The organism is Paraburkholderia largidicola, from assembly GCF_013426895.1.
Taxonomy (GTDB): Bacteria; Pseudomonadota; Gammaproteobacteria; order Burkholderiales; family Burkholderiaceae; genus Paraburkholderia; species Paraburkholderia largidicola.
Genome location: NZ_AP023175.1, coordinates 1,202,989 through 1,259,200, shown reverse-complemented (window position 1 = coordinate 1,259,200; position 56,212 = coordinate 1,202,989). Strand labels below are relative to the sequence as shown.

Below are 56,212 nucleotides of genomic sequence, written 5' to 3'. Positions count from 1 at the left end.
CGCTCAGGTTGTTATCGGTTCGGCACTTATGCGTGTTGCTCGTGCTGCTCGTGGCGATGATCGCCGTGCACGAACTCCTGCAGCGACGCGACGCCGCGTTCCTTCGCTTCGAACAGGCTTTCCAGATGCTCGCGCGTGTTGACGAGACCCTTCGCGCGCACCTTGCCGCTGTCGTCGAGCAGCACGGCATACGGCAGCTTGCCGATCTGATACGCCATGCCCAGTTCCTGCGAGAGCACATACGGGAAGCGGTCGAGGTTCTGCTTCTGCGCGAAGCGCTGGTGTTCGGCGAGATCGCCGTCGCTGGCGAGCACGATGTTCACGGGCGTGGTTTCGCCGGGCGACGATTCGCTCGATTGCAGCGAAGGCAGCAGCGGCAGCAGCTTCTTGCAGACGGGGCACGTCGGCGACAGGAAGAACAGCAGCGTGGCCTTGCCTTGCGCGTCCATACCGCCAACCTTCACGTTCTGGCCGCGAATATCGGACAGTTCGAACGTCGGTGCGATTGCGCCGACAGCGGGGCCCTTGTCGATCATCAATGCGCCTGCGGGCATGATGCGTTCGTACAGAATGCCGACCTGGCGAACCAGCGCGAGACAGATCGCGCCGAGCGCGAGAACGGCGATCCACAGGAGCGCGGTGGAAACGGTGAGAGCGGTTTGCATCATGAATTCCTCAAGTGAGAGAGGCGCGGCACGTTGGCCAGCAGCACATCGAAAGTGAGCAGTGCGCAGACGATCAGCAGCACGGCGAAGAAGAGCGTCAGGTAGTCGAACCACACGATCGAACGGGTCGCGGGTTCGATGAATGCGGTGGCGGCGAGGGCGGCGAGCAACACGGCACGCGCGACATGGAACCAGCCGATACCGCGGGGTGCATTTGCTTGCGTTGCCGCTTGCGTCGCGGCAAAGCCCGAGCAGCCGCAGTCGATATCGGTGTGGCCACGCAGGATGTTGAACGCGAGCCCCGCCGCGAACGCGAGCAGCAACGCGACCAGCACGATTGCGCCGATCACGCGCGTATCGGGGAACAGCAGCGCGGCGGCGCCCACCGTTTCCGCTACCGTGATCGCGATGGCGGCGGGCGCCGTCAACGCGTCGGGCAACAGGCGGTAGTCGCCGAGCGCCTGACGGAACGCGGCAGGGCGCCGCCATTTGGCGACGGCGCCGAGCAGCACGACAATCGCCGTGCTGGCTTGCGCGCCCGTCGCGAGTACAGGATCGAGCATCATGTCGGCCTCACGGATTGACGAGCAGCGACGACGTATTGCCGACCTGCTTTTCGACGTGCTGCAGCTTGCCCGTGCGTGCATCCATCACGACGAGATCCGACGTGCCCGTGATGCCGTAGAACAGCGGCTTGTCGTCTTCGCTGACCTGGATCGATGCGATCGGGTCGATCTTCTGCTGCGACAGATCCCAGCGCGCGATGCGCTTTTTCGTCTGCAGGTCGTACACCCAGACTTCCGTGCCGGGGTCCTTGTGCGAACCGTCTTCGCCCTTGTGCATCGCGACGTAATAGCGATGCAGCTTCGCCTGCACGGCCGTCTGCTGCAAGCCGCCGGGACGCCAGCCTTCGGCGCGCTCGGCGTCCGTCAGCAGCGACCACGGCTTGCCGAACACCGGCTTGTCGCCGCGGAAGTCGGCGGTGCGCACCATGCCGTGGAAGGTCGTGAACAGATAGGCGCCCTGATACGGCGACGCATTGATGTACGCGGGGTCCTTGTCGACGTCGATGAACGCGTCGGACATGACGCGCTTCGTTTCCTTGCCGTTCGCGTCGAGCGTCACGGTGAGCGCCTTGCCGCTTTCGCACAGACCCGTGAAGCGGTCGTTACCCGACGGAAACGCGAGCACGCAGGCCGCCATGTCGATCTCCGACAGCACCTTCTTCGATGCGACGTCGATCACCGTCACCGATGCGGCGGGCGTGATGTTCGTCACGTACAGACGCTTGCCGTCCGCGCTGAATGTGGTGTTGTACGGCGACGGCACATGCTGGCCGTGCTTCGGCGGAATCACGATTTCGCCCGTGTGATCGAGCGTTGCGTTGTCGGTCAGTTCGACGACGTCGGTGCGCGTGCCGTGCGAGCCGCGCGCGAAGTACGTGGTCGAGACGAAGCTCGTCTTGTGATCCGGCGAGATCGCGAAGCCCGGCGCAAAGCCGGCGTCGATCTGGCCGAGCAGCTTCTTCGCATCGGCGTCGTACAGGTAGACGCGTGCGTCCGTCATCGACGGCATCGAAATATCGACGACGAACACTTCATGCGGATGCCACGCGGGCAGCTTCTGCACGGTCAGGTCTTCGGGCTTTTCGATTGCGTGCGCGCTGCCGATGCATGCAGCAGCAAATGACAGCGTCGCCGCGATGGACGCGGTTCGTCGCCTTATTCTCATGTCGCCTCCGGTTGAGATTCACGTTGTGTGGGGCGACTGTAGATCGACGAAAAATCGGGCCAACGCCGAAACCGGCAAGCCGTGCGTGCCGATTTGGGATATTGGTAGTCTTGCTGAAAGGGATGTAGGGCGGGTGTTGGGTTACGCGCGGTGCGGCTGTCGGGGGTTAGGGTTTGTTGCTAGGAGCAAAAATGGGGCTTGCTTTCGTGAAAACGTGGCATTTCGACAAGATTGTGCCCCCGTGATTCTCCACAGCATGAAAAGTCGGCCTGTTACCCGCGCCGTTGCTGGCGGACATCAACTGGAGCAAATTGACTTGCGTGTCGAACGTACTGCGACTTTCGATGGTTGGATGAGTCAATCAACCAGGAATGCAGAATGAATGTGCTTACTTTCTTTTCATAGGGCAGGAGTCGGCGATGTCTGCGCAGGAGGCATTTGTCCGGTCTCAGGGGCCATCAAAAGCTCTGAGTTGCGCGAAACGTGCATCCTCCGTCGGATGTTTGGAGCCCGAACAGATGGTCGAAGGGGACATTCACATCGCGGCCGCCAATTGTTGCGGTTGCCCATTGCACGGAACTGGCACGCAAATGGTTGGTCCGCGTGCGAATCCCGCTGCAGGTGCTATGCAAACATCTCGGCCATTGCCGACGTTCGGCGATGGGAGCCGTGCGTCGGCTCCAGGCTGGTTTGCTGCCATTCGTAACCTGGCGTCGGCGAACGACACTTTTCACTATCGATGAGTGAGTCTTGCCGACCCGAAGCGGCCTTTCGTGGCCGTATTTACTCAATGTTCCTTGTAGGAGTTTGAGCCGCCATACGCCGTGTCGAAACTGCCGTTGACGCCGATTTCGCTTCAACGGCGGCCTTCGAATCATCTCAAGCTGCTTTTCGAATTTGAGGCGGCTTCCACGTACCGTTGAGTATCTGCTCCTTGCCCCAATAGGACCGGATATAGAGCGAGAACGTACCAGCAGGCGCGGGCAGCCAGTTTGATTCCTTGTCCGCGCCCGGCGACTTCGCACCCGCATAGAGCGTGAGCGAGCCATCGGCGTTGCGCTTCAGATTCTTGCTCTTGGTGCCGAGCGAATAGCGCTTGAGGTCGTTCGCGTGAAAGAGATGCTTCTCGTTATAGAGCGTGAGCGACCAGAAGCCGTTGACGGGCGGCTCTTCGCCCTTCGCGAAAACGATCTCGTAGATGTTCGCGCCGTTCAGCTGTGTCCCGGACGCGTCGAGATCCGTGTAGAAGTACTGCGTTTCCGTGGGGCGATTGTCGAACATGTTTGACTTGGCCGTGCCCGTACGGTCAAAGTAGTCGAACCCGGTCTGCGCATTGTTCGTTGAGCGGCTCCAGTTGTTGCCGGCTGGCACACCGTTGCGCCGCCATTCGAAAAACGGCCCAATCACATCGCGTTCGGTGTCGGCCGCCGTCGAGACGAGCACCTTCTTGACGTCAGGGTCGCGGTTCGCTACTTCCATCAGCGAGCGGAATTGCGCGTAAAGCGCCTCTTCGCCTGCGAGCGGCGGTACGGTGTCAAGCACCTGGCTAAACTGATCGAAGAACTTCTCGGGAATGACCCACTTCGTTTCACCGCCGCCGCCGCTGTCGCCTCCAGTGTCCTGCGAAGGCGGTGTGATGACCGGGGCATGGAGCCAATCGATCGTCTTCATCCGCCCGTCGAACTGCTTTAACGGATAGAACACGACTTGATTAATCACCGGCTGGATGGCTTTCTTGTCCTCCGGCGTATCGTTCTGGAACACGCGAGGAATCGCGTTGGCGAGCGCGGTCGGGCAGCGAACGATGTCCGTGATGCCGGCAGGCTTGCTGCCTTTCCAGTTCGGACCCACGAGCAGGTAGAAGCCACGGCTTGTTTCATAGGGCTTGCCGAGATGGCCGAACTGATTGGTGCGGGCATCGTACAGGGCATAAACCCAGAAGCGGTCACCGAAATCGGGGACCTGCGCGACCACCGGCTCTTCGTCGAGCGAGAAGAAGCCGAGACCATAGACCACGTCCTGGTTCGGACAGGTCACGAAAGTTTCGGCCGGATCGATGTAGTCGTGCAGCATGGCCACTTGGCCGCGCGGCGCTGCGGGTAGCACGCCGTTGAGCAGGCCAGGATGCGGCGCCTGTGTGATGCGTGCGTTCCGGTTGAGCATGTTGACCATCGGCCAACCCCATACATAGGCCATCCGGGCGATGACTTGAGCATATTCCGGATGCATCGCGATTCCCGGGGGAGGCAGGATTTCCGACGCCGCTGGCGGCGCATTAGAACTTGAGCCCTTTGTTGGGTTGCCTTTCGAGTCTGCGGCGATAGCCATCTGAGGCACCGCAGCCACCGACGCATAGGCCACCGGCAACATCCCGCCGAGCACAGTGAGGAGCCTGCGGGTCGAATTCACATCGTCTTGATCTGCCATGCCTACCTCGCGAGTTAGGATCTCAGCATTCAAAAGATTGCAAACATCTTCCTTCACACGGCAACGCGGTACTTACCGTATCAGAAAATGGCAACGCAAACTTTCCATAAAGGAAGATGACGACCTGGAGCGACGTCGATCGCGCAGAGTGAATGAAACCGGGCGCATGTTTGGAAGTCGACAGGCGGGAAGCGGGTGATAGCAGACCTCTAATGTCAGCCTAGGTGAGCTGTCGAGTGACCGCACATGGCCGGTAGTACGCGTTCACATCAGATACCAGCGAGCAGCCATTGAGGATAACAACGAATGCTCTGCATAGCGTTCTCGAACGAGTGCTATCGGCATGGAGACATTCGACACTGCTGCCCAGATCATCCACAATCGACCGCCCGCCGTTTCGCTACCCGCGGATCGACAGCCCTACCCGATCCTTAAAGAACGCAAATTGCACCATGTACAGACCGTGGAAACCACTGGGACAGCTTTTAAGAGGCGACTGGCCGGGTTTTGAGTTGACCGCGAAGGGCCGTAGTTTGACGGTTGACCGTTACGTATGGCGCGATCGTGTTTGCGTCGGTGGACTGCGGATCCACTTCGAACAAAGCGTTGCCGGCCTTTACTTAGTCGACGAAAGTGTTGAAGTCACGACACATTACTCCGCTGTCCCGGCGGAATTCGACAACTCTGATCCCACATGGCGCGGATGCGAATTGTGGCTTGAGGAGAACAGTTCGCGAATCGAGTTGCACGGAGAGCTAGGGAAAGTGAACTATGAGCGCTTGAACAGCTACTACATGGTTGGACAGACTGTCGTGCTTGTCGTCGATGCGGAAGATGAGCCGATCGTGAGCGAGCTGGCAACCACATCATTGCCGAATTGGGAGTGACTGCTTTGGGGAAGGTTGAAGGTCCGTTACGGCTTGACGTCAAACTTCCGCCCCCGGCCGCCCGTTCGTTCGTTCGACATTACGCTTCAATGAGGTCGACAATCCGTCGATCTCCACGTACGCAAATCAGCCACGAAGCGGCGGTGACTCGGTAGATCGAACGTTGGCTTCAACGACGCTAACGGATTTTCCTCGCCGGCGGCGACGAGCGTAGCTTCATCTTCCTCCCCGCATCCGTCGAGAATGCCCGTCCGTGACACCCTAACGAACTCGCACCGGTTGCGAAGCATCGCTGCGGAGACACACAGTCTGTTTGTCTACCTGGGTGCACCGCGCGCCATCGTCGAGGATGATAGCGCCTCCCTCGCCTGGTGCTTCCTTTGGGCAGATTCCCGCTGCGCGCCGACCTGAATTCGGCCGGGATCAGGTTGGCCTGCGAGCAATCATTTCCGCCACCTCGTCACACCACGCGATATACGCCTGTTCCGCCAACACGCCGCGGCGCGTGACCAACAGCGGTCCCAGCTGATGCTCGGTCAGCACGGCCTGCCTTTCGAGAAAGAATTCAAGCTGGGCCTGATGATCCGCGCGCACCGCACGAATCTGCTGTAGCGCTGTCTCGCGCGGCAGTAAATCGAAACATAACACCCGCAGTATCTGTTCGTCCTTGATGGCCGGGCGCGGAGAACCATTGGCCACCCAGGCCGTCAGCTCCTCCCGTCCAGCGTCGGTCACGCTGTAGATCGAGCGTTCCGGTCCGCGCGTTCCCGGCGCGCGTTCCGATTTGATGAGTCCGTCCTTCTCCAGCTCGCGCAAAGCAGGGTACACGGAGCTGTGCTCAACCGACCAGCAATGCTGGCCCGCCATCTGCAGCCATTTGGTCATTTCATAGCCCGAACGCGGCTGGTTATATAGCCCGGCGAGGAGAACATTTTTCAGTGGTTTCGCCTTGCTTGCCTTGGCTTCCTTCAAATCACTCACTCGCATTCGCTCCTTGATTGCGTCGATGCGCACGCGGAATGACTATGTTTTTTTTGACATAGTCATAGGAACCGTGTCACTATGTATTTTTCAACATAGATGATTTTATCATGTATGCGGCCTCCGTTTTCCCTGTGCCCCTTGGCTGTGGCCGCGCGAGCCTTCTCAGCTTTCGCCGGACGCGGTCGCTGCGCCGCGTCGCTTCCTCCGGGCACCAAGGCTGTCTGAGTCGAGGCGGCGCCGACCGGTGCCGGGTTCGACGATTCCGGCCAGACCGTCCAGAAGGGCCGCTGCCGATGCGCACCGGCCCGGTCTGCTACGTCCTCGCTTCCAGTGCGGTGCGTGCGAACGTTGATGCCGCGCAGACGTGCCAGGCTGGCGATTCCTGAGGTCCGTTGCTCATGTCCTTCATCTTTCTCACGAACACAAGGAAGAGAATCTTGTCCCAAGAAACCATCCTCGTCACTGGTGCCGCCGGCAGCGTCGGCTCGACCGCGCGCGCAGCTATCGCCATCCTGCTGGAGCAAGGCCATCGCGTACGCGCCATGGTGCGCAAGCTGGACGCGCGCGCCGACACGTTGCGTGATCTGGGCGCCGAAGTCGTGGTCGCCGACATGCTCGACATCGTCGCGGTGCGTGCGGCCATGCAAGGCTGCTCAGTGGTGTATTTCACGATGTCGGTTTCGCCCAACTTCCTGGAAGCGACCACCAACGTCGCGGTCACAGCGAAAAGCCTGGGTGTGAAGGCCTTCGTCAATCTGTCGCAGATGACGCTGTCGCAAATGAGCGAGACAGAGACCACCGGCAGCCCGCAACAGAAGCAGCACTGGCTCGCAGAGCAGGTGCTGCGCTGGTCCGGCCTGCCGGTGGTTTACCTGCGTCCAACCGCTTTCTTCGAAGGCTTGTTCCTGCCGGCGGCCCAGGGGATCCGGGACGACAACGCTATCCGCCTGCCGTTCGCTGACGGCAAGACCTCTCCGATCGCCGCCGCCGACGTGGGTGCCGCCGTTGCTGCTGTGCTGGCCAACCCGGAGCCACACATCAGCAAGGTCTACGAACTGACCGGCCCCCAGTCGCTGACGATGGCCGCGCTCGCACAGGAGTTCAGCGGCGCACTGGGCCGCACCATCCGATACGTCAACGTGCCGCCGCAGATCTGGGAAGCCCGGCTCCAGGAGGCCAAACAGCCGGCTCATCTGGTCGCGCACCTGATCGTTATGGCTCAGTTGCATCGCGACAACCGCTACGACCGCATGACCCACACCTTCGAGCAGTTAGTCGGTCGCGCGCCGATTTCCGCCGCCGAGTTCGCTCGGCGCCATGCGGCCGCGTTCACGCCTGCCTGATCGGCCTTTCTAACCGCCCATATGGCGTCAGGCCGGCGGTAAGCGCCGAAGAACGCTCCGTCACTGACCAGACCGCTGCGCTGCCTGTTCGATCAGTGCGGCGACTTCCCTCGGATGGGATTCGAACACCGCATGGCTTGCACCATTGATCTCGACCGTATTCGCGTGCGCGCGCTCTGCGTACATGCGTTCGAGGTCGGGACTGATGATCTTGTCGGCCTTCGCGACCATATACCAGCTGGGCTTCGCTTTCCATGCCGGATCGGAAACCTGTGCGGAGAACTCGGATACCGCGAGCGGTATCTGCGCATGCGCTTCGAACTCGGCCTGCGCGCGAGGCAGGTCGGGTGCGAACTGGGACGGATAGTCGGTGGGCTTGAGGTAAACAAAATGATCCGGCGTTGCGACGATCGATAGCGGGCCGACGGGATACTTCTTGCCGTTGTCCCCGATGGTTTCACCCGCGTCGAGCGCGTGCGCGGCGATGTAGACCAGCGACGTCACGTGATCGTCGTTCCCGGCTTCACTGATGATCGCCCCAGCGTAGCTGTGGCCGACCAGCACGCACGGACCATCGAGGCTATCGAGCACGCGTTTCGTGGCAGTCACGTCGTCGTTGAACGATGTCAGAGGTTGCTGAACCAGTGTGACGTGGTAGCCATCCTTCGTCAGAATGTTGTACACAGGACGCCAGCCTGCGGCGTCGGCGAATGCGCCGTGGACTAATACGATATTCTTCACCGGTGCGGCAAAAGCGGGCGCAGCGGCAGTGGCGAGCAGGCAAAGTGCGGCGGCGGCCTGCGCCGTTGCTGATCGTAACGTGAGAAAACGCATCGTCAATCCTTGAGTCGGGAACATGTCAAAAGTAATTAGGATTATTGAATGGATGGAAACTGGAATCGCTGTATGATCGGGATGAAGCGTTGCTGTTAGAACTGCGGCGCGATGCCGTCCTTTTCAACGAAAAGCACATGCGCGTCGTAAACACCGCCAGTGCCTGGCGTCACTACGAGGAACACCTTCTTTCCTGCCGTCAGATCCGTTCTGCTCGCAGGAACCGGCGTCACGACGGGCACGTTCTCCGGCACCGTCACTGTGCTGGAACCGCCCTTGTATGAAAGATTCAATTCACGGCCGCTGGTGCCGGTGACAACCGACACCACGTTTGCATTAGTCATCGTGCTGTTGGGACCGAAGTCATACGCGAAATGCCCTTCTGCTGTACCACGCGCTGCCTCGGGAAAAACGATCATCGAAGTGGCCGTCAATTTTCCATCGCTGCCCGTCAGCGCCGGTGTTCCCACATACGAACCGATTTTGGCGTCGGAGAGCCTGGCGGGCTTGAGAGCCGAGACGCCGACGTCCGGTTTGACATCGATCGATACAGTGTCGCCGCTCTTCCGGTGTACGGTCAGCAATTCGCCTTTGAACGACACGATATCGCCGCGAATCCGTTCCGGTTTGACGTCGGGCGTCTGCGCGAAAGACGCGCTAGACAATGCAAGGGCAGCGAACAAAACGTATGGTTTGAAATGAATCGACACGAACTGCTCCATCTATATGAACGGGATTGAATCAGGACGCCATCCGGCACTCACGCCAGCAGGTTCTTCATGCCAAGAACGTCGATCGCTTCTATCGATGGAGGATTTGCCAGCATCTCGCCGGCGCAGGCCATCAGGGCACTGGCGATACTGCCGTTCAGGTGTGCCTGGCGATCCGCTTCACTCGCGAAAGCGTCGAATACGCCGAACGTCGTCGGCGACAGCTTGAGGGCGAACCAGATTGGCGTGGTCGACTCCCGATTGGCCATCTCGAGCCCGTCGACGAGGAAGTTCGCGACCGCCTGCTCCTTTCCCGGTTTGGCTTCGAGTCGGACAAACAAGGCGTGTTTGATCATCGTTGTTCTCCAGTGCTCCGCATGAGGGGGTCATGAGGTGATCGACACTGTACAAACGGAACGCGCGGGCGAATACGCCCGCGCTCGACAATTTTGGTATCAATGCTGCCATGCGAATTTTTGTCCTTGCGCTCGAAGGGGTGTTCGATACGGGGCTCACTACCGTGCTCGACAGCTTGACGATGGCCAACAGCCTCGCGCGCACGACGGGGGTGGCTACGGCGGGCTTCGACATCACCGTGGTGGGAATGCGCCCGCAGGTCCGTACCGAGTTGGGGTTGCAAGTTCCCGTGCGCGAAGTGCCCGACACCCCTGCGCCCGATTGGGTCGTCTTGCCCGCGCTCAACCGCACGACGCCCGACGCGCTCGTGCCTGCACTCGGGCGGGACGATGTGGTCGATGCGCTGGGGGCTTTGCGGTCGTGGAGAAGCAATGGCGCGCGCGTTGCAGCCGCATGCACGGGTACGTTCGTGCTGGCTGAAAGCGGCTTGCTCGACGGCTACGATGCCACGACGACCTGGTGGCTTTCACCGCTATTCCGGCAGCGCTACCCGAACGTGCACCTCGACGCGCACCGGATTGTCGTTCCCAGCGGCGGTGCGATAACGGCAGGGGCAGCCCTGAGCCACCTCGACCTCGCGCTATGGTTGATCCGCAACCACAGCCCTGAATTGGCGGCGCTCGTTGCAAGGTACCTCGTCTTCGACTCGCGACTATCGCAGTCTGCCTATGCGATCTCCGATCAGCTCTCACACTCGGATGTGCTCGTCGAGCGGTTCGACCGCTGGGTGCGCCAACACCTCGGTACGGCCATTTCACTCGACGTCGTGGTCGATGAACTGGCGACCAGCAAGCGGACGTTGACGCGGCGTCTGAACGCGGTTCTCGGTAAAACGCCCGTCGAGTACATTCAGGATCTGCGGATCGAGCGCGCCGTCCATCTGCTACAGACGAGCGAACTCACCGTCGAGCGCATTGCCGAGCAGGTCGGGTATGCGGACGGCCATACTTTGCGAACGTTGCTGCGGCGGCGGATAGGGAAGGGTGTACGTGAGTTGCGCGCGTCGTGAGTCGCGGTGGCGACGCTTCGGCTGCACGCGTTGCGTTCGCCCGGCGTCATCCCTTGTGCGCGAATGCAAGCACGATCGCGTTGCCTAGTTCGTCCGCGATGCTGGCCGATGCCCCCGGCATCGAGAACATCGTGAACTCGACATCGGGCAGTGCCGGCAGGCCGGCATCCGGCGCGATCGCGCGCAAGCCGTGCACGAGTTGGGTATGCACGACCGGCGTCACCGCAAAGCCGGCTTGCGCAGCCGCGCACAGGCCGGCGCCGCTCGAGCACACCAGTGCGATCCGGTAATCGAGGCCGGCGCGGGCGAGGGCGGAAAGGGCGGCCTCACGATACGGACAGGGTTCCGGGAACAGCGCGAGTGGCACCGGCGCGCCGGACGTCAACGAAGCCCACTCCGCGCCAGCCCACACGAGCGGCTCTCGCCATAACACGCGTCCGGGGCGTGAATCGTGGCAGCGTCCGCCGATCACCACATCGAATTCGCCCCGGTCCATCGCCTGCAGCAGTTCGCCAGGAATGCCGACCCTCACGCTGAAGGCAATGCGCGGATAGCGCACCGCGAACGCCTGCATGACATTCATCAGCCTGACGTTGGCGAGGTCTTCGGACAGGCCAACCCGGATCGCACCTTCGCTGGGCCCGCGAAGCAGTTGCGCATGGGCATCATGGTTGAGCGCGAGAATGGCGCGCGCGTAGCCCAGCAGAAGCTCACCGTCCGGCGTGAGCGTCACCGAGCGCGTGGTACGCACGAGCAGGTCCCGGCCGGTCTGTTTTTCCAGACGTCGCAGATGCGCGCTAACCGCGGACTGCGTCAGATTGAGGCGCGCCGCGGCGTGCGTGAACCCGCCTTCCTGGACGACGGCCACGAAGGAGCGCAGCAGAACGGTATCGAACATGGTCCTTCCAATACAGTGCGAATTGAACTGAATAAGGCTGTGATACTTCGTTTATATTTTAGATTGAAATATGTTGTGATGGCGGCAGTCACTCACCTGGAGTATTGCCATGCCGACCTTGCTGCATATCGAATCGTCACCACGCAAGACGCGATCTGCGTCTCTCGACGTTGCGCACGCCTATCTGGACGCTTATCGCGGCGCTCATCCGGATCATCCGATCGACGTGCTCGATCTGTGGTCGATTGACTTGCCGGAATTCGACGGCGATGCACTCGATGCGAAATACGCGGACCTGAGCGGCACGCCGCTCAGCGACGCCCAGCAGCAGGTGTGGGCGGACATCCGGCACCTCGCGCAGCGGCTGCACGACGCGGATACGTTGTTGCTCTCCGTGCCACTGTGGAATTTCTCTATTCCGTACAAGCTGAAGCATTTCATCGATGTCGTGTCGCAGCGAGACATCCTGTTTTCGTTCGATGAGCGCGGGCTCCAGGGCCTGCTGAAAAACAAGAAAGCGGTCGTGATCTATGCCAGAGGACTCGACTATTCGATCGACTCGAGCACACCGGCCCATTCGTTCGATTTCCAGCGGCCCTATATCGAAGCGTGGCTGAGATCCGTTGGCATCACTGACGTCGAATCGGTTGTCGTCGAGAAAACGCTGCTTGGGCCCGAAGTCGATCACGCGGCGAGACAGGCTGCACGCGAGCGGGCTGTGGCCTTGGTGGAAGCGGCTTCTGTTTCTGCTGGTAGATGAAGTGTCCGAAGCTTGCCAGACACGCATCAACCAATTTGGCGATGCTCATCTGGCAAGTTGCAAACAGCCGTCTGCGGCTCAGTCGGCCTTCACGCCTTCAACCTGAATCTGCAAGCGAGTGAGCGTCCTGAAACCGTAATGGGTGCCCCACGTCACGCCGTAATCGGCGCGGTCGAATTGCGCGCTGGCTTCCGCACCGCACACTTCGCGCTTGATCAGCGGGTTGATGAAACACTTGAACGAATCGATCTTCAACGTCAGTGGTTTGGTGACCCCGTGAAACGTGAAGTCGCCCGATGCTTCGACTGGCGTGTCGCCGTCGAAGCGCAGCACGCTACTTTTGAATGTCGCGGTCGGATACTTGCTGACATCGAAAAATTCATCCGATTTCACGCGCGTATCGAGTGGCGCATTACCGGTGTCAATCGACGCGGTGTCAATCGACACGTCGATCACGCCGGTCTTTGCGGAGCGATCGAGCGTCACGACGCCGCTGCTTTTTGTGAACTTGCCCCGCCACACCGAAATACCGCCAAAGTGATCAGCTTCGAAGCTTGGATAGGTGTGCCTCGGGTCAAGGTTATAAGTGGTCGTGGCCGCCATCGCTGATCCAGCGATCAATGCGAGAACACACGATGCAATCAGGTGCTTGCTCAAATCAGACTCCCAAAATGTCGATGATGGGCTGTGGCGCGACTGGACCCAGCCGCGCGGCGCCGCACTACGTGACGCTGGCTAACTCATGAACGGCGACGCAGGAAGTCGACGACGAGTCTTGTCGTCGCGGCAGGCTGTTCTTCCGTGATCCAGTGGCCGCAATCAGGGATGGTCACGTTTTCGACGTCGTCGGCGGCACATCCGATCACCGCGCCGATCATCGGGCCGAACGTAGCTTCGCCACCCAGGGCCAGGACCGGCATCTGAAGCTTGCCTTGCGCGAGAAACCGTCTGTTGTCGGCCGCATCCTGGCTGAACGCCAGGAACTGTGCAAAGCTCGCTCGCATTGCGCCGGGTTGCGTATAGAGCGCTGCGTAATGCTGGCGCTTCGCTTCATCGAACCGCTTCGGGTTCCGGGAAAGTTCGTTCCAGAAACGGTCGAGATAGATGCGCTCGCGGCCGGCGACGAGGCGCTCCATATCCTGACCACCGAAGCCGAAGTGCCACATGGCCGGGTCTTGCGTGATCTGATCCCAGGGGCCGACGCCGGGCAGCGGTGCATCGATCGCGACCCATCGGTTCACGCGCTCGGGGTGGGTGGCGGCAACTGCGAAGCCGACCATGATGCCGATGTCGTGCGTCACCAGCTCGGCCGTGTGCACGCCCAGGGCGTCGAGCACGCCCACTACGTCCGCCGCCTGGTTCTTCTTGTCGTAGCCGCCGTCGGGTTTCGACGAGAGCCCCAGGCCACGCAGGTCGGGCACGATGATCATGTGGTCCTCGATGAGTGCGCTCGCAAGATGCCCCCACATGTCGCCCGTTGTGCCGAAGCCGTGCAGCATGACGACGGCTGGACCCTGACCGCCGACCCGCACATGGATGGATGCACCGTTGGTTTCGATCGTTCGCGTCTGCATCGCAGCCGGGAAAGGATAAATCCCATCTACGTGGGCATGCTCGTTCATCTGTGGACTCCGGGTTTGCTGTTGGTTTGGGATTGGCGGTTAGCCTTTGTTCTGCAGGCCCGCGTGAGCGCTCATGCGGTGAGCGACACTGTACAAACCTGGCGCACCGGAAAATACGGTCTCCATCGACAATTTTGGTATCGATTCGGCCATGCGAGATGTCGTCGTCGCGGCGTCCCTGCTTCCGAACGCGGCGCGAGTTGCCGGACTTCGTGTCGTGCCGTCACGTATCAGGAAATCAGCGATTCCTCTGCTGTCTTTGCCGTTCGAGTCCGTTGCGCATCTGACCGGCAACGAATGCGCAGATCGTCACCACGAGGTAGATGGCGACGAGATCGTGACGCCAGGCATCCAGCGCGAGTTGATGGGCAACCAGCTTCGGATCGGCGGCCGGGAGAATGAAGTTCTTTGTCTCGACGGTTCGCATCATGCGGAAAAAACCCGCCGCAGACAGCAGCGGCAAGAGGATCGCGAACGTAAGCAATGCGGGTTTCAGGCGTTGCGCCGAAGGATGATGGCGCAAGCGGAACCACAACCCGAGGCATCCATGTACCCAGCCGGGGGCAAGCAGCGCAAGTTGCAGTCCCTGCGTGCCGCTCGAGAGCAGCGTGATGACGACGCGCTCATAGTTTGGCTCGAAGCCGTAGAGCGTGGAGGCAAGCCGGGTCGTCACCGCGTGGCGAATCAGCAGCAGCGGCAGGCTGAGCCCTGCCCAGAGGCGGATCCATTCTGCTGGCTGTAGCGTCCATTGGCGGCGCGTGTAAATCGTGTGCAACGCGAGCGAAAAGTGCAGTGTTGCCGCGCCGTACAGCACGAGGGTGCCAGGGATGCTGCGCCAGAGCCACAGCGCCGCCTGCAGACCGCGCCCGGCAAGGTCCAGTGACCAGATAGCGAGCGCGTGATTGATCAGATGGAGGAAGAGATAGGTCAGCAACACGATGCCCGACCCGAGCTGAAGACGGCGCAGAACGGATTGCACCCGAAACCTCAATTCGCCGATGTGCGGGACATGCCATCGACGCGACTCGTTTCTGACTGCAACGAGCGTTGCGCGGCACAGGGCGCGCAGTCATCCGGGTGCGCTGCGTATTGACATACCGATTCGGCGAATCGCGATAGCGCCGAAATCGAGCCGCATATGCTGTGATATTCCTCGCGGCCGATTCTGCCATCGAGGATGACTGTCAATCCCGATTCACGGGCCAGGTCGATGATGTCCATTTCAATTCCCCATTTCGTGTGTCCTGTCTGCTAGACCGAACGCACGCGCTGGATATTCCGCACTCGCATGCGACGTCGACGCAGCGCCGCGAAGGATGAGCGAACGACATGGCGCCATCAATGGGAATTCACGTGTTGGGAATAGAACGGAGGACACAGCAGTCTAGTGCTTGAACCCAGCCGGAGGAGGTCCACTGGGTGATTCGGCGGTCTATACCTTCTGAACCCCCAATCGAGAGCACATCATGTCATCTGATACGCCTTCCAATCCGTCGCGCCGTGGCGCATTGAAATGCCTTGCCTACGGCGGCGCTGGCACTCTGTTCATGCTGACCGGCGGCATTCTCACGCCCGTCGAGCTGGCGCTCGCCGCCGGTACGACTGGCAAGCCCGTATCCTCGGGCGTGCCGCTGTTCCTTCAGATCAGTGATTCGCATATCGGCTTCAACAAGGAAGCCAATCCGGATGTTGCCGGCACGCTCACGGAGACCATCAACTTCGTCAACGCGATGCCCGTCAAGCCGGCACTGACGATACACACGGGCGATATCACTCATCTCTCGAAAGCGTCGGAATTCGATCTCGCAGCTCAATTGATGTCAGGGCTGAATATCACGGAACTTCACACGGTACCCGGAGAACATGATGTGACCGACGGCCCCGGAACCGAATACTTCAAGCGCTTCGGCAAGGCTTCGGACAACAAGGGGTACTACAGCTTCGACCACAACGGCGTGCACTTCATCGGGCTCGTCAATGTGATGCACTTCAAGCCGAATGGTTTGGGAAGTCTCGGCGACGACCAGCTTGAATGGCTGGAAAACGATCTGAAGGGGCGCTCTTCCAGCACGCCGATCGTTGTCTTCGCACACATGCCGATGTGGACGATATACGAGCCGTGGGGATGGGGCACGGGCGACGCTGGCCGGGCGATGGACTATCTGAGGCGGTTCGGTTCGGTCACGGTACTGAATGGACATATCCATCAGATCGTGTCGAAGGTGGAGGGGAACATTACTTTCCACACCGCGCGTTCCACTGCCTATCCGCAACCGACGGCTGGCAATGGCCCTGGGCCCATGCCGCTCAAGGTGCCGGACGATCAGCTCGCCAGCATGCTTGGCGTGACCAGCATCAAGATCTCGCGCCATCCGCTCAAGGCGACGCTTTCCGACGCGACGCTCGTCTGATTGCAATCACCCTCCACTGATCAAGCAAGGAACAGGATCATGCTATCTGCCATCTTTCGTCGCTCGCTGGTTGTCTCCGTTGGAATCGGGATGATCGTCGCGGCATTGACTTCAGGAATGACTGCCGCGCAGGCGCAGGACGCCAACGCGGTGCTTATCAAGAACTTCATGTTTTCACCGATGTCCACCACGATCAAAGCGGGTACGACGGTGACCTGGAAAAATCTCGACGGCGAACCGCATACCGTAGTGAGCGACTCCGGCCTGTTTCGTTCCGCCGCGCTGGACCAGAACGACACCTATCAATTCAAGTTCGACAAGCCGGGTGTCTACAACGTGTTTTGCGGCATCCATCCGAACATGAAGGAAGTCATCACTGTGCAGTAAGGCTTGGCTTTCGATGGCGTCACGCGTTGCCAGAACGAACACTGGCGCGCGTACGCCGCGACGCCGATCGCTCTCTATGGCTGCTTCGTCGGAACACCCGCGAGCATTGCATCGGCAAGCTGGGATTCGCCACTCGACCTGAGAGCTTCGGCGGCGCCCTGGATATCCCGGGCCTCCTTGTTCTGACTGAGCTTGCTCTTGCCCACGAGGCGCGTGACCTCGATCTGAATACCGACGATCGCTTTCACCATCGTATCCACGTAGTCCTTCGGAGCGTCGCCCATCTTCCAGGGTTTCGGTTCCGATGCCTCATGGGTGCGCGTGAGTCGTCCCACTACGCCTCGCACGTAGCGCTCATCATCGAGAATCGTAATGCGGCCGTGCGCATGCACGACCATGTAATTCCACGTCGGCACCTGTTTGTGCAGTTCGTGCTTGCTCGGATACCAGTTTGGAGAAATATAGGCGTCGCCCGCATGGAAGACGACCAGCACCTCGTCGCCGTTCGCGACCTCCTGCCACACCGGGTTGGCCCGCGCCACATGCGCGCGCAGCACACCCAGTTCACCGTCCTCTGCTGCAAGTTCAAACGGGATGTGATTCGCGTCTAGTCCGCTGCTCCCGTGGGTGATCAACGTACCAAACGGGTGTTCGACAATGCGTGCATGTAAAACGTCCTTTCGGGTTTCGGCAAAGTGGGCTGGTACGTACATACGCTGTCTCTGGCTGCTAGGGGCGATGGGTTGGAGTCACTGCAATCCGTCCAGTTTGCTGTAAAAGTGGTTTATCCTAAAGGACCAGTTTATTTAATTTATAGTGAACCAGAATTATGGCGAGAACTGCGCGAGCCGCGGACATGCCCTCCCTCGGAGCGCTTGATCGCACGGCGGGCAATCTGAGCCGTCAAATTGCCGAGGCGCTGCGGGAGGCGGTGCGCAAGGGCCACATCCGGGCCGGAGACGCATTGCCGTCATCGCGTTCACTCGCTGCTTCGCTTCACGTTGCAAGAGGAACGGTGATCGAGGCCTACGAGCAATTGCTTGCCGAGGGCTTTCTGGAATCGAAAGCGGGAGCAGGAACCCATGTCGCGCAAGCGCTGACGGAGTCGCGGTCGGTCAGCGCGCCCGAGGCGATACCGGAGCCGGCAACGAAGTCCGGGCTGCCCGAGCGCGCCCAGGCGCTCGCCCGGATTGCACGCGAGTTCCGTCCGCTCGAGCCGATACCCTTCGCGATATCTGTCCCGGTCGGTTTGACCGCACCCGGCGATATCTGGCGTCGCCTGGGTAACCGCGTGCGCGCAAGAGGCCCGGGCGCGCCCACGGGATACGCCGATCCATCGGGCGCGTTACCCTTGCGCGAAGCGATCGCCGCCTATGTGCGAAGGTCTCGCTCCGTGCGATGTGAGTCGGACCAGGTCATCGTGACCAGCGGCACCCAACAGGGGCTTTTTCTCGCGAGTCAGGTCCTGCTTGGTCCGGGCGATCAGGTATGGGTGGAGAACCCCGCTTACCGCGGCGTCACCGCGATACTGGAAAACATAGGCTATCGCGAGAGCGTGATCCGCGTGCCTGTCGACGCCGAGGGTCTCGATGTCGAGGCTGGCATAAACATGGCCCCGCATGCACGCGCGGCATTCGTGACGCCGTCCCATCAGTATCCTTTGGGGATGCCCTTGAGCATGGCGCGGCGCACGGCCCTGCTCGCGTGGGCGCGCGGCAACAATGCCTGGGTCGTCGAGGACGATTACGATAGCGAGCTACGCTACGAGGGCTATCCGTTTCCAGCCCTTCAAGGATTGGCGCCTGACCGCGTGGTCTATCTGGGTACGTTCAGCAAGATTCTGTTTCCGTCCCTCAGACTGGGCTATCTGATCGTCCCGCGCAATCTCGTCGATGCGTTCTGCGGTGCGCGCGTGCTGATGGATCGCCACCCGCCCACTGCCGATCAGCACGTGCTCGCTGCCTTCATGGCGGAAGGACATCTGGAGCGCCACATACGCAAGGTTCGAAATGTCTACGCCGAACATCGGCGTCAACTGATCGATACGATCGAAGCGTTGCTCCCCGCTGATCTCGCGTGGATCGAGCCTGGCGATCAGGGGATGCACCTCGTACTCTGGCTCGCAGAAGGGCTGGACGACCGGGAGGTTGTCGAGCGCGCCGCCAGGGAGGGCGTCGCGGTACGTGCGGTGTCGCCGATGTTCGCACCGCAGACGGGACGTCCCGGCCTTGTCCTTGGCTTTGGCGGGTTCAGCAGCGAGCAGATGAGAGCCGCTGCTCGACGCCTGGCGGCGGTCATCGCGAGTACGCCGCGGCAAAGAAAAGCAGGCAAACGAAAGCCTCGTCACGCGGTGTCAGGTACCCGGTAGTCGCCCTGAATGCAAACCGCAGCTTCGATGCTCTGCGTCAGTTGGCGCGGTTCCCGCACCGGTCATCACTTCATTTGAGCCTGTTGGCATTCATCGTGATACCAGCGATCGACCTGGGCCTGTGCAGCCTGCAGATCTTCCGGATAGTACGGATCGAACCACCGTGACGGGTCGTAACCCGCCTGCCTGAGCGCGGCCAGTTCGCTGAGGTTGCGCTCGCGATTGAGGGGCGCATTGTTTCGAAGCTCGGTCAGGTCGCGGCACTGGTTGGCGCTCAGATGCGTTGCGCCTCCCGGCATGCCGCCTGCGGCACAGCCAGCGAGCAAAAGCGCCAACGCTGGCAGTGACGCACGGATCTGCAAATTCTTCATGTGATCTTCCAATGGGCGAATCGACGTAGCCCGCGTTACCCGGTCCTTTTCGGGTCAACGCTATCACACACCTATGCTTTTGGCCGCCGCGGGTTCCAGGAAGGCGCAACACATTGCGCTCACCCGGAATGTCAGGTCTTCGGCTTCATCAGAACCTTGATCGAATCGAGCGAATTCGCGACCTTGATCGCCTCGTCCCATTGCTCCAGCGAAAACCCATGCGTGACGATTCCTTTCGATGTGACGAGCCCACGCGCGAGCAGATCAATGGCAATCGGGTAGCAATACGGGCCGAGATGCGCGCCGCGCACGTCGAGTTCCTTGCGGTCGCCGATGATCGACCAGTCCGTCGTCGTGTCGCTGCCGAATACGGAGAATTCGACGAAGCGCCCGAGTTTGCGGATCAGATCCAGCCCTTGCGTGACGCCCGACGGCGAGCCCGTCGTTTCGATATACACATCGCAGCCATACTGATCGGTCAATGACCGGATAACACCGAGTGCATCGTCTGACTTCGGATTGATCGTCACGTCCGCGCCGTATTCGCGCGCGAGCGCGAGACGCTCGTCGACCAGATCGATCACCACCAGTTTCTTCGGGGTTTTCAGATGCGCGACCTGCACCATCATCAGGCCCAGCGGTCCCGCGCCCGCGATCACGACGACATCGTCGAGCTGGATGTCGCCGCGATTGACGGTGTGTATCGCGCAGGCGAGCGGTTCGATGATGGCCGCATCTTCCAGCGATACGCCAAGCGGGATCTTGTGCACGATGGCCGTCGGCGGAAAGCGCATGTACTGGGCCATGCCGCCGTCGGCGACTTCCCGCTGGAAGCCGAAGATGTTGTGCACCTCGCACATCCAGTACTGGCCCGATCTGCAATAGCGGCACTTCTCGCAGGGCACGATCTGTTCGGCGATCACGCGGTCGCCCAACTGCACATTGAAATGCTCCGCCGCGCCTTCACCGAGTTCCTCGACATAGCCGAAGAACTCGTGGCCCGGAATGACGGGCGCCTTGACCCACGGGTTCGGGCCGCCCCAGAACATCTTGGCGCCCGACCAGCATTTGCAGTCGCTCGCGCAAATGCCACACGCGGCAATGCGTATCACCAGTTCGTTACGCCCGGCGCGCGGGCGCGCCACCTGTTCGACGCGATAGTCCTTCGGCGCACGGCAAACGATCGCCGTCATGGTCGACGCTGCATCTTCGGTCGCGTTCATGCTGCACCTCACGCTGGTTTCGTTGGCAAACGCGCAAGCCGCATCGTTTGCACCATCACTCCATCACGATCTGCACCTTCACGTCGTTCGGATTGCCGCTTGCCGCTTCTTCGAATGCCTTGATGCCGTCTGCGAAAGCAAACGAGCGTGAAATGAACGGCTTGACGTCGATGCGTCCCGACGCGATCAGTTGAATCGCGCGCGGAAAGATATTCGCGTACCGGAACACGGACTCGACGCGCGCTTCCTTGATCTGCAACGCGACGATATCGATCGGCACGGGATGCTGCGGCATGCCGACCAGCACCAGGCAGCCGCCGGGGCACAGCAGATCGACGATGCCATCGAACGCCTTCTCGCTGCCGCTCGCTTCGAACACGATGTTCGCGCCCCAGTCGTCCGTCGCGCGCCGTACGACTTCCTTCACGGACGCTTCGCGGATATTGACGGCCGTCACACCCGGCGTGCCGCCTATCAACGCGAGCTTCTCCGGCACCATGTCGCAGACGATCACGCGGCTGCATCCGCCCGCCAGCGCCGCGAGCACGCACATCATGCCGATCGTGCCGGCGCCCAGCACGACAGCGACGTCGCCCGGCTTGATGGCCGCTTTCTTCGCGGCCTGCAGACCGATCGACAGCGGCTCGACAATCGCGCCTTCGGCAAAGCTCACGTTGTCGGGCAACTTGAAAGTGAACGCAGCGGGATGCACGACGAACGGTGCGAGACAGCCGTGCACGGGCGGCGTCGCCCAGAAGCGCACTTTCGGGTCGAGGTTGTAGAGCCCTTCACGCGATGCGCGCGAATCCATGTCGGGCACGCCGGGTTCCATGCAGACCCGATCACCCGGTTTCAGATGGGTCACTTCGTCGCCGACCTGCACGACAGTGCCCGCCGCCTCGTGCCCGAGCACCATCGGCTCGTTGACGACGAACGGACCGATGCGGCCGTGCTGATAGTAGTGGATGTCGCTGCCGCAAATGCCGACCGTATGGATGCGGATGCGCACGTCGCGCGGCCCGACTGTCTGCGGCAGGCTGAACGGGCGCAGGCTGATGCGTTGTGCGCCTTCGAGTACCAATGCTTCCATCGTCGTTCCTTTCGCAAGAGAGAGATTGATCTGCGCAACCTGCCCGGCGTGCTCAGCCCGCCTGAAAACCGCCGTCCACGGCGAGGCTCACGCCGTTCACCATGGCCGACTCGTCACTGAGCAGATAAGCGATCGTGCGCGCCACTTCGAGCGGCTGCACGAAGCGCTCGAGCGGAATGCGCGCGAGCATCGGCGCGGACTTCTGTGGGTCGCTCCATGCTTTCTCGGCCATCGGCGTCATCGTGACGACCGGGTTGACCGTGTTCACGCGAATGCCGCGCGGACCCAGTTCGACGGCCATCACGCGCGTGAGGCCGTCGAGCGCGGCTTTCGACGCGCAATAGGCCGCGTGCAGCGGCAAGCCGACAGTCGCCGACAGGCTCGACACATTGACGATCGAGCCGGCCACGCCGCGCCCGATCATGCTGCGCGCGCATTGCTGCGCGACGATCATCGCGGCGCGCACGTTGACGGCCATGATGGTGTCGAAGGCATCGACGGTCGTGTCGAGAAACGGTTGCAGTTCGACGACGCCCGCGCAGTTGACTAGCAGATCGACGGGTTGCGCCGCGTCCGCCGCGCTGCGTGCCGCACTTGCATCGGCGAGATCGGCGCATAGCGTCGTGCAGCCGATCTCGTCTTCGAGCGTTCGCAGGTCGTCGGCCGAGCGGCTCAGCGCAATCACGCGTGCGCCCCGCTGTGCCAGCAGTTGCGCCGTCGCGCGGCCAATGCCTTTGCCCGCGCCGGTGATGAGCACCGTCTTGCCGTCGAATTGCCGAGAGTCGTCGTGCGTGGACATGGCGGCTTCCTAAGGTTCGTCGCACAGACGGCGCGCCGTGTCTTCGTCCGTCACGAGCACCGACGCATAGCGGCCTCGCAAGGCGGCGCGCGTCACATGAAACTTCTTCGTGCCACCCGATACCAGCACCACGTCTTCGATCTTGCGCAGGTCGTCTAGCGAGATCGCGACCGTGCGGCGGTTGAGTGGATGATCGATGGGATCGCCGTTCGCATCCATGAAATGGCCAAGCATGTCGCCGATCGCGCCTGCCTTGCGCAAGGTTCGCAGATCGTCGGGCTTCGAGATGCCGTACGTGACGACGAGCGATTCCGTCAGGTCGCCGCAGGTCAGCAGCGCGAGATCGGCATTGCGCGCGAGCTCATAGGTGCTGCGCACGGTTTCTTCCTGGAGGATCAGATCGCGCGCCTTCTGACTGCCGACGTAAATGGGCGCCGCGAAGAGATAGCCGTCGGCGTGGCAGAGATTCGCGAAGTCCGAGACGATGTCGAACGTGTTGATGCTCGGGCAATGCGACAGACCGCCTTGCAGCGACACGGCGTTGAGGGCGCCGTACGCGCGCTGCGGCATGGCGCGCAGCACCGCGCGTATCGTGCGGCCCCAGCCGATGCCGACCGTCGCGGCTTCCGTGATGCGTTTGACGAGGCAACCCGCCGCGCCGATCCCGAGCGCGGCCATGTTCGCCTCGGGGTTGATGCCCGTCGGCACGACCACGGCGGATTCGAGTTCGAAGCGTTCGACCAGCTCTTGCTCCAGCGCAACGCACGGCGCGATCCGGCTATTGATCGTAATCTGCACGAGGCCCGATTCGCGCCCCGCGGCGAGCAGCCGGTTCACGCGCACGCGGTTACTGCCGATGCGATGCGCGATTTCCTGCTGCGTCATGTTGCCGATGTAGTAATGCCAGGCGACGCGCGCCTGCAATTCTTCTTCGGCGTCGACGGCAACATCGGCGTCCGGCATCGTGACGGGTGGGGCGGTCTTGGTCATGTATCGTTTTGTGTTCGAGTGAAAAGCAACACGCGGTTATACCAGAGCGTCACTTCACTGCGCCCATCGTCAGCCCTTGCACGAGTCGGCCCGAAACCAGCAACGCGAACACGACCATCGGCAGGACGATCAGCGTACCCGTCGCCATGATTTCGCCCCACGGCAACTCATAGCCGCTCATGTAGCTGGTGGCTGCGACGGGCGACGTGATCGCGTCGGTGCGCGTCAGCACCAGTGCGTAGAGCAGGTCGTTCCAGGAAAAGATGAAAGCGAAGATCGCCGACACGACGATACCCGGCATCGCCAGCGGCAGATTGATGCGCCAGAAAATCCGCCACGGCGAAGCGCCGTCGAGCCGCGCAGCTTCGTCGAGTTCGACGGGGATATTGCGAAACTGGTCCGTGCAGATCCAGATCACGATAGGCAGCGAAAACGTGATGTACAGCAGGATCAGCACGATGTGCGTATCGACGATATCGAGCTTGGTCGCGATCAGGAAGAAGGGCACGGCGAGGACGACAGGACTGACCATACGGTTCGAGATGAACCAGAACCACAGGTCTTCCTTGCCGCGGAATTCATAGCGCGCGAGCGCATACGCGGCGGGCGTGCCGAGCAGGATCGACAGCACCGTCGTGCTGCTGGCGATGATCAGCGAGTTGATCAGGCTGCCGCCCACTTCATGCGTGAACAGCGCTTCCACGTAATGCGCGAAGGTCGGCTTGAAGAGCCACACGGGCGGATAGGCGAGCGCCTCCGCCTGGCTCTTCAGGCTCGTCGTCACCATCCAGTAGAACGGAAACACGGACGACAGGAATACGACCAGCAGCCCCAGAAAATGCCAGCCGGTCGCCGTGCGCCGCGCCGCGCGAGCGCGGCGTGCGCGCGCCGTCAAGCCGGAGTTGCCGGGCAGCGCGGCGTCGCCGCTCGCGCGTTGCGTCGAAGGTGCGTTCACGCGGCCTCCCGATAAACGAAACGGATATAGAGCCGCGACAGCACGATGGTCAGGATCAGCAGCAGGATCGCCTGCGCGGACGCCATGCCTTGATCGAACAGGCGGAAACCGACGCGCTGGATATACACGCTGATGAACTCCGTCGCGGTGCCTGGGCCGCCGCGCGTCATGGTGAAGACGGCATCGAACATCTTCAGCATGTCGGCGGAACGCAGGATCAGGATTGCCGTGAGACCGGGCAGCAGATAGGGCCGTTGCAGATGCCACAGGATCTTGCTCCACCTGGGCGTTTCGAGGCGCGCGGCTTCTTCGGCTTCTTTGGGCACCATCGTCAGGCCGGCCAGCAGAATCAGCGCGCAGAACGGCGTCCATTGCCAGATGTCCATGATCATCACCGAGACGAACGCAAGCGTCGGATCGGCGAGCCAGTCCTGCGGTGGCATGCCGACCAGACCGCCGATATAGTTCGCGACGCCGAACTGCCGGTTGAAGATGAGCCGCCCGATCAGACCGACGACGGCATACGTCGTCGCCATCGGAATGACCAGGCTGACACGCGCGATGGCGCGCATCCACGGCAGCGTCGTGCGATGGAGCATCAGCGCGGCGAACAGGCCGAGCGCAACTTCAATCGGCAATGTCACGCACAGGAACAGCGCCGTGCGGCCGAGCGCGCCCCAGAACGACGGGTCGCTCAGCGTCGCGATGTAGTTGTCGAACCAGATGAACGGCGTGCCCGAGGCCAGATCCGCGAGCTTGTACTGGTGAAACGAGTTGTACAACGCGAGCAGCAGCGGATAGATGCCGATTGCCGCCAGCGTGAAGATCGCAGGAATCAGAAACCAGAACGCGGCCGAACCCGGCAAGCGGACCCGCGAGCGGGGTCTTGCCGGTGTCATGCCGTTACCGGGTCGAGCAGTGCTGTTCAACATCGATGCTCCCTTCGGTGCGTTGCCGTTACTTCAGCAAAGGCTTCTTGCCGCTGTAATAGCCCGCCTTGTTCAATATCTCTTCTGTCTTCGAGCCGATGGTTTGCGCACCGTCTTTCACCGACACCTGGCCCAGCATGATCTTGGTGCCCCATTCGCCGATCACTTCCGACACAGCCGGCCATTCCGGGAAGCGCGGACGATAGTCAGGCACGCCGCCTTGCCACGACTCGACCATCGGCTTCACGAACGGATACTTGTCCTGCACCGCCTTGTCCTGGTACACGGCTGTGCGCGCGGGGACGCCGCCCGCTTCCAGATAGGGCTTGGCCATTTCTTCGGACGTGATCCACTGGATGAAGAGCCAAGCGGCCGCCTGCTTCTTCGCATTCGACTTCGCGTTGACGGCCAGCGAGAAACCGCCGAGCGCGGGCTTCAGACCGGCGGGACCCTTCGGTTCCGTGGTGATCGCAAGGCAGTTGCCGATCTTCGATTTGGCGGGATCGGTGAGTGTCGGATAGAACGCGGACCATTCGGTGATCATCGCGACCTGGCCTTGCGCGAGCGCGTTGACGGCTTCGGCGTGATCGAAATCCACGATGCCGGGCGGCATGTACTTCATCAGCTTCTGCCGGTATTCGAGGCCCGCCTGCGATTGCGGCGACATCAGGTTCGACTTGAATTTGGCGTCGAGCAGCGAGCCGCCGTTCGGCCACAGCACGCGCATGAAACTGTCCGCGGACTGCGTTTCGCCGCGCCGCGATTGCAGCGCGAACGCGAACTGGTTCTTGCTGGCCTGCGTCAGCTTTGGCGCATAGGTGTTGAGCAGTTCATCCCAGGTCTTCGGCGGCTCGTTGAAGCCGGCGTCCTTCAACATGCATTTGTTGTAGAACATCAGGCCCGAGTAGTTATCGAACGGCAAGCCGTACGTCACCTTGTCCCATGAGCCGAACGAGTCGAGCAGAATCGGGAAGAAGCCGGGCAGGTTCAGCTTCGGATCGGCGAGCTTCGGGTTGTCGGTGAAGGTCTTGATGGGCACGAGCCACTTGTTGCTTGCAAATTCACCGATCCACACGACGTCGACGAGCACCACGTCCTGATCGCCGCCGCCGACGAAGTTGAGCACTTCCTTCTCGCGCGTGTTCTCGTACGGGATCACTTCCCACTTCACGTTGATGCCCGTTTCCTTTTCGAACTGCGGAATGAGTTTCTGCGCGGCCTTGTAGCCGGGGCGATCGAGAAAGATCGCCTTGATGGTGGTGCCCGAGTACGGCTGCGCGGCCTCTTTCAGTGTCCATGCACCCGCGTTGGCAGCGCTGAGCAGCGATACCGTGGCAAGCGACAAGGCTATGGCAGCAGGCTGCAGAAAGCGCTTCTTCATCGTTCGTCTCCTTGATTGTTCTTGAACCATCGGCAAATGCCGCGGCGTTCATCGTCATTGCGGCGACGCGTATCAACGCGTCGCAAAACGTACGGCGTGCCCTCGTCGTTTCACTTGTAATTTGCGTTTTACAAATGTATATTTTGACGCGCACCTGTTGTCAAGAAGAAAATCGTCAAGTGCTGCATGGTGCGCCGCGGCATGTGCGATTCGAGTTCGCCGCAGATTCGCCGCGCGACGTTGTGCACCCGTCACGACGCAGCCACTGCTTTGCATGAGACCAGCGCAAGACGCCGTACGACCTTGCATGGGACAGGAGACACGCATGAGCGCCGTACATTTGCAGCAGATTCGCAAAGCGTTTGCAGGCACCGACGTGCTGAAGGGCGTCGATATCGATGTGAAGGAACACGAATTTCTCGTGTTCGTCGGTCCATCCGGATGTGGCAAGTCGACGTTGTTGCGCAGCATCGCGGGGCTCGAGCGGATCGATTCGGGCCGCGTCGTGATCGAAGGCGAAGACGTGACGGAACTCGAACCATCTGAGCGCGGTGTGGCGATGGTGTTTCAGTCGTACGCGCTGTATCCGCATATGTCCGTGTACGAGAACATCGCGTTCGGGCTGCGCATGATCAAGCTGCCTGAGGCGCAGATCAAGGAGCGCGTGCATCGTGCAGCGGACATCCTGCAGATCGGGCAACTGCTGGAGCGCCGGCCGCGCGCATTGTCGGGCGGCCAGCGTCAACGGGTGGCGATCGGACGGTCGATCGTGCGCGAGCCCAAGGTGTTTCTGTTCGACGAACCGCTGTCGAACCTCGACGCCGCCTTGCGCGTGCAGATGCGCCTCGAACTGATCAAACTGCACAAGCAGCTCAACGCCACGATGATCTACGTCACGCACGACCAGACGGAAGCGATGACGATGGCCGACCGGATCGTCGTGCTCAATCACGGCGAAGTCGAGCAGATCGGCTCGCCGCTCGAGCTGTACCGCACGCCGCGCAATCGTTTCGTGGCGGGCTTCATCGGTTCGCCGAAGATGAATTTTCTCGATGTCCGCGTGCAGAAGCGGGACGAGACGGGCGTCACGATCGAACTGCCCGGCGGCGCGCCGCTCGATGTGCCGTGCAATGGCGACGCCGTCGAGCCGGGTCAGAAGCTCGTGCTCGGTGTGCGACCCGAGCATCTGAACGAGTCGGCGAATAGCGACTGCGATAGCGCGCTGGCGGGCGAGGTGATGGTCATCGAACATCTCGGCAGCGAGACACTTCTGCACGTGCGTCTTGCCGATGAACGGGTCATCCAGGTGAAGGGCTCGGGAGAATCCTCGGCGGTGGAAGGGCAGTCGATCAAGGCGGGATTCTCGAAGCGTCACGTGCACCTGTTCCGTCAGGACGGCATGGCGCTCGAACGCAAGCAGCCCGTTGCCGATGCGATGCGCGTGAACTGAACGCGAACTCGGGTAGTTGACTGATCTGGTCTTCTCGACGGGAGGCGCAGCGCAATGAACAAACTAGGCGTCCACGCGTTGGTATGGGCGGGAGATCTGTCGCGGGAGTCGACGCGTAAGGTCATCACCCAGACGAAAGCGGCGGGTTTCGACCTGATCGAACTCTCCTTGCACGGTCCTAAGGTCATGGACCTTTCGCTGACGCGTGACTTGCTGCAGGAGCACAACCTTGATATTGGCTGCTCGCGCGGCCTGACTTTCGACGCCGACATTTCCAGCGAAGACCCCGCAGTGGTTGCGCGCGGCATGGTATTGCTGGAGGAGGGCGTCAGGATTACCGCGGAACTCGGCGGGGCTTACTTTGGCGGTATTTTGTACAGTGCGATGGGCAAATACCAGGCGCCCATTACCGCAAAGGGGCGTCGAAACGCAGTGGAATCGCTAAAGCGGATTGCAGAGCTTGCGTTGAAGAAGAAGGTGACGCTCGGTCTGGAAGTGGTCAATCGCTACGAAAGCAATCTGCTCAATACGGCGTCGCAAGCGCTTGGCATGCTGGACGAGATCGGGGCGCCAAACGTGGTGGTGCATCTGGATACCTACCACATGAACATCGAAGAGTGCGACTTCATGCAGCCGGTGCTGCAGTGCGGCGCGCGTCTCGGCTATGTCCATATCGGCGAGAGCAACCGTGGATACCTTGGCTCCGGCACGATCGATTTCGCACAGTTCTTCCATGCACTGGCGATGATCGACTACAAAGGCGTGATCACCTTCGAGAGCTTTTCATCTGCCGTCGTCAACGAACAGTTGTCCAATGCGCTGGCCATCTGGCGAAATTTGTGGGACGACAGCATGGACCTTGCGACACACGCTCGCGGGTTCATCGCTGGCGGACTCAATGCTGCTGCAAAAGCGAAGCAGCACAGGTAACCGGTTCTATCGGTCCCAACCAAGGGCCACCCTCTCCGCGCGGGTAAACACCGATAAAAACATCAGACGTCTGATCTATATTTCATCTACTTTCAATACTGGGTTCGCGCATGCGCCTGAGTGTCGAACGTTCGATGAGTGACAAGATCCAGGAGTCGTTGACGTCGATGATCCGGGAGCGCGCGCTCAAGCCAGGTGATCAGATCCCCACGGAAATAGAGCTATGTGAGCTGCTGGGCGTAGGACGTTCCAGTCTGCGCGAGGCGGTTGCGCAGATGATTTCACATGGCTTGCTGTCTCGCGTGCAGGGACGCGGTACCTTCATCAGACAAATTTCACTGAAGCTCGAAGGCGGGCTCGATGATCTGATGTCTGTGACGGACATGATCCGGAGTGTCGGTGCGGTTCCAACCACGTGCCGGCTGCGGATCGATCAGATCAAGGCGTCGGAGAACCTCGCCGCGAAACTGCGGTTAGGCGTCGGCGCCGATTGTGTACGCATCGAACGGGTGCGATGCGCTGACGATGCAATCGCCGCGTATTGCATCGACACGGTGCCGAAGCATGTATTCGATGCGGCAAATGGCGAACTCGGCGAGTCGCTATTCGCGATGTTCGCGCGCACGGGTCGCCGGCTGTCACATACACACACATCGATCCAGCCGACCATTCTGACGCCGCGCGATCTGCCGGAACTCGGCGACGGATTCGGTCTGTTTCTGTTGCTCGACGAAGTCGATTTCGATCAAAGCGGCGAGCCGATCTGTTACAGCAACGACTACTACAACACGAGCATCTTCAAGTTCGATCTGGTTCGCAAGAAACGCTGATACCGGATCGATCGCGGAGGAGACGTTGATGGAATTCGAAGCATTGAGTTCTTCGGAGCTGGCCGCTTATCTGCGAGGCGTGCCATCCGTGTATGCGTTGCTCAATCAACCGGGCGAACTCGACATCGCGGAAGTGGGTGACGGCAATCTCAACTACGTCTACTTCGTCAGCAACGCGCGGACGCCGGAAAAAAGTGTCGTCGTCAAACAGGCCCCGCCGTTTCTGCGGCTCGTGGGCAAGACGTGGCCGTTGACGCGGCACCGGATGATCCGGGAAGTGGCGGCGCTGCGCCGCTTCGGCGAACTGTGTCCGCAACACGTGCCGCGCGTGTATCACGCCGATACCGAGTTGTATCTGATGGTGATGCAGCGGCTGTCGTCGCACGCGATCCTGCGGCAGAAGCTGATGGAGGGTCATGTCTATCCGAAGCTCATCGACCATCTGTCGACCTATCTTGCGCATACGCTGTTCTACGGCTCCGATCTCTTTCTTGCACCCGAAGTCAAAAAGCAGGCGGTGGGCGCGGCAATCAACACCGAGCTCTGCAAGATCACCGAAGACCTCGTGTTCACCTTCCCGTTCGAAGATCACCCATCCAACGTCTACAGCAACGCGTTCCCGAAACAGATGATCGAGCGCATCCGGCGAACGCCCGCGCTGCGCGTGGCTGTGGCCGAGATGAAATGGTCGTTCATGAACGATACGGAGACCCTGGTGCATGGTGACCTGCATACGGGGTCGATCATGGTGAACGAGGACGAAACCTACGTCATCGATCCCGAGTTCGCGTTCTACGGACCCATGGGATTCGATGTCGGCGCGGTGCTGGCGAATCTGTTGCTCGCCTATTTCTCGCGCGACTGGCATGACCGTCGCACAGGACAACGGTCCGACGACTATCGCGAGTGGCTGCTCGGTCAGATCACGGGCATCTGGACGGAGTTCGCGAATAAATTCACGCTGCTGTGGCGCGAGCATGAGAGCCGCCGGAAAAGTCACTTTATCGGCGGCGATCCGGGCGGACACTGCGCGGAAGCCTATCGCGCGCGTTTCATGCAGCGCTTGCTGGCGAATTCGCTGGGCTTTGCGGGATGCAAGATGATTCGCCGGATAGTCGGCATGGCGAAGGTCGCGGACATCACCAGCATTTCAGACGATGCGATTCGCGCGTCCGTCGAAGTGAAATGCGTGCAGTGTGCCGAGCGTCTGCTGATCGAGCGTCATGCGTTTGGATCGATCGAGGAGGTCGTGGAACTGGCGCGCGATGTGCAGGACCGCGAGCATCGGTTGCACTGAACGGGACGCAGTCGGGCACACATCAAATTGCCGTGGAGTGACTATGGTTTTGCCAATCTTCGAAAGTCTGCCGGCGACGCTCACGTGGGAAGACGACAGTCTGCGAATCATCGATCAGACACGCTTGCCGCGCGAAACCGTGATCGAAGCGCTAACGACGGCTTTCGAAGTGTGGCGGGCCATTCACGAACTTCGGATACGCGGCGCACCCGCAATCGGCGTCGCGGCCGCCTATGGGTTGTGTGTGTCGATGCAGGCTTCGCGTGACCTGCCGCTCGATGGCTTCCGCGCCGCCTTGATCGAGCAGGCCGCGTATCTCGACAGCGCGCGGCCAACGGCGGTGAATCTCAACTGGAGCCTCAAGCGCATGTTGCGCGCCGCCGATCGTTCGGGCGCGAGCGATTCCGCATCGCTGTATCGCGCGCTGGTCGAAGAGGCGATGCAGATTCATCGCGAAGACCAGTTGTTGTGCGAACAGATCGGCTTGCACGGCATGCCGCTCATTACCGCGGGCTGTGGTGTCCTGACGCATTGCAACGCCGGCGCACTGGCGACGACCGGACTCGGCACCGCGACCGCACCGATCTATATGGCGCATCAGGAAGGCATCGCGTTTCGCGTGTATGCGGATGAAACGCGACCACTGCTGCAAGGCGCGCGGTTGACGGCGTATGAATTGCGTCAGGCCAATGTCGACGTCACGTTGATCACCGATGGCACAGCGGCGTCGCTGATGGCGCGGCGCAAGGTGGATGTCGTGATCGTCGGCGCGGACCGCGTGGCGGCGAATGGCGACTTTGCGAACAAGATCGGCACGCTGAGTCTCGCCATTGCATCGCGTCATTTCGGCGTACCGTTTTATGTTGCGTGCCCGTCGTCCACACTCGATCTGCAGACACCCGATGGCAGCACGATCGTCATCGAAGAGCGGCACGGCGACGAAGTGACCCATCTCGGTGGCCAGCAGATCGCGCCTGCTGGTATCAAGGTGTTGAATCCCGCATTCGACGTCACGCCGCACGATCTCGTGACGGGTTACATCACGGAACGAGGCATCATCGCCAAACCGTTCGAAGCCAACCTCGCCGCCTTGTTTCAGGCCGAAGCGCCCGCTGCGAGTACGGCATCGTGAGCGTGAGCAACCAGCCAGCGACGGAAGACGCATTGCGTGCCGACATCGTGAACACGATGCAGGAGATGGTGCGGTTGGGCATCAATCAGGGCACGTCGGGCAACGTGAGCACGCGCTGGCGCGACGGCTTTCTGATTACGCCGAGCGGCGTGCCGGCGGCGCAACTGGATACGGACACGATCGTCTGGTTGCCGCTCGATATCGAAGCGACTGCGCCCGTGTTCGACGAAAAGCGGCCGTCGACGGAATGGCGCTTTCATCGCGACATTCTCCACGCACGGCCCGAAATCGGCGCGGTGGTCCACACCCATTCGAACGCGGCCACGGCGATGTCGATTCACGGCCGCGATATTCCCGCGCATCACTACATGGTCGCCGCTGCGGGCGGCAATTCGATTCGTTGCGCGCCTTATGCGACCTTCGGCAGTCAGGCGCTATCGGATCACGCGCTGGCTGCGCTGCAAGACCGCACAGCATGTTTGCTTGCGCATCATGGCGTGATCGCGCTTGGACCCGATCTCGCGCGGGCCTTGTGGCTCGCGAATGAAGTCGAAGTACTGGCACAGCAGTATCTGCTCGCGGCGACGCTCGGCGCGCCGCCCGTGCTGTCGGACGAGCAGATGGCCGAGGTGGTGGACAGGTTTAGTCAATATGGCGTGCGACGCAAACGCCCGTAGTGTGCAGTGTGTCGAGTCTGACCCGTCGGTGCGCATCCGCGTACATCGACTCCCGGTATCTGATAACTGACTATTTGAATAACGGAGACGCTCATGGCCTGGAATTCAGCACGGTTTAACGGATGGAGTTCACTCGCCGCGCCGGCGGGTGCTGGACTGTTGTGCGTCGCCGCTGCGTTGAGCGGCTGCTCGAAGAGCGAGTCGCCGTCGACGGGAACCGCGGCGAGCGATGCCAGCGCAAGCGGCGCCGCAGTCGCGAGCGCTGCGCCGGCGTCGGCTCCCGCAGGCAAGACCAAGATCGGCTTCTCCATTGCGACGTTGAACAATGCGTTCTTCGTTGGCTTGAAGCTCGGCGTCGAGAAGGGCTCGAAAGCCGAGTCGTTCGAACTGGTACAGACCAATGCGAACGGCGATGCGCAGCAACAGGTCAACGACGCCAACAATCTGCTGAGCCAAGGCATCACCGCGCTCGTTCTGAACCCGATCGATTCGAAGGCGATCATCCCCGTGGTGCAGAAAGCGAATCAGATGAACATCCCCGTCTTTACGCTCGATCGCGGATCGGACGGCGGCAAGGTCACGTCGTTCGTCGCGTCGGATAACGTTGCGCTCGGCGCAACAGGCGCGAAATGGATTGCCGATCAGTTGACCAAACGCTACGGCTCGGCGAAAGGCAATGTCGTCGACCTGATCGGCCTGGTCGGCACGACAGCCGCCACCGATCGTGAAAAGGGCTTTAGCGACGAGATCGCCAAGTACCCGGACATCAAGGTCGTAGCGCGTCAGGAAGGAGCTTTCGATCAGGAGAAGTCGCTGAACGCGATGACCAACATCCTGCAGAAATTCCCGCAGATCGACGCGGTGTTCGGAGCCAACGACGACAACACGGTGGGCGCGGAAAAAGCCATCGACAACGCGGGCCGCTACAAGCCGCTCGACGACAAGGCACACATTCTCGTGATCGGCGCGGATGGCACGGCGCAGGCCTTGTCGGCGATCCGCGCAGGCAAGCAGGACGCGACGATCTCGCAGAACCCGATCGAAATGGCGGCGAAGTCGCTCAACTTCATCGCCGACAACGCGGCGGGCAAGTCCGTGCCCGCCACCTACGCATGGCCGACGTTCCTGATCGACAAGTCGAATATCGATTCGGACGAAACGAAAAAATACGGTCTGTGGTCGCTGCAGGTGAGCCAGTAACGTATCGATGTCACTTCGACGGGCACCGTGTGCGAGGCGCGGACCCGTCATCGAATGCGGAATCAGCACATGAGCGCCGGGACGAGTTCGCAGTCGCAAGACAACGTGCAATCACACCCGCAAGCGGGTGCCGACAGCCATGTGCCGCCGTTGCTGCGCATGGCGGGCATCGTCAAGAGCTTTCCGGGTGTGAAGGCGCTGCGCGGCGTCAGTCTGACGCTGGAGGCGGGCCGGGTGCTGGCCATCGTCGGCGAAAACGGCGCGGGGAAGTCGTCGCTGATCAAGACATTGTCGGGCGCTTACGAACCGGACGAAGGCACGATCGAGATCAACGGCGTGCCGCTTGGCCGCGGTACGCACGCGGCAATCGATGCGGGCGTCGCGGTGATTTATCAGGAGCTGTCGCTCGTCAACGACATGACGGTGGCGGAAAACCTGTTTCTTGGTCGCATGCCGGCACGAAACGGCTTCGTCCAGCGGCGCGAGGCCGATCAGAATGCGCGACAGGCGCTCGCGCAAGTGGGCCTCGACGGCGTGTCGCCCTCCATGCGGCTCGGCGATCTGCCGCTCAACAAGCGGCAACTGATCGAAGTCGCAAAAGCCGTTGCACGCGACGCACGCATTCTGGTGATGGACGAACCGACGGCCGCTTTGCAGCGCGACGACATCTCGCATCTGTATGCGGTCGTGAAACGGTTGCGCGCAGCGGGCATGGGCATCATTTTCATTTCGCACCATCTGGAAGAAGTGTTCGAGCTGGCCGATTCGGCCGTCGTGATGCGCGATGGCGCGACGGTCAGCGAGCGCCCGATGTCGGCGTGGACCGAACAGGATCTGGTGCAGGCGATGGTCGCGCGAAATCTCGATTCCTTCTACCCGTGGGAGCCGCGCGATTACGGACCGGTCGTGCTCGAAGTGCGCGATCTTGCGAGTCCGCCCATCGTGCGGCACGCGAGCTTCAAGGTGCGCGCGGGCGAGATCGTAGGGATTGCGGGTATTGCGGGCGCGGGCCGCACGGAGTTGCTGAAGGCGATCTTCGGTGCACAGAAGGTGACCGAAGGCGACATCTTCATTCGCGGCAACAAGACCGTGGTCCGCTCGCCCGCCGATGGCGTGCGCCAGGGTCTCGTCTACACCGCCGAAGATCGCAAGCTCGAAGGACTCGTGCTCGAAGCGAGTATCGAAGAAAACATCGTGCTGTCGAGCCTCAAGGCAATCGCGACGGGCGGCTTCGTGCGTAGTGCGCGAAAGCGTGCGCTCGCGCAGAAGGCGAGTGCGCGCTTCGGCGTGCGGGCGTCGAGCGTCGTGCAGATCACGGGCAATCTGTCGGGCGGCAATCAGCAGAAGGTCATTCTCGGGCGCGCGACGGCCACGCAGCCCGCCGTGATCATGCTCGACGAACCGACGCGCGGCATCGATGTCGGCGCGAAGACGGAAATCTACGCGCATATGGTGGCGATGGCACGCGCGGGCGCAGCCGTGGTGATGGTCAGTTCGGAGTTGCCGGAACTGCTCGGCATGTCCGACCGGGTGCTGGTGATGTATCGCGGCAGGATCGTTGCGGAACTGCCCCGCGACGAAGCCGATTCGGAGACGGTGATTCAATGGGCGACAACAGGAGCACGAGCATGACTTCGACGGCAGCGAAACAGACTGACCCGGAAGCGCTTTCGAGTCGCGTGATCCGGCAATTGCGCAGCGGTGTCGGTCCCTTGCTGGCCGCGCTGATCGTCATCTGCGTCGTGCTGTCGATCGCGTCGCCGGAGTTTCTCACCACGAGCACGCTGACCAACATCCTCGTGCAGACGTCGGTGGTCGGGATCGCGGCGGTGGGCGGCACATTCGTGATCATCACGTCGGGCATCGATCTGTCGGTCGGCTCGCTGGTCGCGTTGAGCGGGATGGTTGCCGCGACCTTCATGGCGGGCTCGACACCCGACGCCGTCGGAGTCGGCATTGCCGGTCTCGCGATAGCGCTCGCGGTCGGCGCGCTCGTCGGTGCGCTGAACGGCTTGTCGGTGACATGGCTGCGACTTGTGCCGTTCATCGTGACACTCGCGATGATGGCGATGGGCCGTGGCCTCACGCTCGCCATTTCCGATGGCCGCACCAAGTTCGATTTTCCGAACGCGTTCACGCTGTTCGGCGCGAAGACGTTCGCCGGCTTGCCCGCGCCAATGATCGTGATGCTGATCGTGTTCGTGATCGGCCACGTGCTGCTGCGCAAGACGACGTTCGGACATCAGGTGTTCGCGGTCGGCGGCAATCAGGAAGCGGCGCGGCTGGCGGGTATTCCTGTGCGTCGCGTGATCTTTCTGACCTATACGCTCGCGGGCGTGACGGCGGCGATTGCGGGGATCGTGCTCGCGGGACGGCTCAATTCGGCGTTGCCTTCGGCCGCCAACGGGCTCGAATTGCAGGTGATCGCGGGCGTCGTGATCGGCGGGACATCGCTGGCGGGCGGGCGCGGCTCGATCATCGGCACGTTTATCGGCGTGGTGCTGATCGGCGTCATCAACGTCGGTCTGTCGCTGCTCGGCGTCAATCCATTCTGGACCCAGTTCATTCAGGGCGGCGTCATCTTCGCCGCCGTCATGCTCGACGCGCTCAGCCAACGGCGCAAGAACTGATCATCACAAGGAGAATCACGTGAAAAAGATCATCAACCAGCCAGATGATTTCGTCGACGAAGTGATTGATGCGCTGTTGATCGCGCACCCAGGCTGGATCAAGGCCGCGACAGCCGACCGTCGCGCGCTCGTGCGTGCCGATGCGCCGAAAGCAGGGCATGTCGGCATCGTCACGGGTGGCGGCTCGGGGCACATGCCGGGATTTCTCGGCTATGTCGGCGAAGGGCTGTGCAGCGGCGTCGCGGTAGGCAACGTGTTCTCGTCGCCGTCGGCAGAACAGATTTTCGAGGCCACGAAAGCCGTGAACGGCGGAGCGGGCGTGCTGTACGTGTACGGCAACTACGGCGGCGACGTCTTCAACTTCGATCTCGCCGCCGATCTCGCGGAACCCGAAGGCATCGACATCAAAACGGTACTGCTGACCGACGATGTCGCGTCGGCGCCAGCGGAGCGCGCGAGCGAGCGGCGCGGCGTGGCCGGCATGGCGTTCGTTTTCAAGTGCACGGGCGCCGCGGCGGAGCGCGGCGATTCGCTCGACGAAGTCGCGCGCATCTGCGCGAAGGCGAACGATCATTGCCGCACCATGGGTGTCGGGCTGTCGCCGACCATTCTGCCCGCTGCGGGCAAACCCACGTTCACGCTGCCCGATGGCGAGATGGAGATCGGCATCGGAATTCATGGCGAACCCGGCACGCATCGTGGCAAGCTGGAATCCGCCGATGCGATTGCGGATCGTCTGATGGGTCAGATTCTTGGCGATCTGCAGGCACCGAAGGGGGCGCGGCTCGCCGTGCTGATCAACGGACTCGGCGCGACGCCGCTCGAAGAACTGTATCTGCTGTTCAGGCGCGCGGCGAAAGTGATTGGGGATCACGGCTTGTCGATTGCACGCTCGTATGTCGGCGAATACGTGACGAGCCTCGAAATGGCGGGGGCGTCGATCACCGTGATGCTGCTCGACGACGAACTCGAAACGCTGCTCGCCGCGCCCGCGCGTTCGCCGCTATACCGCGACTGGCTGCTGGTCTGATGGAGCGCACATCATGAGCCTGTCATCCAATGAAGTCCGTGCGCTGCTGATACGCACGCTGGATGCGCTGCCCGCGCACACCGACGAATTGCGCGACCTCGATGCGGCGCTCGGCGACGGCGATCTCGGCATCACGGTGAAGGCGGGATCGGCAGCTGTCGTGAAAGCGCTCGCCGCTTTACCCGATGACCCAGCGATGAGCGACATGTTGCGTGCCGCCGGTCAGGCCTTTTCGGCGGCCAATCCGTCGACGTTCGCGGCGTTGACGGGCGGCGGCCTGTTGGCGGCGGCGAAGACGATGGTGGATAAACATGAAGTCGGCAAGGACGACGTGCTCACGATTGGGCGCGCGATAGCGGCGCGCATCGTCGAACGCGGCAAGAGCAAGGTCGGCGACAAGACCGTGCTCGATGCGCTGGTGCCGAGCCTCGATGTGCTCGAGGCGTCGACCGGGAGCGCGCGTGAGATTCTCGCTGAGATGATTGCGACCGCGCGGCGGCAGGTGGAAACGACGGCCGCGCTGCAATCGCAGAAGGGGCGTGCGGCGTGGGTGCAAGAGCGCAGCATCGGTCACGCCGATCCGGGGGCAACGGCGTATGTGCGGTTTCTGGAAGCGCTGATGGCAGCGCTTGGTTGAGAAACGACGAATCACAGGATCGGGCAGGCCGGCGGGCGTCTGACCCGAGGTAACTGACTCTCCAGCGCAGCACCGGCGAAGTCCTGCGTGCTGGCATCAGACCGCCGCCACATCGCGCGTGCGTCTACCCGGAGTAGCCCTGGGGTGCGCCAAAAGCGCGGTGTCGGCGCCTTTGTTTTCAGCCCAAATCCTTGTCCGGCGCGCCTCGCGGGGCGTGTCGCAGACATTGTTTGCATTTCGCGAATGACGTATTCGGTCGTCGTCGCATTCTTTCGCCATAGCACCTGGATCATCCTTCTCTCATCGGCGCTGTGTACGCCGTGGGCTGCTTGCACTGCGTGCGGTCGCCGTCGAATCTGCTACAGGAGACAAGGATGAGATCGAACCAGTGGGACGTGTCCTACGAATGGAAAGCGGTGACGCTGCTTGCGCTCGGATTCGGGCTGGTGGGCCTCGACCGATGGCTGATCGCGCCGCTCTTTCCGTCCATCATGAAGGACCTGCATCTGACGGCCCAGGACGTCGGCAACTGTATCGGCATCCTCGGTCTTTCATGGGGTATCTTCGCGGCGCTGATGGGCGGCATTTCCGACCGGTTCGGACGCCGCAAGGTCCTGATTCCCGCGATCATCGTGTTCTCGTTGTTGTCGGGATTCTCGGGTGTGGCGGGCGGACTGGCGAGTCTGATGGCCGTGCGGGCCCTGATGGGCGTCGCCGAAGGCTCGTTCTGCCCGACGAGTTTCGCCGCGACCGCCGACGCCTCGCATCCGAAACGCCGTGGCTTCAATCTTGGACTCCAGCAAAGCGGATTCGCGCTGTTCGGACTGGCGCTCTCGCCGATCATCGCCACGCAGTTGCTGAACGTGATGTCGTGGCGCTGGGTGTTCGCGTTGGTCTCCATTCCCGGGCTGATCCTCGGCTTGCTGATGTTCCGCGTGATTCGCGAGCCCAAGACCACGCCCGTATCGACGGTGTCCGAGTCGTCGACGTCGGCGGTGGCGCAAGCCGGACGCGGCAACTGGCGCGACGTGCTGAAGAGCGGGAACATCCGTGTCGCGATGGTCGCGCTGTTCTGCGCGATGACGGGCGTCTTCGTGCTGGGGGCGATGTTGCCTCTCTATCTCACCGAGTACCTGGCGCTCGACACACAGCGCATGGGCATCGTGGTCTCGGCGATCGGCTTCGGTGGATTCGTCGGCCAGTTCGGCTTGCCGGGGCTTTCTGATCTGGTGGGTCGGCGCTTTGCGAGCGTCGTCGGTTTCGCGGGGACGGCGGTGATGCTGTACGTGTTTCGCGGACTCGGCGCGCAGCCGGTCGCCTTGTTCGCGGTGCTGTTCGTGGTGGCGTTTTTCACGCTGGGTCTCGTTTCGCTGCTCTCCGGCCCGGTCGCGACGGAGGCGGCGCCTGTCGGCATGGTCTCGACGGCAATCGGGATCGTGGTTGGCGCGGGCGAGATCTTCGGCGGCGGGGTGGCGCCTGCGCTTGCTGGCTTCGTCGCGACTCGCTTTGGCATTCAGAATATCCTGTGGCTGCCGATCTGCGCAGTGGTGCTCGGCGTCGGCGTGAGCTTGCTGCTCAAGGAGACGGCGCCTGCTAAATTGCGCCGGAGCAATGCATCGACGGGTGAATTTCCCGCGGCCGAACAATTCGAATAACGCCGCCGATACTGGCGTCTATGCGCACGGCGTGCTGCTTCGAGAAGAAACGGCACGCCGTGCGCGCTTTCATGCGTACCCGGGCCGACGGTCACGCATGCCACTGTCACCGGCGTCAGCGCGTATAAACTGACGTGCTGTACACGATGACAGGGAAGCGGCATGGATCGTTTTCTGAGTATCGAGGCTTTCGTGCGGGTTGCCGAAACGAGCAGCTTCGCCGAGGCAGCACGACAACTCGGCGTGACGAGTTCGGTCGTGACGAACCGCATCCAGCAACTGGAGCGCTTCGTCAACGCGCCGTTGTTCCACCGCAGCACGCGGCATGTGCGCCTCTCCGAAGTCGGCGAGGCGTTCTATCGTGAATGTGCGGAGGTGGTGGGACGCGTCAATGACCTCACCGACCAGATGCGCGAATTGCGCGCTACGCCTACCGGGCGGCTGCGTATCCAGATGCTGCCTGGTTTCGCGCTGGGTCATTTCGGCGCGGTGTTAGGGGAATTCAATCGACGCTATCCCGGCATCCAGCTCGACATCATCGTGAACGACCGGGTCGTCGATCCCATCGAAGAAGGCTTCGATGTCGCATTCCAGATCTTTCCGGCCATCTCGGAGTCGTTGATCGAGCGGCGGCTCTTTACCGTGAGGCGGCTCTTTTGCGCGGCGCCGTCGTACCTCGAAAAGCACGGTACGCCGCAGCACCCTCGCGAGTTGCTGCAGCACACGACGGCGCTCTATTCGGGCTACCCGTCGCGCAATCACTGGACGATGACGCGCGGCGACGAGGTCTTCGAAATGGAACTGCCCGGCATGATCCGTTCGAACTCCGTGCATCTGTTGCGCGACTATGCGCTGACGGGCGGCGGTGTCGTGTGTTTGCCCACGCTGGTGGCGAGCGCGCCGCTGCTCGACGGCTCGCTGGTGCCCGTTCTGGCCGACTATGCGCTATCGCCTTTGAACTTCGCGGCCGTGTACCCGGCCACGCAGCGCCAGGCGCTCAAGGTGAAGGCGCTGGTCGAGTTTCTGGCGGATTGGCTCGGCACGGAGCCCGGATGGGACGTGCCGTTGATCGAGCGGGGGTGGGTGCGCTAGCGCAATGTATGTCTCAAGACGGTTTGCTTCAGGTGCCTGGAGAGGCTGCGCGCCTACACCGTCGGCACCGTTCCCCCATCGATCACATACTCGGTTCCGCTGATCGCCGACGCAAGCGGCGAAGCCAGAAACGCGATCAGATCCGCGACTTCCGCAGGCTTCGCCGGACGACCGAGCGGAATACCGCCGAGCGACTTCATGATGATCGACTTGCCGCCTTCATAGTCGGTGCCTGCTTCCGCGGCGAGACGTTCCGCGAATGCGACGGCCGCTTCTGTTTCGACCCAGCCAGGCGACACGCGTACGACGCGGATGCCTTTGGGCGTCACTTCCTTCGACAGCGATTTGCTATACGCCGATAGCGCAGCCTTCGCGGCCGCATAAGCCGTTGTCGATTCGGGCAACGGCAGACGGTTCTGAATCGACGTCACATGAATCACGACGCCTGTTCCCTGCGCAATCATGGCCGGCAACAGCGCACGATCGAGCCGCACTGCGGGAAAGAGATTGAGGTCGAGTTCCTTCTGCCATTCGTCGTCGCCTAGCGCGGCAAAGCCTCCGGCGGGCGCGGATGAACCGCCGAGCACGTGCACGATCGCATCGAGACCGCCAAGTTTTTCCTGAACCGCACGCGCGACGCTTGCGCAACCTTCTTCGTTGCTCAGATCCGCGGCCACGAAGTGTCGTGCGTCGATATCTGGAGCGTGCGTGCGCGCCGTGGTCAACACCGTTGCGCCCAGTTCGACGAAGCGCTCGACGACCGCTTTGCCGATCCCTTTGGTGCCTGCCGTGACGAGCGTTCGCATGCCTGCGAGATTCAATGCGTTCAATGCCATATCCGATATGAAGTCGTGAATTGCGATACATTCATTCTCGCTATCCACAACCTGTTCCACAAGAACGCACGAAAAAGTAAGTGACTTACCTATGAGGAAGGTTTATACGGCCGCAACGGCCGCCGCCGATGTCGAAGCCGTTTTTCGTTTGCTCGAAGGACGCTGGAAACTCGTGATTCTTTTTCATCTCTTTGGCGGCCAGGTGCAGCGCTTCTCGGACCTCGAAAAGCTGATCCCCGGTATTTCGCAAAAGATGCTCGCTCAACAGTTGCGGCAACTGGAGGCGGACGGCATCGTCGAGCGAAAGCAATATCCACAGGTGCCGCCCAAGGTCGAGTACCGGATGACCGAGTGGGGACAGGCACTGTGTCCCGCGCTCGATTCGTTGCTCAAATGGTCCGAAGAAAAGAACATGAATAAAGAGGACGCGATTCAAAAGAACATGAATCGCGTCGGAGAATCGTGAGGGAAGCTTAAGGGTTATTTGTTGCTGCCCGCGCCTGTGCCATACAGACCGTTGTCGAAACCGCCTGCGCCTTCAGGCTTGTGGCCAGGCTTGCCTTTTGACGCGCTGCGTTGCGCAGGCTTGGCTTCGGCTGCTTGCGGCGTGTTTGATTCGTGCATCTGCGCCGGCGGCGGATCGGCCTTCGTCCCCATTGGCGCGCTGCGGTTTTCCTGCGAGCCCGAGCCGCTTGGCGCAGGGATCTGCGCGTCGGCTAATGCGGATAGCGACATCGCTGCGCAGAATAGGCCCGTTGACGAAAGCAGGCGGCGAGAGACGGATGAAATAAGAGTCGAGTGCATGGCCGGTTGTCCTTACGAAGTGATGACAAAGGAGCAGTCGGCGTGCCTGGCGTGTTTCTTTAAGCGCGTGCCGGGTAATCGTACGCGCGGCGCGATGAAGTCACTGCAACGATTCAGCGGTAGCGGACGTACTGTGTGAAGCACTGCGTGCGCGAGTCGTGGTGATTGATGTGCTGGCGAGTTTGTCCGCTTGTGCGATCCGTCGTGCCGGCAGAAAACGCCATACGAGCAACACCAGCGCGAGCAGCGCGGGCGCCCAGCGGATATCGGTCGCAACGGGTATCGGGTGCGCGTAACGTGCATCCATCAGCGGCGCGCGCAGTGAAGTCGGGCCGACGAGCCGCCTGTAGCCGAAGCCGAGATGGCCGGCCAGAGCTTCCAGATACGTCTCTCTGAGTTGCGACAGTTCTTCGTGACTCTCGGCGACTGCGGGTGCACCGGGCTCGGGCCGCACCTGCCTCACTTCATCCGCTTGCCAGAAACCGGTGCGCACACCGTCGGCGTTGGTCTTCGGGATCGGCGCCGGCTGATCGCCGCCGACACCGATCAGCCAGCCATGCACGAGCCCTTGCGGAATGTCGCGCACCGTCGTTTCGTTCGGCGCGACGGGCGGCGCTTCCTGGCCGTCGGTGATGAATACGACGTCGGTGTTGTGACCCAGATCGGTGGCCGCGCGGACAGCCGAATAGATGCCGCCTTGCGCGATCACGCTGCTGTTGACCCAGCGCATTTTCCCGCTGATCTGATCGAGCGACGAAAGCAGCGCATCGTAGTTGCTGCACACCTCGACGGGTGCGACCAGTAGCAGCGAGCGCTGATTCGTGAACACACTCCAGCCGATTTCCGACCCGCATGGCAGATGCTGCAACACGTCGCTCATGGCGGCCTTCGCCAAGTCGATCCGGCTCACGGGCTTGCCGCCGATTGCAACGTCCTCGACGTCCATGCTTTGCGTGATATCGAACGTGACGACATAGCGGAACACGGGGCGTTTGAATTCGATGGGCGGCATCAGGATGGCCGCCGCGAGCAGCAGCGCCGCAAGCGGAAGCTGCCACCAGCGTCCGCGAACATAGCGCATCCATGGCCGCGCGTCGCGCTTCACGGCAGTTCCTCCGGCGCCGCGCCGCGCACGTTGATGTTGTGCTGCTCTTTCACATCGTTGATGTCGTCGGCGGTGTCTTGCGCTTCGGGTGCGAGGCGCAGCGCGCGCTCGAGGTTGTAGCGCGCATCCCAGTTGCCGGGTTCGAGCCGCAACAGGTCCCGATAGCGCGCCTTCGCGGTTTCGAGCATCGGCGGCGAGCGCACGGGGCCTTGTGCGCTATCGCCCGCAGCTTCGCGCAGATACATGTTGGCGAGATCGTAGAGCGCGAGCCGGCCCGTTTCGCTCGAAGGCGCGAGCCGCGACAGGTCGTAGTAGAGCTTGCCCGCCTCCGCATGCTGCCCGGCGCGCGCGAGCGCGACGGCTTGCGCGAGCCGCACGGCAGGTGCGTTGCTGTTCGTCGCGGACGGGCTCCATTGTTCGCGTTTTTGCGTGTCGATTGCGGCGATCTCGGCGTTCGCCTGCACGACATGCTGAAGACGCACCGCATAGTAACCGGCGACGCCGATACAGCACAGCGTCGCTGCGCCGAACATCAGATGGATGGGCAGCCGCTTCATCGCAGGCTCCGCTTTTGCATGAACCACACGCCGATCAGCAGCGCGCAGCAGATGAGCGCCGTCGCGTAACACCAGGCGCTGCGATCCTGTCTCGGCAGACGCTCGATGAACGACACAGGCGCGTTTTCATTGCGCGCGATATCGCTCATCGCGCGCGCAACCTGTTGCGGACTGTCGGCCTGATAGAGACGATAGGGCGTCGGCAGCGACAGGAAGAAGCGGTGCAGTTCGGCTTCGGGCGAATGGTCTGTATCGGCGGGGCGCACGTGCAGATCAGGACTGTAAATGCCGCTGCGCAGATAGACGAAGTAGAACGCGACGCCGTTACGCGACAGCCCCGCGCGGATGTGCTCGCGCGCCACGTCGTCGAGTCGCGCGCCGCCGTCCGAGACCAGCACGATCGCGCGGCTGCTCATGCGCGCGCGGCCATCGAACAGTTCGACGGCATACTGGATGCCGCGGTCGAGCAAGGTGTCCGGCGTGCCGCGTCCGATGCCCGTCGCGGCAATCGCGGCGTCGATCACGGTGCGGTCGCGCGTGAAGGGCACGGCCAGCATCGGATGCGTGCCGAACAGCATGAACGCGAAGCGATCGTTCACGCGCTGCGCGACGAACGCGGTGATTGCATCGCGCGCCATCTGGTTTTTGGTTTCGCCGGCCGTGGGCGCATCGGCGACATTCATCGAGCCGCTGCTGATCGGCTGGTTCATACTGCCGCTGCCGTCCATCAGAATCAGGATCTCCGCGCCCGTTCCCGTGATGCGCGTCTGCTCGCCGGACCAGCCCGGCCCCGCAAGCCCGACGATTACCGCCGCGAGCGCGACCATCGCGGCGGCGCGCCAGATGAACGCGACGACGCGGCCCGCGCGGTCGCGCGGCAGCCATGCGACCCACGAATACGGCAGCGTATCGATGCTCCGACGCAGCAGCGGCAACGCGGCGAGCGGCAGCAGAACGAGTGCCCACGGATAGAGGAAGTCGGGCGGCGTGCTCATCGGTGATGGCGCTTTTCCGCGCGATACAGCGCGCGATACAACTCGCGCAATGAAAACGGCGAGGCCACTGGCAACGGACTGAAAAACCGGTTCGACGAACGCTGGAAGAACTGTTCGAGCTGCGGCTGAAGTTCGCGCAGATGAGGCGCTTTCTCGGTCAGGTCGGGCACCGATCCGGCCAGCACGACGCGTCCCGCCGCTTCGTCGAGCGCGCGATGCAGACCGCGCCACGCATCGGGATTGGCGTCGAGCGCGGCGTCGTCCTGCCGGCCGAAGCGCGACCACGCCTTCGCGAACGGAAGCTGATGCGCATCGCGCTGGTTACGCCATAGCCACCAGCCGAGCCACGCGATCATCACCGCCACGGCGAGCACGATCCACACGGTCAGCGCGCGCCGCAGCGGCGCTGTCGATTCGGGCGCGAGCAGCCGGTCGGGCTGAAGCCCCGCGAGGCGTCCGGCATCGGCGAGACCCAAGGGCGCGAGCGGACCGATCGACAGCGGGCTGGCCGCAACATCGAGTGTCTTGCCCGACGCGAGCCGCAATTGCAGCGGCGGCGTCGACGTCACGGCCGGCGCGCGCGGCGAGTTCATCACCTGATAGTCGAGCACGAGCCAGCGGCGGCCGTCGGCATCCGTGCTGATGGACGGCGGCCGGCGTTCGAGCCATGCGTTGACGCGGCCCGTCGATGGCATCGCGGATAGCTCGGCGGCGCGATCGTCCGGGCCGAGCAGCACCTGTTGCGTCACGATGTCGCCGAGCACATGACCGAAGGCGCGCGGTTGCTGCACGATCGCCTGTTCTGCATTCGCGACAGTGCTCGCGGTCATCAAGGCGCATGCGAGCGCTGTCGCACAGGTGCCGGTGCGCATCATGCCGTCATCTCGAGAAAGTAGCGGCTGAGCGCTTCGGGCTCGAACGTGCCTTGATTGAAGAACGGACGGATGCCGTGTCGCGCGAACAGCGCGTTGATCTGCGCGCGACGTTCCGTGACGGCGCTGCGCCAGCGCTCGCGGACGGAATCGCGCATCCACATCGAACGCATTTCGCCCGATTCGATATCGACGAGCGACATCCAGCCGTTGTGCGACGGCGGCTCGACTTCCGCGCGATCCCACAGCACGACGGGCACGATCCACGCGTGAGTCAGCGTGTCGAGCAGTCCCGGCAGCGCGGCGAGCGGCCAATGAAAATCAGACACGAGAAAGACGAGACAGGCGCGGCCAGCAAGGCGCGTGGCGATATCGCGCAGGCCGCGCTCACGCGACGGCGCGCGCGTTTGCCGCGGCGTGCAGTCGCGCAACAGCTCTGCCATCAGCGGGCCCATGCCGCGCGCGTGTCGCGTGGGCACGAACAGATCCTCGCGCGCTTCGTCGTCGAAGGCCAGCATGCCGACCGGGTCGCCGATGCGAAACGCGCTATGCCCGAGCGCTTCGACGAAGGCCGCGGCCACATCCAGCTTCGTGTTCGCGGCGCCGAAGCGCATCGACGCGGATACATCGACGACGGCATGCACGGGCACGGCCACGCGCTGCCGGTGCACGCGCACGAGCCATTCGCGCTGCACGCTGCGAATGCTTGCGCGTACATCGATCCGGCGCGGATCGGGATGATTGAACAGCCGCGTGTGCGCGGCGAACTCCTGGCCGATGCCGACGCTCGACCCGCGATGCCCGCCGGGCCGCGCCCCCGACACCCGCACGGGCAGCCGGTACTGGAACTCCGCAAACGTGTTCACGGCGCCGCGATCCTCGAAACGATCTGCGTCATCAGCGCATCGGAGAGTTCCTGGCGGCGCAACTCGTAGATGGGTGTGAAGTACACGCGATGCCCGAGCGTCGGCAGCAGCACGCGGTGGATGTCCTCGGGCATCAGGTACGTGCGCCCGTCGAGCCACGCGACCACACGCGCGGCGCGCAGCAGCGCGCTCATGCCGCGCGGGCTCGCGCCGGCGAGAATCAGGCGCTGCATGTCCACGTCGTCGAGCGTGATGTCGAATTGCAGCGGGTTTTCGGTGGCGCGCCAGATGTCGAGCGCGTAGCGTTCGATCGCTTCGCTCGCGTGGATCGTCCGTTGAATGCTCGCGCCGATCGCGTTCAGTCGTTGCCACGGCAGCACGTCGGTCGTCACGCGCGCGAGCAGCGCTTCCGTGTCGTGAAAGTCGGGATCGAAGACGAGCGCGCGCCGTGCGGTCGCGTCGTCCGGCGTCGACATATTCAATTCGAACATGAAACGATCGCGTGCCGCTGCCGCGAGTTCGAACGTTTCTTCCTTCTCGACCTTGTTGCGGTCGGCGAACACGGTCATATAAGGAAAGCGGTATTCGCGATCGAAGGCGAACACCGAGCGCTCGGCCATCGCGCGCAACAGCAGCGATTGCACCTGCGGCCGCGCGCGGTTGATCTCGTTGAAAAAGAAGGTGGCGAGCCGTTCGCCGTGTTTGATGAGCGGCCCGGGCTCGATGCGCGGCTTGCCCTCGGCATCGACATACGTGTGATAGACGAGATCGCCCGGCATCAGGTCGATCGTGCCTTCGACACGCTCGAAATCCCCGCCGATCGCCCGTGCGAACGCGCGCAGGACCGTCGTCTTGCCGACGCCGACACCGCCTTCGAGCAGCACGTGGCCGCGCGCGAACAGCGCGACGTTGATCAGCCGGATGGTCTCGGGCTGCCCGATGACGGCGTTTTCCACCTGATGCTCGATATCGAGCGCGAGCGTGCGCCAGTCTTCGAGTAGCTCTTCGCGGTCCATCGGATTCGCCTCTGCAGTCGGCCAGTGTCGGAAGGGCGACACGTACGCCCGCGGAGTCGACGGATGGCGGCGGCGAAGCGTTGCTGGAGCGGCGTGCGTATCGGCGACTGCGTAGCGCGCACGGTTCGTGCCAGATTGGTGCAGGGTTGGGCGAGCGGCGCGGGAAGTGGACAGCTGGCGGCGGGATGAGGGCAGTCTGTCACGCCCGCTGCTACAGAGTGCGCCAGGAATGGCGTGCGAGAGCGGTAAGTTCAAACGCTTCCGGAACGACGGATGCCCGTCGCGCGCTGGCAGACGGGCATCCTGACAACCTCAGGACACGTGCTGCCGATCAGCCTCCTTCAGCCGAAATACGCGCCGAGTCGCTGATGCGGGTCGACGAACCGTATGGCGTGTCCAGCGCCGCTTCCGAATGCTGGAGCGTATAAGCGCGGCGCATCGGCTTGAGCACGAAGAGCGCCAGAAACGCTGCGACGGCGGCCATGCCCGACGCGAGCATGAACACGGCGTGCCAGCTGCCCGTCGCCGCCGTGACGATGCTCGTGAACGGCACCAGCAGCGCTGCCGTGCCTTTCGCGGTGTACAGCAGGCCGGCGTTGGTGGCCGCGAACTTCGGTCCGAACGTGTCGCCGCAGGTGGCGGGGAACAGGCTGTAGATTTCGCCCCATGCGAAGAACACGATGCCCGTCAGCACGACGAACGCCACCGGGCTCTGGCCGAACTTCGACAGCGCGAGAATGCCGACTGCCTCGATCGCGAACGCGATGAACATCGTGTTTTCGCGACCGATGCGATCCGAGATCCAGCCGAAGAACGGACGCGTCAGGCCGTTGAGCACACGGTCGATCGTCAGTGCAAAGGTCAGCGCGGGCAAGGTCAGGCCGAGCAGCGAAACGGGCGAGTCGTGCAAGCCGAAGTCCTTTGCGATCGGACCGAGCTGCGCCGTCGCCATCAGGCCGCCGGCCGCCATCATCACGAACATCAGGTACATGACCCAGAAGACGGGCGCGGAAATCACTTCGCGCGGCGTCGCGTTGTGCACGAGGCGCCTGGCACTGGACAGCGCGCTCTTCGCGGACGCCAGCACGCTGGCGGACGGCGCGAGCAGGAACATGCCCAGCAGGAACACGACGATGCCCTGGCCGAGGCCGAACCACAGGAAGGTCGCCTCGTAACCGCTGCTCTTGATCATGTTGGCGATCGGCACGACGGTCGCCGCGGAACCCGCGCCGAAGCCGGCTGCCGTGATCCCGGCGGCGAGCCCGCGGCGAGTCGGAAACCACTTCAGCGCATTGCCGACGCACGTGCCGTAGACAGCGCCTGCGCCGATCCCGCCGATAGCGGCCGCGAGGTACAGCAGCGGCAGCGACGATGCCATCGAGTTGATCACCCAGGCGACGGCGCACAGCAGGCCGCCGCCGACCACCACAGGCTTGGGCCCGTACTTGTCGACGAGGTAGCCTTCAATCGGCACGAGCCATGTTTCCGTCACGACGAAGATTGTGAACGCAACCTGAATGGCCGCGCGGCCCCAGTGATACTTCTCGTCGATCGGGTTGACGAACAGGGTCCAGCCGTACTGCATGTTGGCGATCATCGCCATGCAGACCACGCCGAATACGAGCTGCACCCACGGTGATGCGTACCACGACGACGGGCCTTCCTGATGCTCTGTCTTCATCGCTGTCTCCTTTGACGACGGGAGTCGGCGCCTGGGCGCCGCTCACGTCGCGTGCACGATAGTTGCGAAACTTGCCTGTTGAGTTTTGCGGGGGCCTGAGCGGCTCTTCCGATCATCGGCGCTAAAAATGCGACGCTGATAGATTCCATACGATATGTGATATATCAAGTAAGTCAAGTGAAAGAGAGAGGGGGTTTTCACCGAGGTGTATGGACTGATGAAAGGAATTTGTATGTAGCCTGCGATTAAGCGAATACACCAAAAAAAAGCCCACCGGCTAGCACGGGTGGGCTGAGGACATGTGCGAGACAGGCGTGTTCGCGACATGCCCTGCTGTTATATATGAAAGTAAAAAGTAAGGAAAGTTTTTTGTTTGTAAGTAATAGGCGGGGTGGAACGTGTCGATTTGGAGTCGAAAACGGTCAACGACCGAGCTCCACCCTCGAAGGTTCGGCTTGCGGCGAGATCTTCTGCCGTGGCATGTGAAGGTGATTTTTCGGTCCATTTTGGTGACGTGAAAACATATTTGATAAGTCATCCGAATCTGTTGTCGTTTCGGTTTTTGCCTTGTTTTCCAGCCTGAAATGTCACAGATCGTGTTTAAGGCGAACGCGAAGTCAATCGAAGCTCCTGCATGGCCGTAACGTGTCGGACATGCCGCATCTGCCATCCGGATACTGATCCATCAGTAATAACCCTTCATTGACGCTCGCCGATGCAAAACGCTAAAGTGTTCGCAATCTGAAAGATTGTGCGATATACGAACAACGTCGCGTGGCGTCTTCGTCATGTCGCGCAGCGTGTTCGTCATGAGCATGGGTATCGCGCCTCGTTTCTGAGGCAATATGGAATCAAAGGCGCAACACTGCGTCGTGCGTAGCAGGAGACAGGCGATGAACCGCACTTCCGTCGTGAACGTCCAGACGTTCATCAACGAGCAGCCATTCGGCCGCTTTCAATGGCTCGTGTTTTTCATGTGCTTCGTGATCGTCCTGCTGGACGGTTTCGACACGGCGGCGATCGGCTTCATCGCGCCATCATTGCTGACCGAGTGGGGCCTGTCGCGGCCCGATCTGGCGCCCGTGCTGAGCGCCGCGCTGTTCGGCCTCGCGTGCGGCGCGCTCGTCTCGGGCCCGCTGTCCGACCGGCTCGGACGCCGCTCGCTGCTGCTCACATCCGTCTTCCTGTTCGGCATTGCGTGTCTCGCGTCGGCGTTTTCGTCGAGCATCGGGCAATTGACCGTGCTGCGCTTCATCACGGGCGTCGGCCTCGGCGCCGCGATGCCCAACGCCGTCACGATGATGGGCGAGTTCTGCCCGGACCGCCGGCGCGCGACGGTGATCAACCTGATGTTCTGCGGCTTTCCGCTGGGTGCGGCATTCGGCGGCTTTCTCGCCGCGTGGATGATCCCGCATTTCGGCTGGCGCAGCGTGCTGATGCTCGGCGGCATCACGCCGTTGCTGCTCGGCGTCGTGCTGCTGATCAAGATGCCCGAGTCGGTGCGCTTCATGGTGGCGAGCAGTCAGCCCGTCGAACGGATTCGGGCGACGCTCGCGCGCATCTCGTCGCAGGCCATGAACGCCGGTTCGTTCGTGATGACGGAAACGGCGCCGCAAACGGGCAGTAAGGGCCTCGGCGTCGTGCTGTCGCGCTCGTATATCGTCGGCTCGGTGATGCTGTGGCTCACGTATTTCATGGGCCTCGTGATCTTCTATGCGTCGATCAACTGGATGCCGATTCTGCTGAAAGACGCGGGCCTCACGCCGAAGAGCGCGACGCTGATCTCGGCGCTGTTCCCGCTCGGCGGCGTCGGCGCGGTGCTGGCGGGCGTGCTGATGGATCGCTTCAACGCGAATCGCGTGATCGCCGTGTGCTACGCGCTGACGGCCGTCACCGTGTACTGCATCGGGCAGGCGGCGGGCAATGTCGGCGCGCTCGTGGCGATCGTGTTCATCGCCGGCGTGCTGATGAACACCGCGCAATCGTCGATGCCCGCGCTCGCGGCTGCGTTCTATCCGACGGAAGGGCGCGGCACGGGTGTCGCGTGGATGCTCGGCGTTGGGCGCTTTGGCGGCATTGCCGGCTCGTTCCTCGTCGCTGAACTGACGCGCCGGCATTTCACGTTTTCCGGTGTGTTCGCGACGATCGCGATTGCCGGTCTGGTTGCGTGCGTCGCACTGCTGATCAAGCAGATGGCGAGGCCGCAGGTCAGCGAAGTGGCGGGCGCGAAGCTGGAGTCGCTGGGCCACTGATCACGCGGAATTCCTTCTTTCAAAGCGGTATCGGGATTCGTTTCGCGCCCACGATCATCGAGATCGTGGGCGCGTCGCTTTTGAGTTTTTGCATTCGAATTGTCAAATGCCTCGTCAACCGATAACCCCGTTCTCGCACGACTAAAGTTTCGTGACTCATTGCCGTAAGCATGTTCGAGCGACATGCCGTTTTTGCGCGTGATGGCTAGCGCCACGCATCGCCAGACGGATCCTGCGAGACAAGAGTCATGTACAACTATCTGAGAGCCGCCGGGACGCCACGGTCCTGGCTTATTTCGTTTCTGTTCGCGGCCGCGTGTGGGGGCGCATCGGCGTTCGCCAATCTATCGGGTGCGATATCGCCCGGCATGCCCAGTCAGCCGGCCTGGATGTTCGATCTGCACGTCGGCTCGGCCGTGTTCGGCGCGTTGCTGATCGCGCGCTTCGTCGCGAGTGCGCTTTCAGCGCTGTTTCGTCTGCCCGGCAATACGGTCTACGCGACAGGCAATCTGGCGAACGGCTCGGCGATCCGTTATCGCGTCGATGTCAACGCGAGCTTCTTTTCTCTCGCCCGATTCATGCAAGTGCTTGGCTTCGTGCTGTGCCTGATGCTGCAAGGCGTGACCGTGTCGTCGGGCGCGTCCGAGGGCGGCCCAACGAAGCTGGCGCCTCGCCCTGCACATAGTCACTCAGGCGTGCTGTCGACCTAGGCGCCACATTCACCGCGTGACCTGAACATGATGTCGATCAAAAAGCACTTGCCGATGCGCTTCGCAAACCCGAATGGCACGCGCGAAGAGTTGAAACGTTCGTATGTCACGCTCCATACCGTCGAGACTGGCCGTCATTGCACGATCAACGACAATGCAGCAGCACTGTCCGCAGTCGACGTGAAGTGCCAATGACCGGGTGCGTACGCCGTTAGCGAAATGAAATTTGCAGGCAGACGAATCTGCGTTGTCGAGCCGTTCAGTTATCCTCGCAAGCGCGAGGCAAAACACCAGACAAACCCCAGGTCAAGTCAGCTGTCTTTTTGCCGTTAACCCGAATGGTCCGTTTTCGCGTAGGCTCGCCATCGTCCAGCGAGCGTCCATCCAGTCACCACTGAACAACGGGGAGCATCAGCGTGATTCACCGCGGACTCATAGGCTTGCTAGTCGTGCTCGCGACACTGGGCGCCACCAGCACGCCTGCACTGGCGGGCGGCCCCGATTGCACGCGGCCATTCACACTCGCGCTGCACGACCATGGCCTGCTGTATTCGCAGGACACCAACGCGGGCATCGACAAGGATTTCGCCGACGAACTGACCCGCCGCAGCGGCTGCGACATTCGTGTGAGCCTGATGTCGCGGGCGCGCATCTGGAAGCTGATCGAGTCCGGCGCGCTCGACTTCAGCCTGTCCGGCATCACCAACGACGAGCGCGACGGCTACGCGCAATTCGCGTGGTACTTCAGCGACAAGTTCTATCTGCTCGTGCGCAAGGACGCCGGCATCCGGCAGTTGTCCGATTTCGAACACAACGACCAGTTTCAACTCGGCGTCATAAGAAGCTTCCGGTATAGTCAGTCGGCCAACGAACTGGTCGATACGCTCGCCGCAGCCAATCGCGTCAGTCAGGCAGGCGGCCTGGAGCCGCTCTACCAGGCGCTGATGCGCGGCACCATTCAGGGGATGATCATCGAGCCGTTCGACTATCCGGCGCTGGATGAGAAGCGCATCCGCGACATCACCACCATCATCGAATTCAACGACGCCTCCGTGCCGCACGGTCTCATCATGTCGAAGCGGGCGCTGTCGCCGCAGGAGCGGGAGAAATGGCGCGCCCTCGTCGAGGAGATGCGCACGGACGGCACGGTGCGCCGCATTTTCAGGAAGTACTTCAAACCTGAACTCGCGGACTCGATGGTCGACGTCACGCTACCGCGATGAACCGCGCGCGCCTCGTCCTGTTGCCGCTGCTGATTCTCCTGACCGGGTTGAGCATCACCTGGTCAGTGTGGGATCACGAGCGCCAGGCCGCGCGGCGCGAGTTGCTTTCCGAGTTCAATTTCGCACTGGGCGACGCCGTCAGCCGCATCGAGCAGCGCATGGCCACCTACGAGCAGATGCTGCGCGGCGTGCAGGGCATGTTCGCGGCGCGCGGCGCGCTCGATCTCGACGCGTTTCACGGCTACCTCGGCGCGATCAACGCGGACGCGAACTTCGCGGGCGTCCAGGCGATCGGCGTCGTGCAATGGGTGCCCGCAGACCGGCGGGACGCACACATGGCCGACATGCGTATTCGCACGGGCCGCCGCTACGCGATCGATCCGCCCGGCGAGCGCAACGGCTACGCGCCGTTGATCGCGCGCGAGCCGATCAACGGCGCAGGCAATGCGCTGCTCGGCTTCGACTCGTGGGCAAGTCCCGTGCGCCGGTTGGCGATGGAAAAATCGCGCGATTCCGGCCTTGCCGTCGTATCGGGCAAGGTGCAACTGGCGTCGGATGCGGGGGCGCCGCCCGTCGCCGGCTTCGTGATGTATCTGCCCATCTACGCGCGTGGCGAGCCGCAGGACAACGTCGAGGACCGCCGCGCGCATCTGCTCGGCTGGGTGTACGCGGCGTTCCGCATGCGCGACGTGCTGGCGACCCTCTACGGCGAGCAGCCGCCCGGCCTCTATCTGTCGATCTTCGACGGCACGCAGCCGTCGTCCGAAGCGCTGCTGTACCGCTCGTCGGAGCCGAAGAATCGCGAGGTGATCTCCGCGAACGAATACCTGGTGGTGGGCGGACACGACTGGACGCTGTCGATGACGGCACAGCCCGACTTCAAGGCGCGCTTCGGCCGCAACGCGAAGCTGCTGATCGCCTTCACGGGCGCGGGCCTGAGCTTGCTGCTCGCGCTGCTCGCATGGAGCCTCGCGAGCGGGCGCAGCCGCGCGATGCGGCTCGCGTCGAAGATGACGGCCGAAGTGCGCGAGAGCGAGGCCGAACTGCGCATCGCCGCCGTTGCGTTCGATTCGCTCGAAGGCATGATGGTGACAGACGCCGACGGCACGATCCTGCGCGTCAACTCGGCGTTCACCAAATGCACCGGCTACACGGCCGAAGACGTGATCGGCAGGAACCCGCGCATCCTCAGCTCGGGCCGTCACGATGCCGCGTTCTTTCGCGATATGTGGGAGACGATCCGGCGCGTGGGCGGCTGGCAGGGCGAAATCTGGGACCGCCGCAAGAACGGCGAGATCTATCCGAAGTGGCTGACCATCACGGCCGTGAAGGCGGACGACGGGCGCGTCACGCACTATGTCGGCACGCACTACGACATTACCGAGCGCAAGCTCGCGGAAGAGCAGATCAAGGAACTGGCGTTCTTCGACGCGCTCACGCATCTGCCGAACCGCACGCTGCTGCGCGACCGGCTCAGGCAGGTGATCGCGTTGAGCGCGCAGAACCATACGCACGGCGCGCTGCTGTTCGTCGATCTCGACAAC

At 62.1% G+C, this 56,212-nt stretch carries 57 protein-coding genes (1 of these 57 cut by a window edge); 26 read left to right on the top strand and 31 right to left on the bottom strand.

The annotated features are described in order from the left end of the window. Positions 1 to 26: 26 nt before the first annotated feature. The 4 genes from mauD to PPGU16_RS22225 form a co-directional block, all read right to left on the bottom strand. Entirely contained in the window at positions 27 to 668 is a 642-nt protein-coding gene (gene mauD / locus PPGU16_RS22240) for a methylamine dehydrogenase accessory protein MauD (RefSeq protein WP_180724989.1), read from the bottom strand. Beyond that, positions 665 to 1,231, bottom strand: a complete 567-nt coding sequence (locus PPGU16_RS22235) for a MauE/DoxX family redox-associated membrane protein (RefSeq protein WP_180724987.1) — start codon at positions 1,229 to 1,231, stop codon at positions 665 to 667. Before PPGU16_RS22235 ends, mauD begins: the two co-directional genes overlap by 4 nt. A gap of 7 nt (positions 1,232 to 1,238) precedes the next feature. Further along, complete coding sequence (locus PPGU16_RS22230) at positions 1,239 to 2,396, bottom strand: amine dehydrogenase large subunit (protein ID WP_180724985.1); 1,158 nt, start codon at positions 2,394 to 2,396, stop codon at positions 1,239 to 1,241. Positions 2,397 to 3,275: 879 nt separating this feature from the next. Beyond that, complete coding sequence (locus PPGU16_RS22225) at positions 3,276 to 4,823, bottom strand: DUF1254 domain-containing protein (RefSeq protein WP_197986852.1); 1,548 nt, start codon at positions 4,821 to 4,823, stop codon at positions 3,276 to 3,278. A gap of 452 nt (positions 4,824 to 5,275) precedes the next feature. On the opposite strand from PPGU16_RS22225, the gene PPGU16_RS22220 reads away from it, so the two are divergent. Then, positions 5,276 to 5,710, top strand: a complete 435-nt coding sequence (locus PPGU16_RS22220) for a hypothetical protein (RefSeq protein ID WP_243460657.1) — start codon at positions 5,276 to 5,278, stop codon at positions 5,708 to 5,710. Positions 5,711 to 6,133: 423 nt separating this feature from the next. Here PPGU16_RS22220 and PPGU16_RS22215 read toward each other — a convergent pair whose 3' ends face one another. Beyond that, the gene (locus PPGU16_RS22215; RefSeq protein WP_180725178.1) at positions 6,134 to 6,697 is read right to left on the bottom strand and encodes a PadR family transcriptional regulator; all 564 of its coding nucleotides are present in this window, start codon (positions 6,695 to 6,697) and stop codon (positions 6,134 to 6,136) included. A gap of 434 nt (positions 6,698 to 7,131) precedes the next feature. Between PPGU16_RS22215 and PPGU16_RS22210 the strand changes: the two genes are divergently transcribed. After that, positions 7,132 to 8,037 (top strand): NmrA family NAD(P)-binding protein, encoded by a 906-nt coding sequence (locus PPGU16_RS22210; RefSeq protein ID WP_243460656.1) that lies wholly within the window; start codon positions 7,132 to 7,134, stop codon positions 8,035 to 8,037. Positions 8,038 to 8,097: 60 nt separating this feature from the next. Here PPGU16_RS22210 and PPGU16_RS22205 read toward each other — a convergent pair whose 3' ends face one another. From PPGU16_RS22205 to PPGU16_RS22195, 3 genes are all read right to left on the bottom strand, one after another. After that, on the bottom strand, positions 8,098 to 8,871 hold the full coding sequence (locus PPGU16_RS22205) for an alpha/beta fold hydrolase (RefSeq protein WP_180724981.1): 774 nt from the start codon (positions 8,869 to 8,871) through the stop codon (positions 8,098 to 8,100). Between the two features lie 95 nt (positions 8,872 to 8,966). Further along, positions 8,967 to 9,581, bottom strand: a complete 615-nt coding sequence (locus PPGU16_RS22200; protein WP_243460655.1) for a hypothetical protein — start codon at positions 9,579 to 9,581, stop codon at positions 8,967 to 8,969. Between the two features lie 50 nt (positions 9,582 to 9,631). Beyond that, complete coding sequence (locus PPGU16_RS22195; protein ID WP_180724978.1) at positions 9,632 to 9,937, bottom strand: putative quinol monooxygenase; 306 nt, start codon at positions 9,935 to 9,937, stop codon at positions 9,632 to 9,634. 110 nt (positions 9,938 to 10,047) lie between these two features. Here PPGU16_RS22195 and PPGU16_RS22190 point away from each other — a divergent pair, with 110 nt between their 5' ends. Next, the gene (locus PPGU16_RS22190) at positions 10,048 to 11,007 is read left to right on the top strand and encodes a GlxA family transcriptional regulator (protein ID WP_180724977.1); all 960 of its coding nucleotides are present in this window, start codon (positions 10,048 to 10,050) and stop codon (positions 11,005 to 11,007) included. Between the two features lie 46 nt (positions 11,008 to 11,053). On the opposite strand, the gene PPGU16_RS22185 is transcribed toward PPGU16_RS22190, so the two are convergent. Further along, entirely contained in the window at positions 11,054 to 11,905 is an 852-nt protein-coding gene (locus PPGU16_RS22185) for a LysR substrate-binding domain-containing protein (RefSeq protein ID WP_180724975.1), read from the bottom strand. Between the two features lie 109 nt (positions 11,906 to 12,014). Between PPGU16_RS22185 and PPGU16_RS22180 the strand changes: the two genes are divergently transcribed. Further along, a complete protein-coding gene (locus PPGU16_RS22180; protein WP_180724973.1) occupies positions 12,015 to 12,665 on the top strand; it encodes an FMN-dependent NADH-azoreductase in 651 nt (216 codons plus the stop codon). Positions 12,666 to 12,743: 78 nt separating this feature from the next. Here PPGU16_RS22180 and PPGU16_RS22175 read toward each other — a convergent pair whose 3' ends face one another. From PPGU16_RS22175 to PPGU16_RS22160, 4 genes are all read right to left on the bottom strand, one after another. Then, entirely contained in the window at positions 12,744 to 13,268 is a 525-nt protein-coding gene (locus tag PPGU16_RS22175) for a YceI family protein (RefSeq protein ID WP_224028656.1), read from the bottom strand. A 137-nt stretch (positions 13,269 to 13,405) separates the two neighbouring features. Further along, positions 13,406 to 14,164 carry an alpha/beta fold hydrolase gene (locus tag PPGU16_RS22170; RefSeq protein WP_243460654.1) on the bottom strand — a complete coding sequence of 253 codons (759 nt, stop codon included), beginning with the start codon at positions 14,162 to 14,164 and terminating at the stop codon, positions 13,406 to 13,408. A gap of 361 nt (positions 14,165 to 14,525) precedes the next feature. After that, complete coding sequence (locus PPGU16_RS22165) at positions 14,526 to 15,266, bottom strand: hypothetical protein (protein WP_238268589.1); 741 nt, start codon at positions 15,264 to 15,266, stop codon at positions 14,526 to 14,528. An 8-nt stretch (positions 15,267 to 15,274) separates the two neighbouring features. Beyond that, positions 15,275 to 15,508, bottom strand: a complete 234-nt coding sequence (locus tag PPGU16_RS22160) for a hypothetical protein (RefSeq protein ID WP_180722664.1) — start codon at positions 15,506 to 15,508, stop codon at positions 15,275 to 15,277. 245 nt (positions 15,509 to 15,753) lie between these two features. Between PPGU16_RS22160 and PPGU16_RS22155 the strand changes: the two genes are divergently transcribed. Together PPGU16_RS22155 and PPGU16_RS22150 are read left to right on the top strand one after the other, a co-directional pair. After that, positions 15,754 to 16,698 carry a metallophosphoesterase family protein gene (locus PPGU16_RS22155; protein WP_180724965.1) on the top strand — a complete coding sequence of 315 codons (945 nt, stop codon included), beginning with the start codon at positions 15,754 to 15,756 and terminating at the stop codon, positions 16,696 to 16,698. A gap of 39 nt (positions 16,699 to 16,737) precedes the next feature. Beyond that, positions 16,738 to 17,085 (top strand): cupredoxin domain-containing protein, encoded by a 348-nt coding sequence (locus tag PPGU16_RS22150; RefSeq protein WP_180724963.1) that lies wholly within the window; start codon positions 16,738 to 16,740, stop codon positions 17,083 to 17,085. A gap of 74 nt (positions 17,086 to 17,159) precedes the next feature. Here PPGU16_RS22150 and PPGU16_RS22145 read toward each other — a convergent pair whose 3' ends face one another. Beyond that, entirely contained in the window at positions 17,160 to 17,798 is a 639-nt protein-coding gene (locus tag PPGU16_RS22145; protein WP_180724961.1) for an FMN-binding negative transcriptional regulator, read from the bottom strand. 116 nt (positions 17,799 to 17,914) lie between these two features. On the opposite strand from PPGU16_RS22145, the gene pdxR reads away from it, so the two are divergent. Next, positions 17,915 to 19,453 (top strand): MocR-like pyridoxine biosynthesis transcription factor PdxR, encoded by a 1,539-nt coding sequence (gene pdxR, locus PPGU16_RS22140; protein WP_180724960.1) that lies wholly within the window; start codon positions 17,915 to 17,917, stop codon positions 19,451 to 19,453. Between the two features lie 65 nt (positions 19,454 to 19,518). On the opposite strand, the gene PPGU16_RS22135 is transcribed toward pdxR, so the two are convergent. From PPGU16_RS22135 to PPGU16_RS22100, 8 genes are all read right to left on the bottom strand, one after another. Continuing rightward, positions 19,519 to 19,824: a DUF4148 domain-containing protein gene (locus PPGU16_RS22135; protein ID WP_180724958.1), complete on the bottom strand. Its 306-nt coding sequence runs from the start codon at positions 19,822 to 19,824 to the stop codon at positions 19,519 to 19,521. Between the two features lie 131 nt (positions 19,825 to 19,955). Beyond that, a complete protein-coding gene (locus tag PPGU16_RS22130; RefSeq protein ID WP_180724956.1) occupies positions 19,956 to 21,047 on the bottom strand; it encodes an alcohol dehydrogenase catalytic domain-containing protein in 1,092 nt (363 codons plus the stop codon). 55 nt (positions 21,048 to 21,102) lie between these two features. Continuing rightward, positions 21,103 to 22,137 carry an NAD(P)-dependent alcohol dehydrogenase gene (locus tag PPGU16_RS22125; protein WP_180724954.1) on the bottom strand — a complete coding sequence of 345 codons (1,035 nt, stop codon included), beginning with the start codon at positions 22,135 to 22,137 and terminating at the stop codon, positions 21,103 to 21,105. 52 nt (positions 22,138 to 22,189) lie between these two features. Then, positions 22,190 to 22,936 carry an SDR family oxidoreductase gene (locus PPGU16_RS22120; protein WP_180724952.1) on the bottom strand — a complete coding sequence of 249 codons (747 nt, stop codon included), beginning with the start codon at positions 22,934 to 22,936 and terminating at the stop codon, positions 22,190 to 22,192. Positions 22,937 to 22,945: 9 nt separating this feature from the next. Then, positions 22,946 to 23,926 (bottom strand): sugar-binding transcriptional regulator, encoded by a 981-nt coding sequence (locus PPGU16_RS22115; RefSeq protein ID WP_180724950.1) that lies wholly within the window; start codon positions 23,924 to 23,926, stop codon positions 22,946 to 22,948. 49 nt (positions 23,927 to 23,975) lie between these two features. Next, the gene (locus PPGU16_RS22110) at positions 23,976 to 24,881 is read right to left on the bottom strand and encodes a carbohydrate ABC transporter permease (RefSeq protein WP_180724948.1); all 906 of its coding nucleotides are present in this window, start codon (positions 24,879 to 24,881) and stop codon (positions 23,976 to 23,978) included. Continuing rightward, positions 24,878 to 25,813: a carbohydrate ABC transporter permease gene (locus PPGU16_RS22105; protein ID WP_224028648.1), complete on the bottom strand. Its 936-nt coding sequence runs from the start codon at positions 25,811 to 25,813 to the stop codon at positions 24,878 to 24,880. Before PPGU16_RS22105 ends, PPGU16_RS22110 begins: the two co-directional genes overlap by 4 nt. A 25-nt stretch (positions 25,814 to 25,838) precedes the next feature. Then, positions 25,839 to 27,191 (bottom strand): ABC transporter substrate-binding protein, encoded by a 1,353-nt coding sequence (locus tag PPGU16_RS22100; protein WP_180724946.1) that lies wholly within the window; start codon positions 27,189 to 27,191, stop codon positions 25,839 to 25,841. A 325-nt stretch (positions 27,192 to 27,516) separates the two neighbouring features. Here PPGU16_RS22100 and PPGU16_RS22095 point away from each other — a divergent pair, with 325 nt between their 5' ends. From PPGU16_RS22095 to PPGU16_RS22035, 13 genes are all read left to right on the top strand, one after another. Next, positions 27,517 to 28,641 (top strand): ABC transporter ATP-binding protein, encoded by a 1,125-nt coding sequence (locus PPGU16_RS22095; RefSeq protein WP_180724944.1) that lies wholly within the window; start codon positions 27,517 to 27,519, stop codon positions 28,639 to 28,641. A gap of 54 nt (positions 28,642 to 28,695) precedes the next feature. Next, complete coding sequence (locus tag PPGU16_RS22090; protein ID WP_180724942.1) at positions 28,696 to 29,571, top strand: sugar phosphate isomerase/epimerase family protein; 876 nt, start codon at positions 28,696 to 28,698, stop codon at positions 29,569 to 29,571. A 134-nt stretch (positions 29,572 to 29,705) separates the two neighbouring features. Beyond that, on the top strand, positions 29,706 to 30,401 hold the full coding sequence (locus PPGU16_RS22085) for a GntR family transcriptional regulator (protein ID WP_224028646.1): 696 nt from the start codon (positions 29,706 to 29,708) through the stop codon (positions 30,399 to 30,401). Positions 30,402 to 30,429: 28 nt separating this feature from the next. Further along, on the top strand, positions 30,430 to 31,698 hold the full coding sequence (gene mtnK, locus PPGU16_RS22080; RefSeq protein WP_180724940.1) for an S-methyl-5-thioribose kinase: 1,269 nt from the start codon (positions 30,430 to 30,432) through the stop codon (positions 31,696 to 31,698). A 43-nt stretch (positions 31,699 to 31,741) separates the two neighbouring features. Beyond that, positions 31,742 to 32,830, top strand: a complete 1,089-nt coding sequence (gene mtnA, locus PPGU16_RS22075; protein ID WP_180724938.1) for an S-methyl-5-thioribose-1-phosphate isomerase — start codon at positions 31,742 to 31,744, stop codon at positions 32,828 to 32,830. Next, positions 32,827 to 33,507, top strand: coding sequence for a class II aldolase/adducin family protein (locus tag PPGU16_RS22070; RefSeq protein WP_180724936.1), 681 nt, complete (start codon positions 32,827 to 32,829; stop codon positions 33,505 to 33,507). Before mtnA ends, PPGU16_RS22070 begins: the two co-directional genes overlap by 4 nt. A 93-nt stretch (positions 33,508 to 33,600) precedes the next feature. Further along, entirely contained in the window at positions 33,601 to 34,707 is a 1,107-nt protein-coding gene (locus PPGU16_RS22065) for a sugar ABC transporter substrate-binding protein (protein WP_180724934.1), read from the top strand. A gap of 69 nt (positions 34,708 to 34,776) precedes the next feature. Further along, complete coding sequence (locus PPGU16_RS22060) at positions 34,777 to 36,339, top strand: sugar ABC transporter ATP-binding protein (protein ID WP_180724932.1); 1,563 nt, start codon at positions 34,777 to 34,779, stop codon at positions 36,337 to 36,339. Continuing rightward, positions 36,336 to 37,337 carry an ABC transporter permease gene (locus PPGU16_RS22055; protein WP_180724929.1) on the top strand — a complete coding sequence of 334 codons (1,002 nt, stop codon included), beginning with the start codon at positions 36,336 to 36,338 and terminating at the stop codon, positions 37,335 to 37,337. Before PPGU16_RS22060 ends, PPGU16_RS22055 begins: the two co-directional genes overlap by 4 nt. A gap of 19 nt (positions 37,338 to 37,356) precedes the next feature. Further along, positions 37,357 to 38,367 carry a dihydroxyacetone kinase subunit DhaK gene (locus PPGU16_RS22050; protein ID WP_180724927.1) on the top strand — a complete coding sequence of 337 codons (1,011 nt, stop codon included), beginning with the start codon at positions 37,357 to 37,359 and terminating at the stop codon, positions 38,365 to 38,367. A 13-nt stretch (positions 38,368 to 38,380) separates the two neighbouring features. Then, a complete protein-coding gene (locus PPGU16_RS22045) occupies positions 38,381 to 39,004 on the top strand; it encodes a DAK2 domain-containing protein (protein WP_180724925.1) in 624 nt (207 codons plus the stop codon). A gap of 374 nt (positions 39,005 to 39,378) precedes the next feature. After that, a complete protein-coding gene (locus PPGU16_RS22040; protein WP_180724924.1) occupies positions 39,379 to 40,659 on the top strand; it encodes an MFS transporter in 1,281 nt (426 codons plus the stop codon). A 162-nt stretch (positions 40,660 to 40,821) separates the two neighbouring features. Further along, entirely contained in the window at positions 40,822 to 41,751 is a 930-nt protein-coding gene (locus PPGU16_RS22035; RefSeq protein ID WP_180724922.1) for a LysR family transcriptional regulator, read from the top strand. Positions 41,752 to 41,804: 53 nt separating this feature from the next. On the opposite strand, the gene PPGU16_RS22030 is transcribed toward PPGU16_RS22035, so the two are convergent. Then, positions 41,805 to 42,587 carry an SDR family oxidoreductase gene (locus tag PPGU16_RS22030; RefSeq protein WP_180725176.1) on the bottom strand — a complete coding sequence of 261 codons (783 nt, stop codon included), beginning with the start codon at positions 42,585 to 42,587 and terminating at the stop codon, positions 41,805 to 41,807. Between the two features lie 91 nt (positions 42,588 to 42,678). Here PPGU16_RS22030 and PPGU16_RS22025 point away from each other — a divergent pair, with 91 nt between their 5' ends. After that, positions 42,679 to 43,053, top strand: a complete 375-nt coding sequence (locus PPGU16_RS22025) for a winged helix-turn-helix transcriptional regulator (protein ID WP_180724920.1) — start codon at positions 42,679 to 42,681, stop codon at positions 43,051 to 43,053. 14 nt (positions 43,054 to 43,067) lie between these two features. Here the strand turns inward: PPGU16_RS22025 and PPGU16_RS22020 are convergent, their stop codons facing one another. The 8 genes from PPGU16_RS22020 to oxlT all read right to left on the bottom strand — a co-directional run bounded on the left by PPGU16_RS22020 (position 43,068) and on the right by oxlT (position 50,483). Further along, positions 43,068 to 43,391 (bottom strand): hypothetical protein, encoded by a 324-nt coding sequence (locus PPGU16_RS22020; RefSeq protein ID WP_180724918.1) that lies wholly within the window; start codon positions 43,389 to 43,391, stop codon positions 43,068 to 43,070. A 100-nt stretch (positions 43,392 to 43,491) separates the two neighbouring features. After that, positions 43,492 to 44,496 (bottom strand): vWA domain-containing protein, encoded by a 1,005-nt coding sequence (locus PPGU16_RS22015; RefSeq protein WP_243460653.1) that lies wholly within the window; start codon positions 44,494 to 44,496, stop codon positions 43,492 to 43,494. Further along, positions 44,493 to 45,053: a tetratricopeptide repeat protein gene (locus PPGU16_RS22010; protein ID WP_180724916.1), complete on the bottom strand. Its 561-nt coding sequence runs from the start codon at positions 45,051 to 45,053 to the stop codon at positions 44,493 to 44,495. Before PPGU16_RS22010 ends, PPGU16_RS22015 begins: the two co-directional genes overlap by 4 nt. Further along, positions 45,050 to 46,048, bottom strand: a complete 999-nt coding sequence (locus PPGU16_RS22005) for a vWA domain-containing protein (RefSeq protein WP_180724915.1) — start codon at positions 46,046 to 46,048, stop codon at positions 45,050 to 45,052. The genes PPGU16_RS22010 and PPGU16_RS22005 overlap by 4 nt, the downstream gene beginning before the upstream one ends. After that, positions 46,045 to 46,878: a hypothetical protein gene (locus PPGU16_RS22000; protein ID WP_224028635.1), complete on the bottom strand. Its 834-nt coding sequence runs from the start codon at positions 46,876 to 46,878 to the stop codon at positions 46,045 to 46,047. The genes PPGU16_RS22005 and PPGU16_RS22000 overlap by 4 nt, the downstream gene beginning before the upstream one ends. A 41-nt stretch (positions 46,879 to 46,919) precedes the next feature. Further along, complete coding sequence (locus PPGU16_RS21995; protein ID WP_180724911.1) at positions 46,920 to 47,786, bottom strand: DUF58 domain-containing protein; 867 nt, start codon at positions 47,784 to 47,786, stop codon at positions 46,920 to 46,922. Beyond that, complete coding sequence (locus PPGU16_RS21990; protein ID WP_180724909.1) at positions 47,783 to 48,802, bottom strand: AAA family ATPase; 1,020 nt, start codon at positions 48,800 to 48,802, stop codon at positions 47,783 to 47,785. Before PPGU16_RS21990 ends, PPGU16_RS21995 begins: the two co-directional genes overlap by 4 nt. A 331-nt stretch (positions 48,803 to 49,133) precedes the next feature. Continuing rightward, a complete protein-coding gene (gene oxlT / locus PPGU16_RS21985; RefSeq protein ID WP_180724907.1) occupies positions 49,134 to 50,483 on the bottom strand; it encodes an oxalate/formate MFS antiporter in 1,350 nt (449 codons plus the stop codon). An 893-nt stretch (positions 50,484 to 51,376) separates the two neighbouring features. Here oxlT and PPGU16_RS21980 point away from each other — a divergent pair. The 5 genes from PPGU16_RS21980 to PPGU16_RS21960 all read left to right on the top strand — a co-directional run. Further along, positions 51,377 to 52,735 carry an MFS transporter gene (locus tag PPGU16_RS21980; RefSeq protein ID WP_180724906.1) on the top strand — a complete coding sequence of 453 codons (1,359 nt, stop codon included), beginning with the start codon at positions 51,377 to 51,379 and terminating at the stop codon, positions 52,733 to 52,735. A gap of 389 nt (positions 52,736 to 53,124) precedes the next feature. Beyond that, the gene (locus tag PPGU16_RS21975; protein ID WP_180724904.1) at positions 53,125 to 53,445 is read left to right on the top strand and encodes a hypothetical protein; all 321 of its coding nucleotides are present in this window, start codon (positions 53,125 to 53,127) and stop codon (positions 53,443 to 53,445) included. Positions 53,446 to 53,472: 27 nt separating this feature from the next. Then, on the top strand, positions 53,473 to 53,640 hold the full coding sequence (locus PPGU16_RS21970; protein WP_180722663.1) for a hypothetical protein: 168 nt from the start codon (positions 53,473 to 53,475) through the stop codon (positions 53,638 to 53,640). Between the two features lie 221 nt (positions 53,641 to 53,861). Further along, entirely contained in the window at positions 53,862 to 54,668 is an 807-nt protein-coding gene (locus PPGU16_RS21965) for a substrate-binding periplasmic protein (RefSeq protein WP_180724902.1), read from the top strand. Then, positions 54,665 to 56,212, top strand: the 5' portion of a protein-coding gene (locus PPGU16_RS21960; protein ID WP_180724900.1) for a bifunctional diguanylate cyclase/phosphodiesterase. Its footprint extends 1,200 nt past the window's final position; 1,548 of the gene's 2,748 nt are visible here — the first part of the coding sequence; it begins with the start codon at positions 54,665 to 54,667; the stop codon falls past the right edge of the window. The genes PPGU16_RS21965 and PPGU16_RS21960 overlap by 4 nt, the downstream gene beginning before the upstream one ends.

Bases quoted from the DNA above. Each gene is read 5' to 3' on its own strand.
- PPGU16_RS22215 (WP_180725178.1), bottom strand. From the start codon at position 6,697: ATGCGAGTGAGTGATTTGAAGGAAGCCAAGGCAAGCAAGGCGAAACCA.
- PPGU16_RS22055 (WP_180724929.1), top strand. From the start codon at position 36,336: ATGACTTCGACGGCAGCGAAACAGACTGACCCGGAAGCGCTTTCGAGT.
- PPGU16_RS22180 (WP_180724973.1), top strand. From the start codon at position 12,015: ATGCCGACCTTGCTGCATATCGAATCGTCACCACGCAAGACGCGATCT.
- PPGU16_RS22185 (WP_180724975.1), bottom strand. From the start codon at position 11,905: ATGTTCGATACCGTTCTGCTGCGCTCCTTCGTGGCCGTCGTCCAGGAA.
- PPGU16_RS22000 (WP_224028635.1), bottom strand. From the start codon at position 46,878: ATGACCGCGAGCACTGTCGCGAATGCAGAACAGGCGATCGTGCAGCAA.
- PPGU16_RS21975 (WP_180724904.1), top strand. From the start codon at position 53,125: ATGTTCGATCTGCACGTCGGCTCGGCCGTGTTCGGCGCGTTGCTGATC.
- PPGU16_RS22115 (WP_180724950.1), bottom strand. From the start codon at position 23,926: ATGACCAAGACCGCCCCACCCGTCACGATGCCGGACGCCGATGTTGCC.
- PPGU16_RS22010 (WP_180724916.1), bottom strand. From the start codon at position 45,053: ATGAAGCGGCTGCCCATCCATCTGATGTTCGGCGCAGCGACGCTGTGC.
- PPGU16_RS22060 (WP_180724932.1), top strand. From the start codon at position 34,777: ATGAGCGCCGGGACGAGTTCGCAGTCGCAAGACAACGTGCAATCACAC.
- PPGU16_RS22150 (WP_180724963.1), top strand. From the start codon at position 16,738: ATGCTATCTGCCATCTTTCGTCGCTCGCTGGTTGTCTCCGTTGGAATC.
- PPGU16_RS22175 (WP_224028656.1), bottom strand. From the start codon at position 13,268: ATGGCGGCCACGACCACTTATAACCTTGACCCGAGGCACACCTATCCA.
- PPGU16_RS22005 (WP_180724915.1), bottom strand. From the start codon at position 46,048: ATGAGCACGCCGCCCGACTTCCTCTATCCGTGGGCACTCGTTCTGCTG.
- PPGU16_RS22155 (WP_180724965.1), top strand. From the start codon at position 15,754: ATGTCATCTGATACGCCTTCCAATCCGTCGCGCCGTGGCGCATTGAAA.
- PPGU16_RS22040 (WP_180724924.1), top strand. From the start codon at position 39,379: ATGAGATCGAACCAGTGGGACGTGTCCTACGAATGGAAAGCGGTGACG.
- PPGU16_RS22085 (WP_224028646.1), top strand. From the start codon at position 29,706: ATGAGTGACAAGATCCAGGAGTCGTTGACGTCGATGATCCGGGAGCGC.
- PPGU16_RS22225 (WP_197986852.1), bottom strand. From the start codon at position 4,823: ATGGCAGATCAAGACGATGTGAATTCGACCCGCAGGCTCCTCACTGTG.
- mtnA (WP_180724938.1), top strand. From the start codon at position 31,742: ATGGTTTTGCCAATCTTCGAAAGTCTGCCGGCGACGCTCACGTGGGAA.
- PPGU16_RS22205 (WP_180724981.1), bottom strand. From the start codon at position 8,871: ATGCGTTTTCTCACGTTACGATCAGCAACGGCGCAGGCCGCCGCCGCA.
- PPGU16_RS22045 (WP_180724925.1), top strand. From the start codon at position 38,381: ATGAGCCTGTCATCCAATGAAGTCCGTGCGCTGCTGATACGCACGCTG.
- PPGU16_RS22235 (WP_180724987.1), bottom strand. From the start codon at position 1,231: ATGATGCTCGATCCTGTACTCGCGACGGGCGCGCAAGCCAGCACGGCG.
- mauD (WP_180724989.1), bottom strand. From the start codon at position 668: ATGATGCAAACCGCTCTCACCGTTTCCACCGCGCTCCTGTGGATCGCC.
- PPGU16_RS22095 (WP_180724944.1), top strand. From the start codon at position 27,517: ATGAGCGCCGTACATTTGCAGCAGATTCGCAAAGCGTTTGCAGGCACC.
- PPGU16_RS22130 (WP_180724956.1), bottom strand. From the start codon at position 21,047: ATGAACGCGACCGAAGATGCAGCGTCGACCATGACGGCGATCGTTTGC.
- mtnK (WP_180724940.1), top strand. From the start codon at position 30,430: ATGGAATTCGAAGCATTGAGTTCTTCGGAGCTGGCCGCTTATCTGCGA.
- PPGU16_RS21980 (WP_180724906.1), top strand. From the start codon at position 51,377: ATGAACCGCACTTCCGTCGTGAACGTCCAGACGTTCATCAACGAGCAG.
- PPGU16_RS22125 (WP_180724954.1), bottom strand. From the start codon at position 22,137: ATGGAAGCATTGGTACTCGAAGGCGCACAACGCATCAGCCTGCGCCCG.
- PPGU16_RS22230 (WP_180724985.1), bottom strand. From the start codon at position 2,396: ATGAGAATAAGGCGACGAACCGCGTCCATCGCGGCGACGCTGTCATTT.
- oxlT (WP_180724907.1), bottom strand. From the start codon at position 50,483: ATGAAGACAGAGCATCAGGAAGGCCCGTCGTCGTGGTACGCATCACCG.
- PPGU16_RS22160 (WP_180722664.1), bottom strand. From the start codon at position 15,508: ATGGACATCATCGACCTGGCCCGTGAATCGGGATTGACAGTCATCCTC.
- PPGU16_RS22065 (WP_180724934.1), top strand. From the start codon at position 33,601: ATGGCCTGGAATTCAGCACGGTTTAACGGATGGAGTTCACTCGCCGCG.
- PPGU16_RS22195 (WP_180724978.1), bottom strand. From the start codon at position 9,937: ATGATCAAACACGCCTTGTTTGTCCGACTCGAAGCCAAACCGGGAAAG.
- PPGU16_RS22120 (WP_180724952.1), bottom strand. From the start codon at position 22,936: ATGTCCACGCACGACGACTCTCGGCAATTCGACGGCAAGACGGTGCTC.
- PPGU16_RS21990 (WP_180724909.1), bottom strand. From the start codon at position 48,802: ATGGACCGCGAAGAGCTACTCGAAGACTGGCGCACGCTCGCGCTCGAT.
- PPGU16_RS22145 (WP_180724961.1), bottom strand. From the start codon at position 17,798: ATGTACGTACCAGCCCACTTTGCCGAAACCCGAAAGGACGTTTTACAT.
- PPGU16_RS22030 (WP_180725176.1), bottom strand. From the start codon at position 42,587: ATGGCATTGAACGCATTGAATCTCGCAGGCATGCGAACGCTCGTCACG.
- PPGU16_RS22090 (WP_180724942.1), top strand. From the start codon at position 28,696: ATGAACAAACTAGGCGTCCACGCGTTGGTATGGGCGGGAGATCTGTCG.
- PPGU16_RS22020 (WP_180724918.1), bottom strand. From the start codon at position 43,391: ATGCACTCGACTCTTATTTCATCCGTCTCTCGCCGCCTGCTTTCGTCA.
- PPGU16_RS22220 (WP_243460657.1), top strand. From the start codon at position 5,276: ATGTACAGACCGTGGAAACCACTGGGACAGCTTTTAAGAGGCGACTGG.
- PPGU16_RS22135 (WP_180724958.1), bottom strand. From the start codon at position 19,824: ATGAAGAATTTGCAGATCCGTGCGTCACTGCCAGCGTTGGCGCTTTTG.
- pdxR (WP_180724960.1), top strand. From the start codon at position 17,915: ATGGCGAGAACTGCGCGAGCCGCGGACATGCCCTCCCTCGGAGCGCTT.
- PPGU16_RS22105 (WP_224028648.1), bottom strand. From the start codon at position 25,813: ATGTTGAACAGCACTGCTCGACCCGGTAACGGCATGACACCGGCAAGA.
- PPGU16_RS22170 (WP_243460654.1), bottom strand. From the start codon at position 14,164: ATGCTGCACGGCTTCGGCACAACGGGCGACATGTGGGGGCATCTTGCG.
- PPGU16_RS22100 (WP_180724946.1), bottom strand. From the start codon at position 27,191: ATGAAGAAGCGCTTTCTGCAGCCTGCTGCCATAGCCTTGTCGCTTGCC.
- PPGU16_RS22190 (WP_180724977.1), top strand. From the start codon at position 10,048: ATGCGAATTTTTGTCCTTGCGCTCGAAGGGGTGTTCGATACGGGGCTC.
- PPGU16_RS22035 (WP_180724922.1), top strand. From the start codon at position 40,822: ATGGATCGTTTTCTGAGTATCGAGGCTTTCGTGCGGGTTGCCGAAACG.
- PPGU16_RS22025 (WP_180724920.1), top strand. From the start codon at position 42,679: ATGAGGAAGGTTTATACGGCCGCAACGGCCGCCGCCGATGTCGAAGCC.
- PPGU16_RS21970 (WP_180722663.1), top strand. From the start codon at position 53,473: ATGATGTCGATCAAAAAGCACTTGCCGATGCGCTTCGCAAACCCGAAT.